General features: G+C 72.0%; 21 protein-coding genes. 11 read left to right on the top strand and 10 right to left on the bottom strand.

The features are described 5' to 3' along the window. The 6 genes from ACH4DZ_RS42810 to ACH4DZ_RS42785 form a co-directional block, all read left to right on the top strand. Window positions 1-2,941, top strand: a 2,941-nt coding sequence (locus tag ACH4DZ_RS42810) for a type I polyketide synthase (RefSeq protein ID WP_398294965.1), incomplete at its 5' end; no start/stop codon positions are given. Between the two features lie 22 nt (window positions 2,942-2,963). Beyond that, complete coding sequence (locus ACH4DZ_RS42805; RefSeq protein WP_398294963.1) at window positions 2,964-9,458, top strand: SDR family NAD(P)-dependent oxidoreductase; 6,495 nt, start codon at window positions 2,964-2,966, stop codon at window positions 9,456-9,458. Continuing rightward, window positions 9,455-11,482, top strand: a complete 2,028-nt coding sequence (locus ACH4DZ_RS42800) for an alpha-hydroxy-acid oxidizing protein (protein ID WP_398294961.1) — start codon at window positions 9,455-9,457, stop codon at window positions 11,480-11,482. The genes ACH4DZ_RS42805 and ACH4DZ_RS42800 overlap by 4 nt, the downstream gene beginning before the upstream one ends. Next, entirely contained in the window at window positions 11,479-12,255 is a 777-nt protein-coding gene (locus tag ACH4DZ_RS42795; protein WP_398294959.1) for a thioesterase II family protein, read from the top strand. The genes ACH4DZ_RS42800 and ACH4DZ_RS42795 overlap by 4 nt, the downstream gene beginning before the upstream one ends. Window positions 12,256-12,580: 325 nt before the next feature. Beyond that, entirely contained in the window at window positions 12,581-13,744 is a 1,164-nt protein-coding gene (locus ACH4DZ_RS42790) for a cytochrome P450 (protein WP_398294957.1), read from the top strand. Window positions 13,745-13,793: 49 nt separating this feature from the next. Next, window positions 13,794-14,648, top strand: a complete 855-nt coding sequence (locus ACH4DZ_RS42785) for a thioesterase II family protein (protein ID WP_398294955.1) — start codon at window positions 13,794-13,796, stop codon at window positions 14,646-14,648. A 63-nt stretch (window positions 14,649-14,711) separates the two neighbouring features. On the opposite strand, the gene ACH4DZ_RS42780 is transcribed toward ACH4DZ_RS42785, so the two are convergent. From ACH4DZ_RS42780 to ACH4DZ_RS42745, 8 genes are all read right to left on the bottom strand, one after another. After that, window positions 14,712-15,947 carry a cytochrome P450 gene (locus ACH4DZ_RS42780; protein WP_398294953.1) on the bottom strand — a complete coding sequence of 412 codons (1,236 nt, stop codon included), beginning with the start codon at window positions 15,945-15,947 and terminating at the stop codon, window positions 14,712-14,714. A gap of 34 nt (window positions 15,948-15,981) precedes the next feature. Further along, entirely contained in the window at window positions 15,982-18,519 is a 2,538-nt protein-coding gene (locus ACH4DZ_RS42775; protein WP_398294951.1) for an amino acid adenylation domain-containing protein, read from the bottom strand. Between the two features lie 109 nt (window positions 18,520-18,628). Then, window positions 18,629-19,819 (bottom strand): NAD(P)/FAD-dependent oxidoreductase, encoded by a 1,191-nt coding sequence (locus ACH4DZ_RS42770; RefSeq protein ID WP_398294949.1) that lies wholly within the window; start codon window positions 19,817-19,819, stop codon window positions 18,629-18,631. 103 nt (window positions 19,820-19,922) lie between these two features. Further along, window positions 19,923-21,119 carry a cytochrome P450 gene (locus ACH4DZ_RS42765; RefSeq protein ID WP_398294947.1) on the bottom strand — a complete coding sequence of 399 codons (1,197 nt, stop codon included), beginning with the start codon at window positions 21,117-21,119 and terminating at the stop codon, window positions 19,923-19,925. A 46-nt stretch (window positions 21,120-21,165) separates the two neighbouring features. Continuing rightward, window positions 21,166-22,401 (bottom strand): cytochrome P450, encoded by a 1,236-nt coding sequence (locus tag ACH4DZ_RS42760; protein WP_398294945.1) that lies wholly within the window; start codon window positions 22,399-22,401, stop codon window positions 21,166-21,168. 3 nt (window positions 22,402-22,404) lie between these two features. Next, entirely contained in the window at window positions 22,405-39,969 is a 17,565-nt protein-coding gene (locus tag ACH4DZ_RS42755; RefSeq protein ID WP_398294943.1) for an amino acid adenylation domain-containing protein, read from the bottom strand. Further along, window positions 39,969-46,544, bottom strand: coding sequence for an amino acid adenylation domain-containing protein (locus ACH4DZ_RS42750; RefSeq protein ID WP_398294941.1), 6,576 nt, complete (start codon window positions 46,542-46,544; stop codon window positions 39,969-39,971). Before ACH4DZ_RS42750 ends, ACH4DZ_RS42755 begins: the two co-directional genes overlap by 1 nt. Before the next feature lie 155 nt (window positions 46,545-46,699). Next, complete coding sequence (locus ACH4DZ_RS42745) at window positions 46,700-47,470, bottom strand: thioesterase II family protein (protein ID WP_398294939.1); 771 nt, start codon at window positions 47,468-47,470, stop codon at window positions 46,700-46,702. A 501-nt stretch (window positions 47,471-47,971) separates the two neighbouring features. Here ACH4DZ_RS42745 and ACH4DZ_RS42740 point away from each other — a divergent pair. From ACH4DZ_RS42740 to ACH4DZ_RS42725, 4 genes are all read left to right on the top strand, one after another. Further along, complete coding sequence (locus ACH4DZ_RS42740) at window positions 47,972-48,193, top strand: MbtH family protein (protein ID WP_398294937.1); 222 nt, start codon at window positions 47,972-47,974, stop codon at window positions 48,191-48,193. Between the two features lie 268 nt (window positions 48,194-48,461). Next, a complete protein-coding gene (locus ACH4DZ_RS42735) occupies window positions 48,462-49,694 on the top strand; it encodes an IS701 family transposase (protein ID WP_398294936.1) in 1,233 nt (410 codons plus the stop codon). Between the two features lie 494 nt (window positions 49,695-50,188). Then, window positions 50,189-51,016, top strand: coding sequence for a dimethylargininase (gene ddaH, locus ACH4DZ_RS42730; RefSeq protein ID WP_398294934.1), 828 nt, complete (start codon window positions 50,189-50,191; stop codon window positions 51,014-51,016). A gap of 1,320 nt (window positions 51,017-52,336) precedes the next feature. After that, a complete protein-coding gene (locus ACH4DZ_RS42725; protein WP_398294932.1) occupies window positions 52,337-53,224 on the top strand; it encodes a DUF4097 family beta strand repeat-containing protein in 888 nt (295 codons plus the stop codon). 127 nt (window positions 53,225-53,351) lie between these two features. Here the strand turns inward: ACH4DZ_RS42725 and ACH4DZ_RS42720 are convergent, their stop codons facing one another. Next, window positions 53,352-53,909 (bottom strand): LmbU family transcriptional regulator, encoded by a 558-nt coding sequence (locus tag ACH4DZ_RS42720; protein ID WP_398294930.1) that lies wholly within the window; start codon window positions 53,907-53,909, stop codon window positions 53,352-53,354. Between the two features lie 877 nt (window positions 53,910-54,786). Further along, window positions 54,787-55,431, bottom strand: coding sequence for an FMN-binding negative transcriptional regulator (locus tag ACH4DZ_RS42715; RefSeq protein ID WP_398294928.1), 645 nt, complete (start codon window positions 55,429-55,431; stop codon window positions 54,787-54,789). Between the two features lie 298 nt (window positions 55,432-55,729). On the opposite strand from ACH4DZ_RS42715, the gene ACH4DZ_RS42710 reads away from it, so the two are divergent. Beyond that, window positions 55,730-57,082 (top strand): lysine N(6)-hydroxylase/L-ornithine N(5)-oxygenase family protein, encoded by a 1,353-nt coding sequence (locus tag ACH4DZ_RS42710; protein WP_398294926.1) that lies wholly within the window; start codon window positions 55,730-55,732, stop codon window positions 57,080-57,082. Window positions 57,083-57,225: the final 143 nt, after the last annotated feature.

The raw sequence follows: 57,225 nt of genomic DNA, 5'->3' as shown, positions 1-57,225 counted from the left end.
CGACCCCGTCCTCACCCCCCTCACCCAACACACCACCACCCCCGACAACACACCCCCCACCGCCATCCCCCTCCTCCACCACAACCACCCCGAGAGCCGGACCCTGGCCACCGCACTCGCCACGGCCCACGTCCGCGGCGTCCACGTCGACTGGCGCGGCTTCTTCCCCGACGCCCGTACGGTGCCGCTGCCCACGTACCCCTACCAGCGCGAGCGCCACTGGCTGAGCGAACCGGCCGGCGCCGTCGCGGCGCGGACCGACCGCGGTCACCCGCTGCTCGACGACGGCATCGACCTGGCCGGGGGCGCGGGCACCCTGTTCACCGGGCGGGTCGACCCGCGCACCTCGCCGTGGCTCGCCGAGCATGTGATCGCCGGGTCCGCCCGGCTGCCCGGGGCGGCCGTCGCCGACCTCGCGCTGCACGCGGCCCTGCGCACCGGCGGCGGCCGGGTGGCCGAACTGACCCTGGAGCAGCCGCTGCCGCTCACCGAGGCCTGCGCGCTGCAGCTCATGGTCGGCCCACCGGCCGAGGACGGCGGGCGCGAACTCGCGCTGTACGCCCGGCCCGCGGACACGCCGGCCGCCGAGTGGACCCGGTACACCACCGGCGTACTGGCGTCCGGGGCCGACACCGCCGCGGAACCGGCCGGCCTGACCGCCTGGCCGCCCCCGGACGCCACCGCCGTCCCCCTCGACGGCCTCTACGACCGCCTCGCCGACCGCGGCTACGCCTACGGCCCCGCCTTCCAGGGGCTGACGGCGCTGTGGCGCCAGGACGCCGATCTGTACGCGGAGGTCGTGCCGCCCACCGACGGCGACGGCTTCGCGCTGCACCCGGCCGCCCTGGACGCGGCGCTGCACACCCTGCTCGGCGCCACCGGCGAGGAGGACCGACTGCTGGTGCCGTTCGTCTGGAGCGGGCTGACCCGGTACCGGCCGGCGGGCAGCGGTCCGCTGCGGGTGTGTCTGCGCCGCGGCGCGGGCGACACCTACGGGCTCCTCGTCGCCGATGCCGACGGCGTGCCCGTCCTCGCCGTGGACACGCTCGTCCTGCGCGAGCTGACCGGTGCGACGGTCACACCCTCCGACAGCGCCGCGCTGTTCGTCCTCGACTGGGCGGAGCGGGAACTCGACGCGCCTGTACCGGACGACCTGTGGGCCGTGATCGGCCCCGAAGCCGACGCGCTGCGCGAGCCCCTGCGCGCCGCCGGCGCCCGGGTCACCGGCCACAGCGGGCTGGACGACCTGCTGCGTTCGCTGGAGGACGGCGCACGGCCCCCCGCGCTCGTTGTCGCCCAGGTACCCGGCGCGATCGCGCCGCCCGGCGAATCCGGCAGCCCCCGGGGGACGGCCGAGTCCGACACCACCGCTCTGCACGCCGCTCTCGACCTGGTCCAACGCTGGCTCGCCGACGAACGGCTCGGCGCCTCCCGGCTGGCCCTGGTCACCCGCGAAGCAGTGCCCGCCGCCGACGGCGACCGGCCCGACCCGGCCCGCGCCGCGGTCTGGGGACTGATCCGGTCCGCGCAGTCCGAACACCCCGGACGGCTCGCCCTCGTCGACACCGACGGCCACCCGTCCTCCCATCGGGCCCTCGCCACGACCCTGGCCTCGGCCGAGGCGCAGTGCGCGCTGCGCCGGGGAAGGATCCGGGTGCCGCTGCTGCGGGCGCACAGCGGCCCGGCAGCGGCCCCCGGCCCGGACCGGGCCGGTGCCGCGCCCTTCGACGAGGACAGTCATGTCCTGATCACCGGCGGCCTGGGCACCCTGGGACGGCTGCTCGCCACGCATCTCGTGGAGCGCTACGGAGTACGGCGGTTGCTGCTCACCGGTCGGCGGGGTCCGGCCACGCCGGGCGCCGCGGAGTTCGTGTCCGGTCTCCGGGCCCGCGGAGCCTCGGTACGGGTGGCCGCCTGCGACGCGGCCGACCGCCCGGCACTGGCCGCCGTCCTGGCCGGCGTGCCCGACGACCGACCGCTGACCGGGGTGCTGCACGCTGCCGGCGTCCTCGAAGACACCGTCGTCGCGGGCCTCACACCCGGACATCTCGACCGGGTCCTGGCGCCGAAGGCGGCGGCGGCCCGCCACCTCCATGAACTGACGGGCAATCAGAACCTTCGTGCGTTCGTACTGTTCTCCTCCCTCGCGGGCATGCTCGGCACCGCCGGACAGGGCGCCTACGCGGCGGCGAACACCTACCTCGACGCCCTGGCACTGGAGCGGCACACCGCGGGGCTGCCCGCCGTGTCGCTGGCCTGGGGCCTGTGGGCGGGCGAGGGGGAGATGACCGGCGGGCTCGGGGAGACCGATCTGCTCCGGCTCGCACGGGCCGGTATCGGCACCGTCACCGCCGAGGAAGGGCTCGACCTGTTCGACGCCGCGGTCGCCGACGGCGCGCCGGTCCTGGCACCGGCCCGTTTCGACCTGCGTGCTCTCGACCCCGGCACGGCTCCGCCCGTGCTGCGGGCGCTCGCCCCGGCCGCCGCCACGCGCGCGCACCCCTCGCGGCAGGCCGCCGACCCGGCAGCCGAGCTGCGTGACCGGCTGTCCCAGGCACCCCCCTTGGAGCGGCGGCACATCATCCTCGAAGCCGTGCGCGCCGAGGTCGCCGGCGTCCTCGGACACGTCACCCAGGACCGGGTGCCGGCCGGCCGCCGCTTCCAGGACATGGGGTTCGACTCCCTGACCGCCCTCGAACTGCGCAACCGGCTCAGTTCGGTGACCGGCGTCAGGCTGCCCCCCACCCTCGTCTTCGACCACCCGAGCCCCGACGAGCTGGCGGACCGGCTGGTCACCGGCCTCTCCCCGGACATCGCCCCGCCGGACGGCCAAGCTCCCCCGGCCGGCGCGGACGGCGACGGCACGAGCGCCGTGGACTCGATGAGTACGGACGAACTGGTCCGCCTGGCCATGGGCGAGGCCCGCCCCGATCAGCTCTAGCAGTTAGTTACGGAGAGACACGATGACGGCTACATCCCACGAGCAAGTCGTCGACGCGCTGCGGGCCGCGTTGAAGGAGAACGAACGTCTGAGGACCGCCGCCCGTGACACCGGAGGTGCCCGCGGGCCCATCGCCATCGTCGGCATGGCCTGCCGGTACCCCGGGGGCGTCGACAGCCCGCAGGACCTGTGGCGGCTGGTCGCCGACGAGGTCGACGCCATCGGTTCCTTTCCCGACGACCGCGGCTGGGACCTGGCCGCCCTCTACGACCCGGACCCCGACTCCCCCGGCACCTCGTACGTCAAGGAGGGCGGGTTCCTCGGGGGCGCCGCACGGTTCGACGCCGAGTTCTTCGGCGTCTCGCCCCGCGAGGCCCATGCCATGGATCCGCAGCACCGGCTGCTGCTGGAGACCAGCTGGGAGGCCCTGGAGCACGGCGGTCTCGACCCGGCGTCCCTGCGCGGCAGCCGCACCGGGGTCTTCGTCGGAACGATGTACGGCGACTACGGCTCGCGTCTGACGCCCGCCCCCGCCGACTACGAGGGCTACCTCGGCCTCGGCAGCGCCGGCAGCCTCGCCTCGGGGCGCGTCGCCTACACGCTCGGCCTCCAGGGCCCGGCCATGACCGTGGACACCGCCTGCTCCTCCTCCCTGGTGGCGTTGCACCTCGCCTGCGCCGCGCTGCGCAGGGGCGAGTGCTCGCTGGCCCTGGCCGGCGGGGCGACCGTCATGGCCACGCCCATGCCGTTCGTGGAGTTCAGCCGGCAGCGCGGGCTGGCGGCCGACGGCCGCTGCAAGTCGTTCGCCGCGTCGGCGGACGGCACCGGCTGGTCGGAGGGTGCCGGCGTGCTGCTGCTGGAGCGGCTGGAGGACGCCCGCCGCCTGGGCCATCAGGTGCTCGCCGTCGTCCGCGGCACCGCCGTCAACCACAACAGCGAGAGCAACGGGCTGACCGCGCCCAGCCGCCGGGCCCAGGAACGCGTCATCGCCGACGCGCTGGCGGACGCCGGCGTGCCCGCCGGCGAGGTCGACGCCGTCGAGGCCCACGGCACCGGAACCTCCCTGGGCGACCCCATGGAGGCACAGGCCCTGGAGGCCGCCTACGGTGTCGGCCGTCCCGCGGACCGTCCGCTCCACCTGGGGTCGTTGAAGTCCAACATCGGTCACACACAGGCCGCCGCCGGTGTGGCCGGCATCATCAAGATGGTCTACGCGATGCGTCACGGTGTGCTGCCGCGGACCCTGCACGCGGACGAGCCCAACCCGCACGTCGACTGGGCCGACGGCACGCTGAACCTGTTGACCGAGGCCACGGCGTGGCCCGACCGCGGGCACGCCCGGCGGGCGGCGGTGTCCTCCTTCGGCATCAGCGGCACCAACGCGCACGTGATCCTGGAACAGGAGTCCGCGGCCGGGGCGGCGCCCTCCGGCACGGCGCACGCGGCGCCGCTGCCCGTCGTGCCCGTCGTCCTGTCCGCGAGCGGCGGGCCGGCACTGCGTGACCAGGCCGCCCGGCTCCTCGACCGGGTGACCGCCGAACCGTCCCGGCCGGTCGACCTCGGCCTCTCGCTGTCCACCACCCGCAGCCACCTCGGCCACCGTGCCGCCGTACTCGCGCAGGACGAGACCGAGCTGCGCGCCGGGCTGCGCGCGCTCGCCGACGGCGCCGGCCATTCCGCCGTCGTCCGGGGCACCGCGGCCGACGGCCGGACCGCGTTCCTCTTCGCCGGGCAGGGCGCCCAGCGACTCGGCATGGGCCGCGAGCTGTACGGGACGTTCCCCGAGTACGCGGCGGCCTTCGACGCCGTGTGCGCCGAGATCGACGCCCGGCTGGACCGTCCTCTGCGCGAGGTGCTGTACGCGGCCGAGGGCTCGCCCGAGGCCGAGCTGCTGGGCCGCACCGAGTACACCCAGCCCGCGCTGCTCGCCTGCGAGGTCGCTCTGTTCCGTCTGTTCGAGACGTGGGGCGTCCGGCCGGACGCGGTCCTCGGGCACTCCGTGGGCGCGCTCGCCGCCGTCCACGCCGCGGGTGTCCTCTCCCTGGCCGACGCCGCCGAACTGGCCGTGGCCCGCGGCCGGGTCATGCAGCGCCTGCCGGAGGGCGGCGCCATGGTGGCGCTGCGGGCGGACGAGAAACACGCGGCCGAACTCGTGGCCGGGCGCACCGACCGCATCTCCGTCGCCGCCGTCAACGGTCCGGCCGCCACCGTGCTCTCCGGAGACCACCGCGATCTGACGGACGTGGTGGCGAAGTTCGAGCGGTCCGGCGGCAAGGCCACCTGGCTGCCGGTCAGGCACGCCTTCCACTCGCCGCTGATGGAGCCTGCCCTGGACGACCTGCGGGCCGTCGTGGCGAAACTGACGTTCGAGGCGCCGCACCTCACCGTCGTCTCCGACCTGACCGGCAGGCCGACCCGGCCCGGTCAGCTCGCCGACCCCGAGTACTGGGTCCGCCACGCCCGCGAGACGGTCCGCTTCCAGGACGGCGTACACACCCTGGCGGAAATCGGCTGCACCCGGTTCCTCGACCTGGGGCCCGCCGGGGACCTCACGGCGACGACCGCCGACTGCCTCGCCGACACGGCCACGCACGAACTGGTCCCGGCCCAGCACCGCTCCCGGCCCGAGGCGACGACCGCGCTCACCGCGCTCGCCCGGCTGCACGTCTGCGGTACGCCGGTCGACTGGGAGGCGGTGTTCGCCGACCGAGGCGCCCGCCGCGTCCCGCTGCCGACGTATGCCTTCCAGCACCGCGCCTACTGGATCGACCGCGCCGACGCCCCCGGCGACCTGCGGTCGGCCGGTCTCGGGCACCTCGACCACCCCGTGCTGACCGCCGTCGCCGACGTGCCGGAACCGGGCGGGACCCTCTACTCCGGACGGCTGTCGGGCGCCACGCACACCTGGCTGGCGGACCATCGGGTCGCCGGACAGGTGCTGCTCCCCGGCACCGCCCTGCTCGACATGGTGGCGAGTGCCGCCCGCGCCGAGTACTACGACACGGTCGAGGACCTTGTCCTGGAGGCGCCCCTGCCCGTGCCCCGTGGCGCCGAGATCCAGCTGCGGGTGCTGATCGCCGCGCCCGGCGCCGACGGCGGGCGTACGGTCACCGTCCATGCCCGCCGGGCCGACGGCACCGAGCCGACGCCGTGGACGCGCCATGCCCAGGGCACACTCGCCCAGTCCCCGCCCGCCGGTGACGGCAACGACGCCGGCCGCTGGCCGCCCGAGGGCGCCGAGCCCGTCCCGGTGCCACCGGGCGACCTCTATGCGGACCTGGCCGCGCGCGGGCTGGAGTACGGGCCCGCCTTCCGCGGTGTGCGCGCGATGTGGAGGCGCGGCGAGGAGGTATTCGCCGAGGTGGCGCCCTCGGCGGAGCACGGGACGGGCGCTGGCTACACCCTGCACCCCGCCCTCCTCGACGCCTGCCTGCACCCCCTTGCGGCCGCCGGCGCGGCAGCGGACGGCCGGAGCCTCGTCCCGTACGCCTGGTCCGGTGTACGGATCCATCGCGCCGCGGCCGACCAGGTGCGGGTCAGGCTGGCCCCCACCGGCCCCGACGCGGTCACCGTCGAGGTGACCGACACCGACGGCAGGCCCGTCGCCACGATCGGCTCGCTCTCCCTGCGTCCGGTCCCGGCGGCCCCCGGCGCGGCCGACGACCTCCTCCTGCCGCGCTGGACGGCCCTGCCTTGCCTTCCCGCGGCGCCCGCGACCGACCGCTGGACGCGTGTCGGCCCCGGTGAGCCCTTCGCCGACGTGGCATCGCTGACCACCGCGATGGCAGCGGGGGCGCCCGTCCCCGAGGTCGTGCTGCTGAGCTGCGGCGAGGCCGACGACGACCCGGCGGCGATACGGGGGGTGCTGCACGAGGTACTGGTCGCGGCCCGGCTGCTGCTGGACGACCGACGGCTCACCGGCACCCGGCTGGTGGTCCGCACCCGCGAGGCCGTCGCCGTGTCCGGCGAACAGTCGCCCGCCCGGCTCGCCCACCGTGCGGTGTGGGGCCTGGTGCGGTCCGCCCAGATCGAGCACCCGGGGCGTTTCGTCCTCGTCGACGAGGACGGGTCCGCCGCCTCGGAGGCCGCCGTGCCGTGCGCCGTTGCCACCGCGGAGCCGCAGCTCGCGCTGCGCGACGGCACGGCCCACCGGCCCGTTCTCGCCCCGGCGCCCGGCCACGACGGACTGCGGCCGCCGGCCGGGGCGGGGAACTGGCGGCTGGACTACGTCGCCAAGCAGTCCTTCGCGAACCTGTCGCTGGAACCCTGGCCGGAGGCGGACCTGCCCCTGGCAGCCGGTCAGATCCGGGTGAGCATGCGGGCCGCGGGCCTCAATTTCCGCGACGTACTGCTCTCCCTCGGCGTCATACCGCCGTCCGTGGACCCCGACGCCGCCGACCGGGGCCAGGGCGGCGAGGGCGCCGGCGTGGTCCTGGAGGTCGGCGAGGATGTCACCGATCTGCGCGCGGGGGACCGGGTCCTCGGTCTGTTCTCCGGCATCGGGCCGACCTCCGTGACCGACCGGCGGCTGGTGTGCCCCGTCCCCGCCGGATGGACCTTCCAGCAGGCCGCCGCCGTCCCGGTGGCCTATCTGACCGCCTACTACGGGCTGGTGGACCTGGCCGGACTGCGCGCGGGCGAGTCGGTCCTGGTGCACGCGGGCACCGGCGGCGTCGGCACGGCCGCGCTGCAACTCGCCCGGCACCTGGGCGCCGTGCCCCACGCCACCGCCTCCCCCGGCAAGTGGGACACGCTGCGGGACGCCGGGCTGCCCGACGAGCGCATCGCCTCCTCACGCGACCTCGACTTCGAGCAGCGGTTCCTCGACACGACCGGCGGTGCGGGCGTCGACGTCGTCCTCAATTCCCTGGCCGGCCCCTACGTCGACGCGTCGCTGCGGCTGCTGCCGCGGGGCGGGCGCTTCCTGGAGATGGGCAAGACCGACCTGCGGGACCCGGCCGGGGTGGCGGACCGGCACCCCGGCGTCACCTACCGCGCGTACGACGTGCGCGAGCCGGGACCCGACCGGATCCAGGAGATGCTGCGCGCCCTGCTCGCCCTGTTCGAGTCCGGGGAGCTGCGGCCACCGCCGGTGACCTCCTGGCGGATCGAACGCGCGGCGGACGCGTTCCGTCAGCTGGCCGAGGCCCGGCACGTGGGCAAGGTGGTCCTGGAACTGCCCGGCCCCGTGTGGGACACCGAGCGGGCCGTGCTGATCACCGGCGGCCTGGGCTGGCTGGGCCGGCTGACCGCCCGTCACCTGGTCACCGGGCACGGGGTACGCCGGCTGGTCCTGATGGGGCGCGGGGCCCCGGGCGAGAACGCGGCCCGCGACCTCGACGAACTGCGCGGCCTGGGCGCCGAGGTGCGCACCCTGGCGTGCGACGCGGCGGACCGCGACGCGCTGGCCGCGGCGCTCGACGGGCTCGACCGCGCGGGAGTCCTGCTCGGCGGTGTCGTGCACGCCGCGGGCGTCGTCGACGACGGGCTGCTGTCCGCCCTCACGCCCGAACAGCTCGACCGGACGCTGCGGCCGAAGATCGACGCGGCGATCCATCTGCACGAGCTCACGGCCGGGCGCGACCTGTCCGCGTTCGTCGTCTACTCCTCGCTCGCCGGCACCCTCGGCGCCGCGGGACAGGCGGGCTACGCCGCGGGCAACGCGTTCCTGGACGGCCTGGCGGAGCGACGCCGTACGGCCGGCCTGCCCGGCGTGTCCGTCGTCTGGGGCCTGTGGGACGTGGCCGACGGCATGGGCAGCGCGCTGACCGACGCCGACCTCGCCCGGATGGCCCGGCTGGGGGTACGGCCGCTGCCCGCGGACCGGGGACTCGGGCTGCTGGACGCCGCGCTGGACGCCCGCTCGCCGGTCGCCGTGGCCGCCCACTGGGACCGGTTCCGGCTGGCCGAACAGCGCCGCGACGGCACCCTGCCGGCTCTGCTGACGGAGATGGCACCCGCCGCGGCGCCCCCGGCCACCGGCCCGACGGACCGCACGACGGACCGCGCGACCGGTGCGGGCGCCGCCGACCCGGCGCGGCACGGCATCGACGGCGACGGCGACGGCGACAGCCTCATGGACCTGGTCCTGCGCGAGGTGGCCACGGTTCTCGGCCACACCTCGGAGACGGTGCTCACCCCGGACAGCGTCTTCGACCGGATCGGCTTCGACTCGCTGACCGCCGTCGAACTGCGCAACCGCGTCACGACCGCCACCGGGATCCGGCTGCCGGCGACCTTCATCTTCGACTGGCCGACACCGCGCGATCTCGTCGGCCGCCTGCAGACCGAACTGGCCCCCCAGGCCTCGCCGTCCGCCGCCCCGCAGGACGACGCGAACGGCTCCCCGGCCGGCACGGACGGCACGGACTACGCACTCGGCGTGCTGGACGGCGTCGAGGCGGCCGTCGTCGGCCGCGTCCTGGACGACGCCGACCGCACCCGGCTGCGTGAGCGTCTGCACCATCTGCTGGACCAGCTGTCCACCACGACCGAGGACAGGACACCGAGGACATGACCCACCGCACCGCCGCGCCCGCGGCCCCCGACCATCCCGGTACCACCGCGCCCGCCCCACCACGGGACGGGGATTCCCGCTGGCTGCGGGCCTTCCCCGCGAGCGGGGAGCCGGCCGCCCGTCTGGTGTGCTTCCCGCACGCGGGCGGCACCGCCACCGCGTTCACCGCGCTGGCCGCCGCGCTGCCCGAGGACATCGGACTGCTCGCGGTGCAGTACCCCGGGCGGCAGGAGCGCCGCGCCGAGGCCTGCGCGGACGACATCGTGACGATCGCCCGGCGGACGGCGGCGGCCCTCGCGCCGTACACCGACCGCCCGCTGTTCCTCCTCGGGCACAGCATGGGCGCGCTGGCCGCGTTCGAGACGGCCCGGCTGCTGGAGGAACACGGCGGCGTGGCACGGCTGTTCGTCTCGGCCGCCCGGCCGCCCGCCCACGACTGGGAGGAACCCGACCTCGCCACCCTGCACGACGACGACCTGGTGGCCGGACTGCGGCGGCTCGGCGGAGTGCCGGACGTGCTGCTGGTGGACCCGGAGCTTCGCGCGGAGGTGCTGCGCCTGCTGCGCGCCGACCACCGGCTGCTCCAGCGCTACCGGTGCGCGCCGGACACCGTTCTCACCGTGCCGGTCACGGTGCTGCTCGCGGCCGACGACCCGAAGAACACCCTGGAGCAGGTCCGGGACTGGTCCCGGCACACCACCGCGGGACACACCGTGGAGGTCCACCCCGGCGGCCACTTCGCGCTGACCGAACACGCCGCCGACACCGCCGAACTGCTCGGGCACCAGCTGCACAAGGACCTGGCCGCCCGGACCACCGGGCCGGGCACCGCACCGGGAACCTCACCGGGCACCGAACTGGTAAGTGAGATCTACCTCGCCGGACCCGACGGCAGCACCACGCTCCTGTCCACCGATCTCACCACCCTCCAGGAGGCGGCCCGCGAGGTGCTGCCCCCGTCCGCGTACGGGTACGTCGCGGGCGACGCCGGGACGGGGGGCACGGCACGTGCCAACCGCGCGGCGTTCGACCGGTGGCGGATCCTGCCGCGCATGCTGCGCGGCGTCACCCGGCGCGATCTGTCGGTCCGTCTGTTCGGCCGTGACCTGACCGCTCCGGTGCTGCTGGCGCCGATCGCCGCGCAGACCGTCGTCCATCCGGAGGGCGAGCTGGCGGCCGTCCGCGGCGCCGCCGACGCGGGCGTGCCGTTCGTCCTGTCCTGCTTCGCCTCCCACTCCATGGAAGAGGTCGCGGCGGCGGCCGGTCCGCAGCCGCGGTGGTTCCAGCTGTACTGGCCGTCCGACCAGGAGATCGCCGCATCCCTGGTGCGCCGGGCCGAGGCGGGGGGATACTCCGCCCTGGTCCTTACCGTCGACAGCCCGGCCTTCGCCTACCGTCCGGTGGATCTCGACCACGGCTACCTGCCGTTCCTCCACGGCGCCGGGCTGGCCAACTTCACCACCGACCCCGTCTTCCGGTCGACACTGCCCCCGGGCGCCGACGACCGGACGGTGGCCGGACACTGGGCGGCCGTCTCCGCCAACCCGGCCCTGACCTGGGACCGCCTCCCCTGGCTGCGCGAGCTGACCGATCTGCCGATCCTGGTCAAGGGCCTGCTTCACCCGGAGGATGCCCGGCTGGCGCTCGCAGCCGGCGCCGACGGCGTGATCGTCTCGAATCACGGCGGGCGCCAGCTCGACGGCGCCGCCGCCGCGCTGGACTGTCTGCCGGCGGTACGTGCGGCCGTGGGTGACAGCGTGCCCGTGCTGCTGGACTCGGGTGTGCGCACCGGCAGCGACATGTTCAAGGCCCTGGCGCTCGGCGCGGACGCCGTGCTGCTGGGCCGGCCCTACCAGTACGGCCTTGCCCTGGGTGGACGCGGCGGCGTACGGCACGTCCTGCGCTGTCTGCTCGCGGAGTTCGACCTGGTCCTGGCGCAGAGCGGCTGCGGTAACGTCCGGGACATCACCAGGGACCTGCTCGTCCCCGCGGGTCCTCTCGGCCACGACGGAGCACTCATATGAACGAGACAAGGACGGGCCCCTGCGCGCCGGGGCGTGCCGCGGCCGACGGCGGCTGGCTCCGCCGCTTCCACGAGACCCCGGACACCGCGACCCGGCTGATCTGCCTGCCGCACGCCGGGGGTTCGGCCTCCTTCTTCTTTCCGCTCTCCGCCGGTCTGGCGCCGGACGTCGAGGTCCTGGCGGTCCAGTACCCGGGCCGTCAGGACCGGCGTCACGAGCCGTGCCTGGACAGCGTGTCGGCACTCGCCGACGCCCTGACCGATGAGCTGCGGGACTGGCTCGACCGCCCGTTCGCCCTCCTCGGGCACAGCATGGGCGCCTCCGTGGCCTTCGAGGTGGCCCGGCGGCTGGAGGCGGCGGGCAGCGGCCCGCAGGCGCTGTACGTCTCGGGCCGGCGTGCCCCGACGCTGCCGCACGACGAGGGTATCCACCTCGCCGACGACGCCACCCTGGTCGCGCACATCGGCGCGCTCAGCGGTACCGACGCACGTATTCTCGACGACCCGGAGGTGCTGGAACTGGTCCTGCCCGCGATCCGGGCGGACTACCGGGCCGCCGAAACCTACCGGTACGTCCCCGGTCCGCCGCTGGACTGCCCGCTGTTCGCCCTCACCGGGGACCAGGACTCACAGGTCACCCCGGCACAGGCGAGCGGCTGGGCCTCCCACACCGCGGGCGCGCACGAGTTGACGGTCCTCCCCGGCGGGCATTTCTACCTCAGTTCCCACTGGAGCCGGGTGACGGAACTGGTACGAGGGCGACTGATGCGGTAACGGGACGTCCTGGGGGCCTCGCCGATGTCCTGTCGGCGGGACGGCGGCGGGTTCCGCGCGCGGGCTGTCCGACGGTTCACCGGCCATCGACCGGTGGGTATGTTGGAGGCCGACGGGAGAACCGCCGGATCACCGGCGCCGGGCGAGTACGTGGCAACTCACCTACACCCGGAGCGAGTTCCCCTCATCGGCCGCCGCCCCGAAGTCGCCGCAACCGGCACGGCATTACCCACGCATCGCGTGCGAGGGGCGGGCCGAGCCGCGCGGCGGGGCCGGGCGCCCGATCCCGGACGGCTGACGCCGACAACCTAGAGGGGAGACCCGTATGAGGCAGCGCACGGCCGGCCAACTGGGGCCGCTTCCGGAGTTCCTGCAGGCCGGCAGTGATGACGTCGTACCCGTCGTCACGCCCGCCGGCGACAAGATGTGGCTGGTGCGCGACTACGCCCTGGGCCGCTCGGTACTGACGGACAAGAGGTTCAGCCGGGCGAGCGCCGTCCTGCCGGCGGCACCCAAGTTCAACGACGCCCAGCCGACGCCGAATTCGATGATGAGCATGGACGGCAGCCGGCACACCCAGCTGCGGCGCATCGTCAGCGGCGCCTTCTCCACCGGCCGGATCGCCGCGATGCGGCCCCTCGTGGAGGAGCTGGCCGACCGGCATCTCGACGCGATGGTCGCGCACGGTCCCGGCGCCGACTTCGTCGAGCACCTCGCCGCCCCGCTCCCGCTCGCCGTGCTGTGCACCCTGCTCGGCATCCCGGCCGAGGACGGCTCCCGCTTCCGCGGCTGGGTCGAGGTGCTGTTCGACATCTCCGCGAGCAGTCCCCGGGAGAAGGCCCGCCACCGCGTCGAACTCGCCGACTACATCACGGACTTGGTGAACCGCAAACGGCAGCGGCCCGAGGACGACCTGCTCACCACCCTGATCGGACTGCACGACCAGGGCGAACTCACGATGAGCGAACTGCTCACCCTCGGGCTCACGCTGCTGATGGCGGGCTACGAGACCACCGCGGGACAGCTCAGCCTCTCCCTGCTGTCGCTGCTCTCCGACCCGGACGCGCACCAGGAGCTCGTGGCGCGGCCCGAGCGGACGGCGGCCGTCGTCGAGGAGCTGCTGCGCATCAACCCCGCCACACCCCTCGCCTTTCCCCGGGTCGCGGTGCAGCCGGTGGAACTGGGCAGCGTCACCGTCCAGGCCGGTGAGGCCGTCCTGGTCGCGCTGGTGCACGGCAATCGCGACGGCAAGGTGTTCGCCGAACCGGAGTCCCTTGCCCTGACCGGCCAGGATGCCGTACATCTCACGTTCGGGCACGGTGTGCACCGGTGCCTGGGCGCACCGCTGGCCCGCCTCCAGGTCTGCCTGGTCCTCGAACGTCTGCTGCGCCGTTTCCCCGCGCTGCGGCTCGCCGCCGTCGACACCCCGGTGGTCTGGAAGGACGGCCTGGCGACCCGCGGGCTGTCCCGGCTCCACGTCGACTGGTGACCCCACCGCCCCCATCACCCCCTGCGAGTCCGAAGGACGGCGTACCGCGATGACCAGCACTCCGCGCAGGCCCACCCCGCCGAACATCCCGGGCGGGCCGGTCAGAAGCCGGCGGGACACCGGCCAGGACGGCTGGATACGTCAGTACCACCCGCCGCGCGGCGGTGGCCCGGTGCTGGTCTGCTGTCCGCACGCCGGCGGCTCCGCGGTGGCGTACCACTCGCTGTCGGCGGCGCTGTCCGCGACCACCGAGGTGCTGGTCGCGCAGTATCCGGGCCGGCAGGACCGGCTGATGGAGCCGCCGGTGGAGAACATCGCGGAGATGGCGGACGGTGTCGTGGCGGCCCTGGCCCCCTGGCGGCACCGGCCGATCGCGCTGTTCGGCCACAGCATGGGGTCGGTACTGGCCTATGAGATCGCGCTGCGGCTGGAGCGGCTGTGGCCCGGCAATCCGCCGATCGGCGTGATCGGATCGGGGCGTTCGGCGCCGTCCGTGCGCCATGACCGGGGGCTTCACCTGCTGGGCGACGAGGGCATCGTCGCGACCATGGTCGACCTGGCCGGCACGCCGCCGGCGCTGCTGGACGACAAGGATCTGCTGGCTGTCGTCATCCCGGCGATGCGCTCCGACTTCAAGGCCGCGGAGACCTACCAGGACACCGAGGGGACCCGGCTCAACTGCCCCATCAGCGCCTACTGCGGCGAGTCCGACGTCAATGTGCCGGCCGAGGGTGTCCTCGCCTGGGGCGAACACACGACGGCGGAGTTCACGTCCCGGTATTTCCCGGGCGGGCACTTCTACATCCAGTCCGGCGAGCGGGAGGTGGCCCGCGCCATCTCCCGCGACGTGGCGGCGTTCACCGCCACCCGGGCCGCCACTCGGGCCGCCGCCCGCAACCACTGAACCCCGCCCACCCGTGCTTCCTGGTGACGCACCGCGCGCCACCAGGAAACGGTCGGGAAGCGGTCAGGCGGCGGCCGGTTCGGGGGTGATGCGGACCCGCATGCCCGTATGGCCGTTGGCGAAGTTGGAGAACAGCCGCGCGGGGGTGCCGAGCACCTCGATCTCCGCGACCTGGGTACGCAGCGCCTCCAGCATGGCGTGCATGTGGACCCGCCCCAGATAGGCGCCGAGGCAGAAGTGTGGCCCGTGCCCGAAGCTGAGGTGCTTGTTGGGCGTACGCCCCAGGTCGAACGTGTACGGGGCGTCGAAGACGTCCTCGTCGAAGTTGGCCGAGCTGTTCCACAGGGTGATGATCTCGCCGGCCTTCACGGTGTGCTCACGAAGCGGCACATCGACCAGGGCGTGCCGGCCGAAGTGCATGGCCGGCGTGGTCCAGCGCACCACCTCCTCGGCCGAACTCTCCAGCGTCACCTCGCCGTTCTTCAGCCGCCGCCACTGGTCGGGGTGGTCGTGGAAGGCGCGCACGGCGCCGGCGGCCGTCGCCCGGCTGGACTCGTCGCCACCGAGGATCAGGCTGTAGGACTGGAGCACGATCTCGTCGTCGGACAGCGGCTTGCCGTCGACGGTGGCGGCGGCCAGCGTGGAGAGCACGTCCTCGCCCGGGTTGCGGCGTCGTTCGGCGACCAGGTCGGAGATGTAGAGCACCAGCTCGTTGCGGGCCATCACCGATTCCTGCTCGCTGTCCTGCGAGCTGTACCGGGACAACGTCTGCGCGTTCCAGTCCACCACCTGTTCCCGGTCCGCCGCCGGAATGCCCATCAGATCGCCGATGGTGTGGATGGGGATGCGGTCCGCGACCTCGGTGACGAAGTCCAGCTCGCCGCGCTCGACCGCGCGGGCGACCAGTGTGTCGGTGCGCTGCTGGACGTTGGCCACCACCGGTGCCAGGACGCGCGGCGAGAAGGACTTCATCATCAGGTTGCGGACCGCGCGGTGCCGCGGCCCGTCGGTGACGGCGAGCATCCTGCGGGCGGCGGAGTCCTCCCCCAGCCGCAGCGTGGCCAGCACGTTGCCCTGCTCGGAGGTGTAGCGCCTGTTGTCGCGGTAGGCGTCCAGGACGTCCTGGTACCGGGTCAGCACCCAGAAGCCGGGCAACTCGTCGCGGCCGGGATGCCAGAACACCGGATACTGATCGCGGTAGGGCTGCCACATCCGGTGCGGGTCGTTGTCCAGGAACGTCTGCGGGTCGGTCAGATCCAGGGTGTCCGGATCCGCCGCCGGCTGCGTCTGCGTGGTCATGCGGGGATGTCCTCCAAATCGCGGGCCGGTGCCATCAGTTGCCGTTGCTCACGGCCACGGAGGCGAGTTCGGCGATCGTCTGCCGCCGGAATACGTCCTTCGCGGAGATCGACAGTCCGGCCTTCTTGGCGCGGGCGACCACCCGGACGCCGAGGATCGAGTCGCCGCCCAGCTCGTAGAAGTTGTCGGTGATGCCGACGCTCGGGACGCCGAGCACCTCCGCCCAGATGACGGCGAGCACCCGCTCGGTGCCGTTGCGCGGAGCGGAGCCGTCGCCGCCGGTGGCCCGCTCGGGGGCGGGCAGGGCCGCGCGGTCGATCTTGCCGTTCGGCAGCAGCGGGAACTCGGCGAGCGCGACGAGCGCGGACGGCACCATGAACTCCGGGAGCCGGGCGGCGACGAACGCGCGCAGTTCGGCGTGTTCGGTCTGACGGCCCGCCGCCGGGCGTACGTAGCCGACGAGCCGCTTGTGCTCACCCTCCGCCTCGGCCCGGGCGATCACCAGGGCGGCCTCGATGTCCGGATGCTGCTGGAGCACCCGCTCGATCTCGCTCGGCTCGATCCGGTAGCCACGGATCTTCACCTGGTGGTCGGCCCGCCCGACATACTCCAGGGCGCCGGCGGCGGACCAGCGCACCAGGTCACCGGTGCGGTAGAGCCGCTCGTCGGGCGGCCCGGCGAACGGGTTGACCAGGAAGCGCTCGGCGGTCATCTCCGGACGGTCTATGTAGCCGCGGGCAACCCCGGGGCCTGCGATGAACAGTTCGCCGACCACGCCGACGGGCACCGGTTCCAGCAGCTCGTCCAGTACATAGACGGTGGTGTTGGCGACGGGCCTACCGATCGGGACGGCGGTGTGCTCGTCGGCCTCCCGCACCAGATGCCATGTCGCGAAGGTGGTGGTCTCGGAGGGGCCGTACAGATGCACCAGGCGGCCGGGCGGGCCGGCGGCCAGCACCTGGGCCACCCGGGCGGAGTTGACGGCCTCGCCGCCGAACAGGAGGTGCCGGAGGTTGCGGAAGGCGCCGGGGTCGGCGGCGACGACCTGGTTGAACAGCGCGGTGGTCAGGAACAGCGTGGTGAGCCGGTGCCGTTCGAGGGTGGCGGCCAGGGCGGCCGGGTCCAGCAGGGTGTCCTTGTCGATCACCACCAGCCGCGCCCCGGCGACCAGCGGCGCCCAGATCTCGAACGCCGCCGCGTCGAAGGTGACGTCGGCACCCTGGCCGGAGACGTCGTCCGGGTACAAGGTGAGGTAGTCGGCGTCCCGCAGCAGCCGGACGAACGCCCGGTGGGTGACCACGGTGCCCTTGGGCATGCCGGTGGAGCCCGAGGTGTAGATGACGTAGGCGCCCTCGGCCGAGGTGACCGGGACCCCCGGCGGGCCGGCCGGCAGCGCGGCGATGTCCTGCTCGCGTTCCTCCAGGCAGATCATGCGCGCTTCGGGTGCCGACAGTTTCGCGGTCAGCTCGCGCCGGGTGAGGCAGGCCGCCGCCCCGGTGTCGGTGAGCATGAAGCTCAGCCGGTCGGACGGGTAGTCGATGTCCAGCAGCAGATAGGCGCAGCCCGCCCGGAGCACCGCGAGCAGCGCGGCGAACAGCTCGGGACCGCGCGGCAGGCAGACACCGACGAAGGACCCGGGCCCCACCCCCTCGGCCAGGAGCAGCCGGGCCAGGCGGTTGGCCCGCTCGTCCAGTTCGCGGTACGTCATGGTCGTGGTGCCGTGCACGACGGCGACCGCGTCGGGACGGGCCAGGGCGTGCTCGCCGACCAGTTCGTGCATACAGCGGTCGGCGGGATACGGCCCGCGGTTGACGCCCCACTCGTGGAGCAGCGTGTCCAGCTCCTCCGGGTCCATCAACGGCAGTTCACCGACCGGCTGCCCGGGGTTGCCCGGCGCGGCGGTCAGCAGCACCAGCAGGTTCCGGGTCAGCCGCCGCGCGGTGGCCGCCTCGAAGAGCGCGCCGTCGTACACCAGGGCGGCGGTCAGCCCGCCGTCGTCGGCCGCGGTGAACTCGAAGCTCAGCTCGCACTCCGGCAGGGCGCCGCCGTCCGACGCGGCACCGAGGGCGTCACCGTCGGCGGCACCGGCCAGCAGTATCCGGGCCCGCACCAGCGGGTCCCGGCCGGCCTCGGCGCGGACTCCCAGCCCCTCAACGACCTGCCGGTAGGGCACGCCACGGTGGGCGAGGGCGTCCCGCACCACCCCGGCGTTGTCGGCCAGCAGTTGCCCGAACGGGGTCTGCGGCAGCACCGTGCCCCGCAGCACCAGAGGGTTGGCCCGGTCGTCGGCGGTGCCCAGGGCCAGGTCCTGCTGGCGGCTGTAGCGCGCCAGCAGGACCTGGAGGGCGGTGAACAGGCCGGTGAACAGGGTGCCGTCGTGCTTGCCGGCCAGGGCGGTCAGTCCGCTCACCACGGCGGCGGGGACCTGGAACGTCTCCCGCGCGGTGGCCGGGACGTGCCCGCCGAGTCGGGGCCGGTCGGCGGGCAGCCGCAGTTCCGGCAGATCGGCGAGGCGTTCCCGCCAGTGGTCCAGTTCGGCGGCCGACTGCGCGCCGGTGGTCACATCGCTCATGTCGTTCTCTCTCCTAGCGTGTGCCCGGCCCTGCCAGTGCTGTCAGTGCAGCCGGTGCAGTCAGTGCTGTCCTCGGTGGCCGCCGCACCGTGTCCCCGGCGCCCGCGGATCACTGCGCGTCCATGAGTTCGAGCAGTTCGAAGGTGACGAACTCGTCGATGGGACAGACCCCCGACATCGTCGAGAAGTACCGGTCGACGAGTTCGGGGCGGGTGGCGACCGCGCGCAGCAGTGCCAACTGATGCTCCGGCGGATCGAGCCGGGCCGTCTTCAGGGTGGCCTGGTAGTCGGTCATCAGAACCTCGGTGCGCTCGGCGGCGAAGCGTTCCAGCGCGGCGGCCAGCCGGTCGGGGTCCCGCAGGTCGTCACCGACGCAGTCGGCCAGCAACTGCACCTGGAAGAAGGCATCGGTGATGCCGCGCGCGGTGATGGAGTCCTTGTGATGGCCGGCGTCGCCGATCAGCGCCCAGCCGGGACCGGCCGCCTGCCGGAAGAAGTTCCGCTGGTCGCCGGTGCCGCGCAGCCGCTCCAGCTGTCTGCCCGCCGCCATCTGTTCGCGTACCTCGGGGGCCATCCGCTCCACCAGGGCCAGCAGCGAGTTCAGCGCGTCGCCGCGCACGTCGGCGAACCGGTGCTGCGGGAAGTAGCCGGCCACCAGGGTCGCGCCGTCGTTGGTCGGCACCGTGCCCATCCAGTGACCGGGGATCTCGTAGAGCCGGAACTGCGCCGGCAGGTCCGACCAGTAGGAGTAGTAGGCGCAGGTGAGTGTCGGGTCCTCGATCTCCGTCTTGGCGTCGACCTTGGCCGCCACCGTGGAGCGCATGCCGTCGGCGCCGACGACCAGCCGGGCGCGTTCCACGGTCTCCGCTCCCCCGCCGGTGCTGAGCCGGACGCCCGCCACCCGGTCCCCGTCGTACACGAGATCGCGCACGGTGCAGCCGTCCCGGAACTCCGCCCCGGCGTCCACCGCGGCCTGCGCCAGGATGGGGTCCAGGAGATGACGGCGGGCGGCGTAGGCGGCCGGCTGGCCCTCGGCCGGCCAGGAGGCGCCCTCCAGCCGCAGGCCGGCCACCGAGTAGCTGACCTTGTCGATGGCCGGGCAGCCGGTGCCCACCACCGCGGGCAGCACACCCCAGCGGTGCAGCAGGGCCACACCGGGCTGGTGGATGTAGAGGGTGGACAGGGTGTCCCGGGGGAACGTACTGCGTTCGACCAGCAGTACGCGGTACCCGGCGCGCGCGAACAGCATGGCGGCCGGCGCCCCGGCGCAGCGCGCGCCCACCACGATCACGTCGTACACGAGACGCTCCTTGTCTTGCGTTGTGTGGTGCCGCCCCGGGCCGGGTGAGCCGGCTCCGGCCCGCGGCGGCCGGAGCCGGGCAGGCGGGACTTCGCGGACACGGCTAGGACGTCGTCCGCAGCGGCAGGGTCCAGACGCCGGTGAAGTCCGGGGGCGTCAGGAAGGTCGGCCGGTCGGCCGGGTCGGTGCGCAGCCGGGGGAAGCGGTCCAGCAGGATGTTCAGCGCCACCCGCCCCTCCAGCCGGGCCAGCGGCGCGCCCAGGCAGAAGTGGATGCCGCGGCCGAAGCCCAGGTGCGGGTTGGGGTCGCGGGCCGGGTCGAAGACCTGCGGTGCGGCGAAGACCCGCTCGTCGCGGTTGGCCGCGGAGAACCACACCTCCAGCACCTGGCCCTCGGGGATCTTCTGCCCGGCTATCTCCACGTCCTTGGTGGTGATCCGGTAGCCGGCCGCCAGCGGGCTGAGATAGCGCAGCGACTCCTCGATCACGGTCGGCACCAGGTCCCGGTCCTTGCGTACCCGGGCGTCCGCCTCCGGGAAGGCGTCCAGGCACAGCACGGTGTTGCCGAGCAGCATGGTGGTGGTGATGTGCCCGGCGAAGATCAGCAGGTTGGTGAAGTTCACGATCTGCCGGTCGGTCAGCCGCTCGCCGTCGACCTCCGACTCGATGAGCTTGGTGAGCAGGTCCTCGCGCGGCTTGGCGCGGCGTTCGGCGACCTGTTCCAGGAAGTAGAAGCCCATCTCCATGGCGGACTCGGCCTGGTCCTCCAGGGACTGCTGCTGCGTGCTGTCCCCTTCGTGCGTGGTGAGCTGGGCGCGGGCCGCCAGCGACTCGTCCGCCCAGCCCTTGAGCAGGTCGCGGTCGCTGTTGGGGATGCCCAGCATGTCGCAGATGACGATCACCGGCAGCGGGTAGCCCAGCACGTCCGCCAGGTCGAAGGAGTCCCCGGTGACCTGGTCGAGCAGTTCATGGGTGAGCTCGGCGATCCGGGTCTCCAGGCCGGCCACCATTTTCAGGGTGAAGGTGCGGCTGACCAGCTTGCGGAGCTTCTTGTGGTCCGGCGGGTCGACCTGGGTCAGGTTGCCGTCGAAGGCGGCTTTCGCCTGTTCCGGCGGCACGAACCGGGTGGCGACCGCGGAGGAGTAGGTGCCGGGGTCGGCGAGGATCTCCAGCGACTCCGGGTGGCCGTAGACGTTCCACATCCCCACCTCCTCGTCGTACTCGATCGGTCGGGGGGGCTGCTTCCCGCGCAGCCAGAAGTGTTTCGGGTGGATGTCCCACTGGTCTACGGGACCTGTCATGGGGTGTTCCCTTTCGCGGACAGGGCGACGGGCGCGCGGCGACCGCTCATGAGGTGAGGAGCGGAAGTTCCGAGGCGCTGATGACGTGGGGCAGCGGGAGGAAGGTCGGCAGCCGGTCCGGGTCGGTGCGCAGCCGGGGGAAGCGGGCCAGGATGGCGTTCAGCGCGACCCGGCCCTCCATCCGGGCCAGCGGGGCTCCCGGGCAGAAGTGGATGCCGCGGCTGAAGCCGAGGTGCGGGTTGGGGTCCCGCGCCACGTCGAAGGCGTGCGGCCGGTCGAACTGTCGCTCGTCCCGGTTGGCCGCGCCGATCGAGACGGCGACCATCTGGCCGGGCACCACCGGCACCCCGCCGATCTCGGTCTTGGCCAGCACCGCCTTGTAGGCCACCGCGATCGGGGGCATGAGCCGCAGCGTCTCCTCGACCACCGCCGGCGTCAGCGCGGGGTCGGCGCGTACCCGCGCCGCGAGTTCCGGGTCGGTGTCCAGGTACAGCAGGGCGTTGCCGAGCAGCGCACTGGTGGTGGCGTGCCCGACGACCAGCAGTTCGTTGGCGAAGTTGACCACCGCGCCGTCGCTGAGGCGTTCTCCGTCCACCTCCGCCTCGACGAGTTTGGTGATCAGGTCCTCTCGCGGTCTGACGCGGCGCTCGGCGGTGTGCGCCCGCAGATAGTCGAACAGTTCGGGAACCACCCGCATCGCGGCCTGCGGGTCCGCGTCGCTGTCGGGGTTGCGTTCGCCCGAGGTCAGCTCGATCGCGCTGGAGGACATCCGCTCCACCCAGCGCTTGAAGAGGTGGCGGTCACTGGTCGGTACGCCCAGCAGTTCGGAGATGACCATGACCGGCATCGGATAGGCCAGGTCGTTCACCAGTTCCAGGGTGCCCTTGCCGTCGACCGCGTCGAGGAGTTCGTTGGTGATCGCCACGATGCGCGGCTCCAGCTCGGCCACCACCTTCGGGGTGAACGCCTTGCCGATGAGCTTGCGCAGCTTGGTGTGTTCGGGCGGGTCGGTCATGGTCAGCGCGCCCTCGCTGAACGACTCGTCGATCTCGGTGGCGGCCAGCAGGCTGGCGATGTTGTTCGAGAACGACCGCGGGTCGCGCAGGACTTCGAGTATCTCCCGGTAGCCGTACACGTTGCAGACACCGAAGCCGTCGACTTCGACGGGCCGCTCGGGGCTGCGTCCGCGCATCCAGAAGAAGGCGGGGTTGAGTCCCAGGCGGTCGGCGAACGCGGCGGCCTTCGCGCCGTCCGCCTGATGGGTGGCCGATGCTGTGGTCATGGGTCAGTTCTCCGCAAGGTGGCGAGTGAGGATGCGGCAGATCTCGGCCGCGGGTCCTGGCTTGGCCAGGTCCATGTGCGTGGCTGCGATGTCGTACTGGTGCACGGTGCCGCCGATCAGCGGTTCCCAGTCGGCCGCGTAGGAGTCGTCCGGGTTGAGCGTCGCGTAGAAGAACAGCGCGTCGCCGTCGAACTCGGGTGAGTCGAACTCCGGCAGCTTCTCGGAATGGGCCTTGAATACGGCGCTGGCGTTGGTCACCAGTTCCTTCCGGCTGCTGTCCTCCCCCACCGAGGCGAGGAAGAACTCGTCGAAGAACGCCCGCACCTCGGCGATGTTCACCGGCTCGGTGACGCGCCGGAACCAGCTGCTGGGCGGGCTGTCCAGCAGTGCGAGCAACGGCACCTCGTGCTTCAGTGCCCGCAGCCGGGCGGCGATCGCCTGGGCGTAGGTACCGCCCGAGGAGTGCCCGACGAGATGGAAGGGTCCTTCCGGCTGCACCGCGAGGATCTGTTCCAGATAGTCGTCGATGACGGCCTCGGTGGACTCGACCTGGAGCGATCCGTCGAATCCGCGTGACTGGATCCCGTAGACCGGACGGTCGCCGAGCCGGTCCGCGAAGCCCAGGTAGGACCAGCACAGTCCCACCCCGGGGTGGATGAACCACACCGGCGACTCGCTGCCGCCCGCGTGCATCGGCAGCACCACCGCGAAGGGATCGGTGAAGGCGGGTGCCTCTGTGCCGGTCTGCTCCTCGATGTACTCGGCCAGCTGCAGCACGGTCGAGGAGCCGAACATCACCCGGATCGGGACCTTGATGTCGAGCAGCGCGTGGATGCGGCTGAGCAGCCGGGTGAGCCGCAGTGAGTGTCCGCCCAGATCGAAGAAGTTGTCGTCGATGCCCACCCGGTCCAGCTCCAGCACCTCGGCGAAGAGTTCCGCCAGGGTCCTCTCCAGCGAGGTCCGGGGTGCGCGGTAGGCGACGCTGTTGAAGTCCGGGTCGGGCAGCGCGTCCCGGTCCAGCTTGCCGTTGGGGGTCAGCGGCAACTGTTCCAGGGTGACGAAGGCCGCCGGGACCATGTACTCGGGCATGCGCTCCGAGACCTGCCGGCGCAGTTCCTCCACGGCCACCGCCCCGCCCGCCGGGACGATGTACCCGATCAGCTGCTTGTCCCCCTCCTCGTTCTCCCGGGCCACCACCACCGCCTGGTCCACCCCGCCGTGCGCGGTCAGCGCGGCCTCGATCTCGCCGAGTTCGATCCGGAAGCCGCGGATCTTCACCTGGTTGTCGGTGCGGCCGTAGAAGTCCAGTTCGCCGTCCGCGGTCCAGGCGACCAGGTCTCCGGTGCGGTACATCCGCTCACCCGGCTCACCGAACGGGCAGGCCACGAAGCGGCTCGCGGTCAGCCCCGTCCGGTGCTGGTAGCCGCGGGTCAGCCCGGCACCGGCGATGTACAGCTCGCCGGGCACGCCCGGGAGCACCGGCCGCAGCGCGGAATCCAGCACATAGATGCGGGTGTTCGGGATGGGCCGGCCGATCGGTACCCGGCCGTCCCCGGTCAGCTCGCTCACGGTCACACCCACGGTGGCTTCCGTCGGCCCGTAACCGTTGAACATCCGCCGCCCGGCCGACCAGGTTGCCGCCAGTTCCGGCGAGGTCGCCTCACCGGCCACCATCAGGGACTCCACGGAGGGCAGTGAGTCCGCAGGCAGCGCCGCCAGGACGGCCGGCGGCAGGATCGCGTGGGTCACCCGGTACTCGCCGACGGTCTCCACCAGCGGGTCGCCGGCGGTCAGCCTGTCCTTGCCGGCCATCACCAGGGTGGCCCCGGCGAGCAGCGACATGCACATCTCGCCCACCGAGACGTCGAAGCTCGGGGAGGCGAACTGGAGCACGCGGCTGCCGGAGGAGACCTTCATCCGGTCGACGATCACCGCCACCACGTTGGCGAAGCCGGTGTGGGTGACCGCCACCCCCTTGGGGCGTCCGGTGGAGCCCGAGGTGTAGATGACGTACGCCGCGTTGGCCACCGACAGCGGGCACGAACGGTCCGCGTCGGTCAGCGGGTCGGGGCTCGCCCCGGCCAGCTCCGCGACGAACTCCGGTTCGTTCAGGCGCAGTCGGGTGGCGGACAGCTCCGGGAGCCGGCCGTCGGTCTCCTCGTCCACCAGGATCAGGTCCGTCGCGGAGTCCTGGACCATGAAGGTGAGCCGCTCGGCCGGGTACGCCGGGTCGAGCGGCAGATAGGCGCCGCCCGCCTTCATCACCGCGAGCACCGCCACACACCAGTCGGGCGAGCGGCGCAGCGCCACGCCGACGACCGTCTCGGGTCCGACGCCGCGCCCGGCCAGCACCCGGGCCAGCCGGTTGGCGCGGGCGTCCAGTTCCCGGTAGCTCAGCGACTCGTTCTCGAACAGCACAGCGGCCACGTCCGGCGCGGCGGACACCTGCCGCTCGAACAGCTCCGGGACGGTCCGCGCGGGGCCGGCCGCCGCGGTGTCGTTGAACCGGTCGAGCAGTTGATGCCGCTCGGCCGGGGCGAGCACGTCCGCCGCGCCGACCGGCACGTCCGGATCGGCCACCAGCTGCCGAAGCAGCCGCAGCAGCCGGGTGGCGATCAGCTGCACCGTCTCCTCGCGGATGCCGTTCCGCTGGTACTGGAGGATCATCCGCAGGTCGGGTTCGGCGTCCGCCGCCAGACCGACCAGGTACGGGGCGCCGGTGGCCGGACGCATACCGGTGATGGACAGCCCGGCCGCCGCGTCGGCCTCGCCCATGCCGTCCCGGTCCACCGGGAAGGACTGGAAGAGCACGATGGTGTTGAACAGGTTCGTCAGCCCGGTCTCCCGCTGGATGCGGTACAGCCCGTAGTGGTGGTGGTCCAGCAGCGCCGTCTGCCGGTCCTGGAGGCCACGCAGCACCTCCGTGAACGTGTGGTGCTGCGCGTACTCCACACGGATGGGCAGGGAGTTGACGAACAGGCCGACCATGGAGTCGATGCCGGGCACCTCCGGCGGCCGGCCGGAGACGGTGGTACCGAGCAGCACGTCCTGCCGTCCGGTCAGCTGCCCGATCATCAGCGCCCAGATGCCCTGCACCAGCGTGCTCATGGACACCCCGAGCTCGGCGGCGCGCCGCTTCAGCGCTCGGGCCGCCTCCAGCGGCAGCGGGACGTCGACCGTCCCGGCCCGCTGGTCCTCGCTGGTGCCGCCCTCGAAGTCGGGTGTCAGCAGCGTGGGTTCGGTCACGCCGTCCAGTTCCTTCGCCCAGGCCCTGGCGTCCGCCTCGACGTCCCGCCGGGCGAGCCAGCGCAGGAAGTCCTTGTACTCGGGCGCCTTGGGCAGCAGTGTGCCGTCGCCCTCGGCCGCGTACAGCTGGAGCAGGTCGCGCACCAGCATCGGGAACGACCAGCCGTCGAACAGCACATGGTGGACGGTCAGCACCAGCTCGGACCTGACCGGGCTCAGCCGGACCAGGGTGACGCGCAGCATGGGCGGTTTCTGCGGGTCGAAGTGCACATGGTGGTCCTCGGCGAGCAGCCGCTCGTACGCCTCTTCGCGTTCCCGTTCGTCGAGGCCGCTGAGGTCGACCTCCCGCCAGGGCACCTCGGCCTCGTCGACCACCAGCTGCACCAGGTCGCCCTGGACATCGGTGATGAACGCGACGCGCAGGTTGGCGTGCCGCTCCAGCAGAGCCTGTGCCGCGGCCCGCATGCGGGCCGCGTCGATCCGGCCCTGGGCGTGGAAGGAGACCTGCACCAGATGCGGGTCGAACGCGCCTTCCTCCAGCCGCATCGATTCGAAGAGCACACCGAACTGGAGCGGGGCCAGCGGCCATGCGTCGGTCAGACCGGGGTACTGCCGTTCCCAGCGCTCGATCTCGCTCTGGGCCACGGACAGCAGCGGCAGATCGGAGGGGGTGAGCCCGCCGGCACCGGGGCTGGCGACGTGCCGGGTCAGCCCCTCCAGGGCGTCGCGCCACAGGTCCGCCAGTTCCTGGGCGTCGGCCCGGGACAGCAGTCCGGTGGGGAAGGCGACCCGGGCGCTCAGCCGCGGACCCCGCTCCGTGTCGGTGACGTAGGCGCTGATGTCCAGTGTCGCCATCGCCGGCATGTTCGCGTCGAGGTTCGCGGTCAGCCCGAGAGCGTCGGCAGCCGGTGTCCAGCCCAGGCCGCGCAGTTGCTCGGGCATGTCGTCGACCGAGACCCGGCCCAGGTAGTTGAACGAGATCTGCGGCGTCGGCTGCCAGTCCAGCTCGGCCGCGGTCGCCGGGTTGAGATGGCGCAGGAGACCGAAGCCGATGCCCTTGTCGGGGACGGCCAGCAGTTGCTCCTTGACGTTCTTGATCACCCGGCCGGCGGCCGGTCCGCCGGTCAGGGCGTCGTCGAGGTCGACCCCCGCCGTGTCCACCCTGACGGGGAACATGCTGGTGAACCAGCCCACGGTGCGCGACAGATCGGCGCCGGGCACGACCTGTTCCTCGCGGCCGTGTCCTTCGAGGCGGATCAGCGCCGAGGTCTCCTCGATGCCCCGGGCGGCGCGCCACTTGGCGGTGGCGATGGCCAGCGCGGACAGCAGTCCGTCGTTGACTCCGCCGTGGAACGCCGTGGGCACGGTGGTCAGCAGCGACTCGGTCAGCCGCTCCGGCAGCTCCACCGAGACGGACTCCACGGTGGACATCAGGTCCACGGCCGGGTTCAGCGCGCGTGAGCCGAGCAGCGGGTCGGGGCCCTCGACCGTGTCGAGCCAGTGCTGCAGTTCGGCGAGGCGGTCCTCCTCGTACGCCTCGTCCTGCATGGCGTGTGCCCAGCGGCGCACCGAGGTGCCGACCTCGGGCAGGCTGGGGGTCCTGCCCTCACGGACCTGCTCCCAGGCAGCGGCGAAGTCCGGCACCAGGATGCGCCAGGACACGCCGTCGACCACGAAGTGGTGGAGGACCACCAGCAGCCGGCCGGGAACGCCGGCCTGCTCGGGGGCGAACCACACGAACTGCGCCATCACTCCGCCGACCGGGTCCAACCGGCCGGTGGCTGCGTCGAGTTCGGCCTTGGCCGTCCGCAGCCAGTCCTCGTCCCAGGTGCCGTCGCAGGCCACGGTGCGGACCAGGTTCGCGACGTCGACAGTGGCGGCGGGGGCCACCACCAGGGCGCAGTCGCCCTCCGGGTCCAGCCGGGAGCGCAGTACGTCGTGGCGGTCCAGGACCGCGCCGAGGGTGGCCAGCAGCCCGTCCTCGTCGATACCGGCCGGCAGTTCCAGGGCCACCGACATGGCGAACCGGTTGTAGCCGCCGCCGAGTTCGAGCAGGTAGCGGCCTATCGGAGGCAGGGGCAGCTCGCCGACGCCGCCGCCGGCCAGTTCCGTGAGCACCGGGCCTGCGGCGAGTTCGCTGCCTGCCGCCTCGGCCAGTTCGGCGACGGTCCGCAGTTCGAAGATCTGCCGCGCGTTGACCTCGACGCCCTGTGCGCGGGCCCGGGAGACGATCTGGATGGAGCGGATGCTGTCGCCGCCGATGGCGAAGAAGTCGTCGTCGACGCCGACCCGGTCCACGCCGAGCACCTCGGCGTAGACGGCGGCCAGGACGTGCTCGGCCGCGGTACGGGGCGCGCGGTACGACTCGCCCCCGAAGTCGGGCTCGGGCAGCGCGGCGCGGTCCAGTTTGCCGTTGGGGGCGAGCGGCAGCCGGTCCAGCATGACGAAGACGGCCGGGACCATGAACTCCGGCAGCCGGCCGGACACGAACCGGCGCAGCTCGCGATCGGAGACACCGGCGGTCATCGGGGCCGCGAACACGCCCTGCTCGTCCACCGTGCCGCCGGAGTCGGTACTCACCGGGACGACGTAGCCGACCAGCTGCCCGCTGCCGCTCCGGTCGTGGCCGGGGTGGCTGATCACGACCGCCTGGGCGACGCCGGGATGGCTGGTGAGGGCGGCTTCGATCTCGCCGGGTTCGATACGCAGACCACGGATCTTGACCTGGGCGTCACCACGCCCGACGTACTCCAACTGCCCCTCGGACGTCCAGCGGGCCAGATCCCCCGTCCGGTACATCCGCGACCCGCCCGGACCGTACGGGTCGGCCACGAAACGATCCGCGGTCAGCCCCGCCCGCCCGTGATACCCACGCGCGATGTTCCCCGCGACATACAACTCACCCACCACACCCACCGGCACCGGCCCCAGACCGGAGCCGAGGACATAGGCGCGCATGTTGCCCAGCGGCGCCCCGATCGGCGCGCTCCCGCCACCCGCCCACGCCTCACCGGCGGGGACCGGGAACACCGTCGCGTAGAAACTCTCCGTCTGCCCGTAGGCGTTGACGACCCGGACACCGGGGATGGCCTCGCGGACCCGGGTCACCAGACCGGCCGGAAGCGCCTCACCCGCGAAGACCACGGTGTCGGCGCTGATCTTCCCTCCCACCTGGTCCAGGAGTTCGGAAAAGACGGACGGCACGGTGGACACGACCCCGCCCTGCCAGCCGCCGCGCTCGGCGATCACCAGCACGTCCCGGGCGATCTCGACGGTGCCGCCCGCGGCGAGGGTCGTGAAGACCTCGAACACGGACACGTCGAAGTTGACCGAGGTCGCGGCCAGCATCCGGGTGTGCGCGCCGATGTCCATCGCGGCGGCCAGGCGCAGCACGCCGTTGACCACACCGCCGTGGGTGACCGCGACGCCCTTCGGGGTGCCCGTCGAACCCGACGTGTACATCACGTACGCCACGTCGTCCGGCCGCAGGACGACCTGGACCGGCTCCCGCGGCTCACCCTGCTCGGTGAGGTCCAGGTCGTCGAGATGGACGCGGGAAATGTCACCGTCGGGCAGGACGTGCTCGGTGTCCCGGTCCGTCAACAACAGCACCGGGGCCGCGTCACCGACGATGAAGTCCAGCCGCGCGCTCGGATACCGCGGATCGATCGGCACGTACGCGCCACCCGCCTTCAGCACCCCCAGCAGCGCGACCGGCAGCAACTCCGTACGCGGCAGCGCGACACCCACCACCGCACCCGGACCCACCCCACGCCCGACCAGCACCTCGGCCAGTCGGTCGGACCGCGCGTCCAGGTCGAGGTAGCTCAGCGACTCCTCGCCGAAGACCACCGCCACCGCGTGCGGCGTCAGGGCCGCCTGCCGTTCCACCAGGCCGGGCACGGTCACCGCGGGAGTGGGCTGCGCGGTGTCGTTGAGGCCGTACAGCACCAGCTCCCGCTCGGCCGGCTCCAGCAGTTCCGCGAGGTCCACCGGCCGCGACGGCTCGACCACCAGTTCGCGGACCAGGCGCAGATAGCGGTCCACGACCGCCTGGGCGGTGTCGTGGTCGAAGAGGTCGGAGGCGTACTCCAGGAGACCCACCACGCCCCGGCCCGGGAGGTCGGCCATGTTGAAGAACAGATCGAACTTCGCGGTCTCGGTGCGGACCCGCTCGAACTCCACCCGCAGACCCGGCAGGGCGAAGTCCCTCCGCGCGAAGTTCTGCCAGGCGAACATCACCTGGAACAACGGCGAGTACGCCGTCGACCGCTCCGGGTTCAGCACCTCCACCAGGCGCTCGAACGGCACATCCTGGTTGTCGTACGCCGCCAGGGACTTGCCCCGTACCTGCGCCAGCACGTCCGTGAACGACGGATTGCCCGACAGGTCGGCCCGCAGCACCCAGGTGTTGACGAAGAACCCGACCAGATCGGCCAGCGCCTCGTCGGTCCGGTTCGCGATCGGTGAACCGATCGTCACGTCGTCCCCACCGCCGAGCGCGTGGAGCAGCACCGCCAGCGCCGACTCCAGCACCATCGACGCCGTCGCACCACGCTCCCGCGCCAGTACCTCCACCGCCGCGGTCGTCTCCGCGTCCAGCGCGAACTCCACCGCCGCGCCCCGGTGCGACGCCACCGGCGGCCGGGGCCGGTCCGACGGCAACCGCAACGGCTGCGGTACGTCGGCCAGTTCCTCACGCCAGTAGGCGACCTGGCCGGCCAGCACGCTGTCGGGGTCGGACTCCTCCCCCAGCAGTTCGGTCTGCCACAGGGTGTAGTCCACGTACTGCACCGGCAGTTCCGGCCACTCGGGGGCGGCGCCCTCCTTGCGCGCGGCGTAGGCGGTGGTCAGGTCCCGCGCGAGCGGGGCCATGGACGAGCCGTCGCTCGCGATGTGGTGGATCAGCAGCATCAGGACGTGTTCCTGGGCGCCGAGCCGCAGCAGGGTCGCCCGCAGCGGAATCTCGGTGGCGAGGTCGAACAGATGGCCCGCGGCCTCGGCCATGGCGTCGTCGAGACCACCGGGGGCCACCTCCACGACGGGGACCGTCAGGGGTGCTCGGGGCACCGGGAGGACCCGCTGGGACGGAATGCCCTGGTCGTCGACGGTGATGAGGGTCCGCAGGCTCTCGTGCCGTGCGACCACGTCACGCACAGCCAGCTCCAGCGCGGCCGGGTCCAGTTCACCGGAAAGCCGCAGCGGGAACGGCGCGTTGTAGGTCGCCGAGGGGCCCTCGAAGCGGTCGATGAACCACAGCCGCCGCTGCGCGTAGGACAGCGGGACGGTCTCCCCGCGGTGCTCGACGCGCCGCAGGGGCGGCCGTACCGGTGCGCCGGCCGACAGATGCGCGGTCAGTTCCACGACCGTGGGCGACTCGAAGACCACCCGGATGGGCAGTTCGGCGCCGAGCGCGGTGCGGATGCGGCTGACCAGGCGGGTGGCGAGCAGCGAGTGGCCGCCCAGCGCGAAGAAGTCGTCGTCGATGCCCACCCGGTCCAGGCCCAGCACCTCGGCGAACAGCCCGCACAGCAGCTCTTCCTGCGGGGTGCGCGGCGCCCGGCCGCCGGCGGCGTTGGTGTAGTCGGGCGCGGGCAGGGCCCGCCGGTCCAGCTTGCCGTTGACGGTCAGTGGCACCTCGGCGATGGCGATCACCGTCGAGGGCACCAGGTGGTCCGGCAGCCGGTCCTTGAGGTAGCCGCGCAGCGAGGTGACCAGGGTGCCGATCCGGCCGGCTGCGGCCGGATCGTTGGCCAGCGTCCGGTCGGTGCGGCCGGACGGCGCGAAGCCACCGGTGGTCACCCGGTCGGCGACGGGACCGCCGGGGAGGAGCACCGCGTCGAAGCACTCCGGGGCGTCCGCCGACCACGTCACCAGCGCGCCCCAGCCGTGCTCCGCGGCCCAGTCGCACAACTCCTGCGGATCCAGCGCGGGGCCGCCGCCGGCGGCGGGTTCGGGGATCAGCGAGACCGCCGCGGCGGCCTCGACCTCGGCGGCCAGCCGGGCGTTGGGGATACGGGTGACGCGCACCGGGCCGTCGCCGAGGGTGCGGCACACGTGTTCCAGACCGGTCAGGTCGTCCACCGGCCGGCCCCACCGCACGACGGGGGCGTCGCCCAGCCGCACCGCGTCGGCGGGCGCCTTGTGCAGTACGACCTCGTACCGGTGCCGGGTCAGTTCGTTGTGGAACCGGCCGGGCTTGAGGCGGATGTCGACGCCCGCGCCCTGCCGCTCGCCCCAGCGGGCGAACCACTCGGGGTCGAGGACGAGTTCCTTCTCCATCAGCATGGCGCGGGCGACCGCGGCGCGGGTCACCGACGCGGCGGCCTCCGGGTGGTGGGCGCGCTGCACGCCGGTCCGGAACAGCCGCAGCGAGCCGGCGTTGCGCACGTCACCGACGAGGATCCGGCCGCCGGGTGCCAGCAGTTCCAGTGCCCGCGTCAGCACCTGGTCCAGGTAGTCGGCGTCGGGGAAGTACTGCACCACCGAGTTGAGCACCACGATGTCGAAGTGCTCGCGCGGCAGGCCCGACATGTCGTCGGCGTGCCGGTGCCGCAGGTGCACCCGGTCGGCGAAACCGGCCTGGGCGACCTGCTCGCCGAGCCGCTCGATGACCGCCGACGACATGTCGGTTCCCCAGAACTCCTCGGTGCGGTCCAGGAGCTGGGACATCAGGAGGCCGGTGCCGACGCCGAGCTCCAGCACCCGGCGCGGGGACCAGCGGGTGATCTGCTCCACCGCCGCGTCCCGCCACAGCGCCATCTCGTGCAGCGCGATCGGCTGCCCGGAGTAGCTGGAGTTCCAGCCGGAGAAGTCCTCACCCCAACGCGCGTCGGAGACGGCGTACATGTCGTCGTAGATCTGTTCCCACTCGTCGACCTGCTCCTCGGCACCTGCCGTGTCGGAGCCGTCCGCGGCGGGCACCACATAGCCCACCAGGCGCCGGTCGCCCGTTCGGTCCTCGTCCCAGGTGACCACGGACTGGGCCACGCCGGGATGGGACATCAGGGCGGCCTCGACCTCCCCGGGCTCGATACGGAAGCCGCGGATCTTCATCTGGGTGTCGCCGCGGCCACGGAAGGCCAGGGTGTCGTCCTCGGTCCAGGCGACGATGTCGCCGGTGCGGTACATCCGTGTCCCGGGCTCGCCGAACGGGCAGGCCACGAAGCGGTCCGAGGTCTGCGCGGCACGGTTCACGTAGCCGCGGGCCAGGCCGGCGCCCGCGATGTACAGCTCGCCGGGCACGCCGGGCAGTGCCGGGCGCAGTGCGGCGTCCAGCACGTAGACCCGCATGTTGTCCATCGGCCGGCCGATCGGCACCGTCTCGCCGACGTCCTCGGCGGTCGGCATCGGGTGGCAGGTGGCGAACGTGGTGGTCTCGGTGGGTCCGTAGCCGTCCACGATGGTGACGCCGGGGCAGGCCCGCAGCACGCGCCGCGCCGCGGCCGGGGAGACGACGTCACCGCCGGTCCAGATCTCGTGCACACCGGCGAAGCACTCCGGGTCCTCGTCGGAGATCGACTTGAACAGACCGGCGGTCAGCCACAGCGCGGTGACCTGGTGCCGGACCAGCAGGGCGCCCAGCTCGGCCGGGCTGAGCCGGCCGGGCGGGGACACGACGACCCTGCCACCGCCCAGCAGCGGGGCCCACAGCTCGTACGTCGCGGCGTCGAAGGACTGTGGCGAGTGCAGCAGCACCCCCTCGTGGGCGGCGCCACGGTAGCGGCGGTCCAGGGCCAGGCCGGCCACGGCCCGGTGGGTGACCGCGACGCCCTTGGGGACGCCGGTGGAGCCGGAGGTGTACATCACGTAGGCGAGCCGGTCACCGGACCCCGGCCCGGCCGGCAGGTCGGAGTCGGCCTGCGCGCGGTCCACCGCCTCCCGTGTCGCGGGATCGTCGAGGACCAGCTGCGGGCAGTCGCCCGCCGGCAGCTTCGCTGCGGTCTCCCCGTCCGTCAGGAGGACCGTGGGCCGGGCGTCGGCGAGCATGAACTCGATGCGCCCGGACGGGTAGTCGGGGTCGATCGGAAGATAGGCCCCGCCGGCCTTGAGAACGGCCAGCAGGGCGACGATCAGCTCCGTGGAACGCGGCAGGGCCAGCCCGACGACCGACTCGGACCGCACCCCGCGGTCGGCCAGCACCCGCGCCAGCCGGCCGGCCCGGGAGTCCAGCTCGCGGTAGGTCAGTTCCTCGTCGCCGAAGACCACCGCCGTCGCGTCGGGCGTGGCGGCGGCCTGTTCGGCGAACAGTTCGTGCACGGTCCGCTCGGGGACCGGCGCACCGGTGTCGTTGAGGCCGTGCAGAAGCCGGTCCCGTTCGGCCGGCTCCAGGATGCTCAGTGCGCCGAGGGAGGTGTCGGGGTCGGTCACCAGCTGCCGCAGGACACCGGCGAACCGGGCGGCGATGCCTTCGGCCCGCGCGCGGTCGAACAGGTGGTGCTGGTACTGGAGACCGACCCGCAGGTGCGGTTCGGCGAAGGCCATCACGACCAGCGGGTAGTGCGCGCCGCTGAGCGGGCTGATGCCGGTCACCTCGATGCCGGCCGCGCGGTTGGCCTCCGTCAGACCCACGCTGTCGATCGGGTAGGACTCGAAGCCGACCAGGGTGTCGAACAGCACGTTCAGCCCGGTGGCCTTGTGGATCTCCAGCAACCCGTGGTGGTGATGGTCCAGCAGCGCGCTCTGCCGCTCCTGGAGGTCGGCGAGCATGCCGCGCAGGGTGCCGGCGGGGGCGCAGCGCACCCGCACGGGCAGGGTGTTGATGAACAGGCCGACCATCGAGTCCACGCCCGGCACGGCCGGCGGGCGGCCGGACACGGTGGCGCCGAAGACGACCTCCTCACGGCCGGTCAGCCCGGCGAGCAGGATGGCCCAGGTCCCCTGCACCAGCGTGTTCAGCGTCAGCCCCAGCTCGGCGGCGCGGCGCGACAGTTCACGGGCGGCGTCAGCGGTGAGCGGCACGTCGACCTGTCCGATGCCGGCCGGGTCGGCCCCGGACAGCGCGTCGGGGGCGAGCAGGGTGGGCTCCTCCACGCCTGACAGCTCGGCGGACCAGGCGCGGGCCGCCGCCGCACGGTCCTGTCCGTTCAGCCATTCCAGGAATTCGCGGAAGCCGTGCGCCCGGGGCAGTGCGGAGGCGTCGCCGCCGGATGCGTACAGCCGCAGCAGGTCCTTCATCAGCAGCGGCACCGACCAGCCGTCGAACAGGACGTGGTGCGCGGTGAAGACGAGTTCCCAGCGTTCCCGGGCGGTCTTCAGCAGGCTCATCCGCACCAGCGGCGCGGTGGCGAGGTCGAAGTGGTCGTTGTGGTCGTCGGCCAGGTACTGCTTGAGGGTCTCCTCACGCGTGTCCTCGCCGAGGGTGGTCAGGTCGGCCTCGTGCCAGGGCAGTTCGACCCGTTCCGGCACCAGCTGCACCCGGTCCCCGGCGGCGTCCTGGACGAACGCGGCCCGCAGGTTCGGGTAGCGGTCCAGCAGCGCCTGCCCGGCCGCCCGCATCCGGTCCGCGTCCACGTCACCGGAGAGGTGGAACACCAGCTGCATCTGGTAGGCGTCGAAGGTCGAGCCCGCGAGCTGCGCGTGGAACAGCAGCCCGGACTGCATGGTGGTCAGCGGCCACACGTCGGCCAGGTCCGGGAGGCGCCGCTCCCAGGTCTCCAGTTCGCCCTGGGTCACGGGCACCAGCGGCACGTCGGAGGGGGTGAGCCCGCCGGCGCCGGGGGCGGCGGCGTGTCGGGCGAGGGCTTCCAGTGCCTCGCACCACAGGTCGGCCAGCTCGCGCACGTCGTCCTCGTCGAGGATGCCCGAGGCGAAGCCGAGACGGGCGGCGAGCCGCGGCCCCTGCGGGGTGTCGGTCACCAGCGCGTTGACGTCGAGGACGGACAGCGCGGGCATGGCGGGGTCGGGTTCCGCGACCAGTTCCGCGGTGCCCTCGGCCTGTGTCCAGCCGAGGCCGCGCAAATTCTCCGGCATGTCCGAAGCCGCGTACCGGCCCAGGTAGTTGAAGCCGATCTGGCCGGTCGGGTAGCGGCGCAGGACGTCGGCGGTCTCGGGGTTGAGGTAGCGGAGCAGGCCGTAGCCGACGCCCCTGTCGGGGACGGCGAGGAGCTGTTCCTTGACGGCCTTGACGGCGGCTCCCGCGGCGGCGCCGCCGGCGAAGGCCTCGTCCAGGTCCGCCCCGGCGATGTCCAGGCGGACGGGGAACATGCTGGTGAACCAGCCCACGGTGCGGGAAAGATCGGCGCCGGGGGCGACCGTCTCCTCGCGGCCGTGTCCTTCGAGGCGGATCAGCGCCGAGGACTCCTCGGTGCCCCGGGCGCGCCGCCAGCGCGCCACCGCGAGGGCGAGGGCGGTGAGCAGCCCGTCGTTGACGCCGGTGCGGAACGTCGCGGGCACGGTGGTCAGCATCGCCTCCGTCACGGCTGCGGGCAGCCGGACCCAGACATGCCTCACGGTGGAGACGACGTCGGCCACCGGGTCGAGCCGCCGATCGCCGAGCAGCGGATCGGGGCCGTCCACGGTCGCGCGCCATGCGTCCAGCTCGGCGACCCGCTGCGGGTCGGCCGCCTCGTCGGTGAGGGCGTGGGCCCAGCGGCGTGCGGAGGTGGCGACCGGAGCCAGTACGGGCGTGGCGCCCTGTTCGACCTGCTTCCAGGCGTCGGCGAGGTCCGGGAGCAGGATGCGCCAGGACACGCCGTCCACCACGAAGTGGTGCAGCACGATCACGAGCCGGCCCGGGATGCCCGCCTGCTCGGGGTCGAACCAGATGAACTGCGCCATCACACCCGCGGCCGGGTCCAGGCGGGCGGTGGCGGCGTCCAGCTCGTCCTGGGCGGACCGCTGCCAGTCCTCTCCCCAGGTGCCGTCGCAGGCGACCTGGTGGATGAGGCCCGAAGCGTCGACAGTGCCGGCCGGGGTCACCTCCAGGGCGCCGCCGTTGCGGCGGTCGAGGCGGGAGCGCAACAGGTCGTGGCGGTCCAGGAGCGCGGTCAGTGTCGCGCACAGCGCCTGGCGGTCGATGCCGTCCGGCAGGTCGACCGTCATCGACATGGCGAACCGGTCGATGCCGCCGCCCAGTTCGAGCAGGTACTTGCCGACCGGCAGCAGGGGCATGCGGCCCACGCCGCCGCCGTCGAGCTCCGCGAGGACGGACTCGGCGCCCTGCCCGTCGCCGGAGCCCGCCGTGTGCGCCAGCTCGGCGACAGTACGGCACTCGAATATCTGGCGGGGGGTGACCTCGATGCCCTGGGCGCGGGCCCGGGAGACGACCTGGATGGAGCGGATGCTGTCGCCGCCGATGGCGAAGAAGTCGTCGTCGACGCCGACCCGGTCGGCGCCGAGCACCTCGGCGTAGACGGCGGCCAGGATCTCTTCCGCGGCCGTGCGCGGGGCCCGGTAGGCCTGGCCGGTGAACTCGGGTGCGGGCAGGGCGCCGCGGTCGAGCTTGCCGTTGGGGGCAAGCGGCAGCCGGTCCAGTACGACGAAGGCGGCCGGGACCATGAACTCCGGCAGCCGGCCCGCGACGAAGCGGCGGAGCTCGCGGACGGACAGTCCGGTGGTCAGGTCCACGTCCAGCTCGCTCAGGCTCTCCACGGTGCCGAAGCCGCTGGCGTCCGCGTCCACCGGGACGACGTAGCCGACCAGTTGCCTGCTGCCGTCGGGACCGTCGTGGATGGTGACGGCGGCGTGGGTGATGCCGGGATGGCTGGTGAGGGCGGCTTCGATCTCGCCGGGTTCGATACGCAGGCCACGGATCTTGACCTGGGCGTCACCACGCCCGACGTACTCCAACTGCCCCTCGGACGTCCAGCGGGCCAGATCCCCCGTCCGGTACATCCGCGACCCGCCCGGACCGTACGGGTCGGCCACGAAACGGTCCGCGGTCAGCCCCGCCCGCCCGTGATAGCCACGCGCGATGTTCCCCGCGACATACAACTCACCCACCACACCCACCGGCACCGGCCCCAGACCGGAGCCGAGGACATAGGCGCGCATGTTGCCCAGCGGCGCCCCGATCGGCGCACCGGCGGCACCGGCCCACTCCTGGTCGGAGGGGATCGGGAAGGTGGTGGCGTAGAAGCTCTCGGTCTGCCCGTAGGCGTTGACGACGCGGACGCCGGGGATGGCCTCGCGGACCCGGGTCACCAGACCTGCGGGCAGCGCCTCACCGGCGAAGACGACGGTGTCGGCGGTGATCTTCCCCGCCACCTGGTCGAGGAGTTCGGAGAACACGGACGGGACGGTGGAGATGACCCCGCCCTGCCAGTCCCCGCGCTCGGCGATCACCAGCACATCGCGGGCGATCTCGACGGTGCCGCCCGCGGCGAGGGTGGTGAAGACCTCGAACACGGACACGTCGAAGTTGACCGAGGTCGCGGCCAGCATCCGGGTGTGCGCGCCGATGTCCATGGTGGTGGCCAGGCGCAGCACGCCGTTGACCACACCGCCGTGGGTGACCGCGACGCCCTTCGGGGTGCCCGTCGAACCCGACGTGTACATCACATACGCCACGTCGTCCGGGTGCAGGGTGACCTGGACCGGCTCACGCGGCTCGGTGAGGTCGAGGTCGTCGAGGTGGAGCCGGGGGATGTCACCGGCGGGCAGGACGTGTTCGGTGTCCCTGTCGGTCAGCAGTAGCACCGGAGCGGCATCGCCGACGATGAAGTCCAGCCGCTGACTGGGATACCGCGGATCGATCGGCAGATAGGCGCCGCCGGCCTTGAGGACGGCCAGCAGCGCGACCGGCAGCATCGCGGTGCGCGGCAGTGCGAGACCGACGAGCGCGCCCGGACGCACCCCCTGCCCCGCCAGTACCGACGCGAGTACGTCGGACCGCTCCCCCAGCTCCCGGTACGTCAGCGTCGTCCCGCCGCACTCCACCGCGACCGCGTCCGGAGACGCCTCGACCCGGCGCGCCACCAACTCCGGTACGGACACGCGCGGTGTCGGCTCGTCGGTGTCGTTGAAGCGGCGCAGCACCAGTTCCCGCTGCGCGTCGTCCAGGGCCTGGACAGCGGCCACCGGGGCGGCGGGGTCCTCGACCAGCGCGCGGATCACCCGCACATACCCGTCCGCGATCCGCTGCGCGGTCGCCGCGTCGAACAGATCGGTCGCGTACTCCAGGTAGCACAGCAGACCCGGCTTCGCCGGATCCGAGAAGTAGTTGAACTCCAGGTCGAACTTCGCCGTCGGCGTCGAAAGCACCTCGAACCGCGCCGCCAGCCCCGGCATGTCCACATCGATCCAGGCATCGTTCTCCCAGGTGAACATCACCTGGAACAACGGGTGGTACGCCGTCGACCGCTCCGGGTTCAGCATCTCCACCAGACGCTCGAACGGCGCGTCCTGGTTGTCGTACGCCGCCAGCGCCTTCTCCTGCACGCGCCCCAGAACGTCCACGAACGACGGTCGCCCCGACAGATCCGCGCGCAGCACCCACGTGTTGACGAAGAACCCCACCAGGTCGACCAGTTCATCGTCCGTACGCCCGGCGATGGTCGACCCGATCGGTATGTCCTCGCCCGCCCCGAACTGCTGCAACGCCACCGCCAACGCGGCCTGCATCACCATCGGGACCGTCACGTCCCGGTCGCGCGCCAACGACTCCACGCGCCCCAGCAGACCCCCGTCCACCGCGAACTCCACCATGCTGCCCCGATGCGACGCCACCGGCGGCCGCGGCCGGTCCGACGGCAGCCGCACCGGCTGCGGGACACCGGCCAACTCGTCGCGCCAGTGGGCCACCTGACCCGACAGCACGCTCTCCGGGTCGGACTCGTCCCCCAGCACCTCGCGCTGCCACATCGTGTAGTCCACGTACTGCACGGGGAGATCGGTCCATCCCGGAGCCGCACCCCGCACGCGCGCCGAGTACGCCACACCCAGGTCGCGTGCCAGCGGCCCCATCGACTCGCCGTCAGCAGCTATGTGGTGAACCAGCAGCAGCAGTACGTGCTCGTCCGCGCCCACTCGCAACAGCCGCGCACGCACCGGGATCTCCGCCGAGAGATCGAAGAGATGCGATGCGGCGATCTCCGCAAGAGTGTCGTCGAGCGCGTCCGGGGCGACCTCGGTCACCGGCAGGTCGACCGTCGCCCCGGCGACCGGCACGACCTGCTGGAAGGCCACGCCCTGGGAGTCCTCGACGATCAGGGTGCGCAGGCTCTCGTGCCGCGTCACCACGTCACGTACGGCCGTTTCGAGTGCCACCACGTCGAGCGCACCGGAGAGCCGCAGGGCGAACGGCACGTTGTAGGTCGCCGAGGGACCCTCGAAGCGGTCGATGAACCAAAGACGACGCTGCGCGAAGGACAACGGGATCATTACTGTCCACTCCTGTTCATCTTGCGCAGACGGGGCCGGCTCGACCTCGTCGCGTTCTTTACGGTGCGCGACAGTTCGGCGATGGTGCGGAACTGGAAGATGTCTCTGATCGGCACGTTCACGCCGAGTGTTTTCCTGATGCGGCTGGTGAGTCGTGTGGCGGTGATCGAGTTGCCGCCGAGTTCGAAGAAGTCGTCGCCGATGCCGACCCGCTCCAGCTCCAGGACCTCTGCCATCAGGGAGCAGAGCGCCTCTTCCTCCGGTGTCCTGGGGGGCCGGTACTCACGGCCGCCGGATTCCGGGGCGGGCAGCGCCGCCCGGTCCAGGCGGCCGTCGGGTCTGCGCGGCACGCGGTCCAGCTCCACCAGGGCGGCGGGCACAAGAGGGTGCGGCAGCCGTCCGGCGAGCAGGCCGGCGAGTTCGTCGGTGCTCACGGCCTCGTCCGGCGCGCCTACGTCTTCGGGCACCACGTAGGCCACCAGCTGCGGGGTTCCGTGGGCGCGCCGGTCCTCGCCGGACACCACCACCGCCTCCGCCACGCCGGGCTGTGCCGCCAACAGGTCCTGGATCGCGCCCGGTGCGACGCGTACGCCGTGGACCGTGGCCTGGGAGTCGTCCCGGCCGAGGTGTTCGAGCCGCCCGTCGGCGTTCCGCCGGGCCAGATCGCCGGTGCGGTACATCCGGGAGCCGGGGGGACCGTAGGGGTCGGCGACGAACCGTTCAGCGGTCGGACCGGTCCGGCTCCGGTAGCCGCGCGCCACCGTGGGACCGGCGACGTACACCTCCCCGGCCGCGCCCGGCGGTACCGGGGTGAGTCCCGAGCTCAGCACGTAGAGGCGGGCGCGGGCCAGCGGTGTGCCGAAGGCGGCGGCCGACCGGCCGGGCCAGGTGTCCTCGCCGGATGCGGCGTGGGCGGCGACGTAGCCGGTCTCGCTCAGGCCGTACGCGCTGACCAGCCGGGCGCCGGGGACCGTCTCACGGACGCGCTGCGCCAGTGCGGCCGTCGGCGCTTCACCGGTGAACACCACCGTGTCGACGGCGATGTCGCCGGTCGTGCGGTCCAGCAGCGCGGCGAACGCCGAGGGGACGGTGCTGATGATGTCGCCGCTCCAGCCCTTCTCCTCGCTCGGCGTGCCGGGGGCCGCGGCGAGTTCGACGGTGCCGCCGGCGCACAGCATCGCGAAGACCTCGAACACGGTGGCCTCGAAGGCGGCGGGGGCGCCGGCCAGCAGGCGGGCCCCGGCCGGGGCGTCGAGGCGCGCGGCCAGTCCGGCCACCCCGGCGCCGAGGTTGCCGTGGGTGAGCTCCACACCACGGGTGTCGCCGGGATGTCCGGAGGTGACTGTCACCAACGCCAGGTGGTCCGGGTGCAGCGGCGCGACGCGGTCCGCGTCGCCCGGGTCGGCCGGGTCGCCCTCGTCGTCGTCCGGTCCGACGGGGGTGATCTCGTCGAGGCCCAGGTGCGGCGGCCCGGCGCCGGGCGGGACGTCTTCGGAGGCGGTCGCGGTCGCGGTGAGGAGCAGGTCCGGGGCGGCGTCGGCGACGAGGTGGCGCCGGTACTCCCCCGGGTCGTCCGGGTTCACCGCGAGGTAGCCGCCGCCGGCCTTCAGCACGGCCAGCAGCGCGGTCACCATGGCGGCCGAGCGGGGCAGGGCCGCCGCCACCACGGTGTCCGGTCCGATGCCGCGCCCGATCAGCGTGCGCGCCAGCCGGTTCGCCCGGGAGTTCAGCTCGCGGTAGGTCAGGGACTCCTCGCCGGACACCACGGCCGTGGTGTCCGGCGTGGCAGCGGCGCGGCGCTCGAAGAGCGTGACGACGTTCCCGGCCCCGGTGTCCTGGGCGGCCCCGTCGGCGGCGGTCGGCTCGCCGAGCAGTTGCCCGCGTTCGGCGGACGTCAGTACGTCGACGGTGCCCACCTTGCGCTCGGGGTCGGCGACGAGCTGGCTCAGGATCCGTCCGTAGCGGCCGGCGATCGTGGTCGCCGCCGCCCGGTCGAGTGCCTGCTGCTGGTACTGCACGGTCAGCCGCAGCCGGTCGGAGTCCAGGAAGACGAGCACCGTCACCGGGTAGTGGCTCGCGGTGAAGGAGCGGATGCCGGTGATCGATATCCCGGCCGCCCTGTTGGCCTCGACGATTCCGGCACGGTCCATCGGAAACGACTCGAAGCCGATGATGGTGTCGAACAGCCGGTCGAGGCCGACGGCCTGGTGGATGTCACTGAGTCCGTAGTGATGGTGGTCGAGCAGAGCGGCCTGCCGGTCCTGGAGGCCGGTCAGCAGCTCGGCGAAGGTGCTGGCGGGAGCGCACCTCACCCGTACCGGGACGGTGTTGAGGAAGGTGCCGACGACCGAGTCGACGCCCGGCACCGCGGGCGGCCGACCGGCGACGGTGGAGGCGAACAGCACGTCCTGGCGGCCGGTGAGCCGGCCGAGCAGGAGGCCCCAGGCCGCCTGCACCGCGGTGTTGAGGGTGACACCCAGTTCGGCGGCCCGGCGCACCAGGCTCCGGGCGTCGTCCGCCGAGAGCGGTACGTCGACCTTGCCGGTGCCGGCGCCCGCGGCTGCCTCCGCGCCCGGGACCAGCAGGGTGGGCTCGTCGATCCCTGCCAGTTCGGCGGTCCACACCCGGGCCGACTCCGCCGGGTCCCGCTGGGCGCGCCAGGCCAGGAAGTCCCGGTAACTGCGCGCCGGCGGCAGCACCGAGGGGTCGCCGTCGGAGCCGTACAGCCGAAGCAGGTCCTGTACCAGCAGGGGCACCGACCAGCCGTCGAACAGCACATGGTGGGCGGTCAGGACGAGTTCGGCCCGCTCGGTGCCGGTGCTGACCAAGGTCATCCGCAGCAGCGGCGGGGCGGCGGGATCGAAGTGGGCCCTGAGGTCGTCCGCCAGCACCCGTTCGAAGGCTTCGGTGCGCGCGTCCTCGTCCAGCCGCGTCAGGTCGACGGTCTCCCACGGCAGTTCGACACTCTCCAGGACCAGCTGCACGAGGTCACCGCCGGCGTCCGTCCGGTAGGCGGTGCGCAGGCTCGGATGACGGCTCAGCAGCGTCTGTCCGGCCGCCCGCAGCCGGTCGGCGTCGACCCGCCCGGACAGATGCAGCGCGTACTGGACCTGGTAGGCGTCGAACTCGGAGTCGTTGAGCATGGAATGGAACAGCAGCCCCGCCTGGAGGGGTGTCAGCGGCCAGGCGTCGGTCAGCCCCGGGTACTGCTGACGCCAGGCGTCGAGGTCGCTCTGCCGGGCGCGGACCAACGGCACGTCCGAGGGGGTCAGGCCCCCGGCGCCGGGGGTGGCGATGTGACGGGCGAGGCCCTTGAGCGCGGCGCACCACAGCTGTGCCAGCTCCGCCACCTCGGCCGGGTCGAGCACGCCCTCCGGGGCGGTGAACCGGGCGGCCAGCCGGGGCCCTTCGGGGGTGTCGGTGACCGTGGCGTTGATGTCGAGCTCGGCGGGCGCGGGCATCCGCGGGTCCTGGGCGGCATCGAGGTCGGCGAGTTCGGCCACGTCGGTGACCTGGGTGAAGCCGAGCCCGCGGAACTCCTCTGGCATGTCGGCGGCGGAGAAGCGGCCCAGATAGTTGAAGCCGATCTGGCCGACGGGGTGGGCGCGCAGGGCTTCGGCGGTGTCCGGGTTGAGGAAGCGCAGCAGACCGTAGCCGATGCCCTTGTCGGGGACGGCCCGGACCTGCTCCTTGACTCTCTTGATGACGGTCCCGGCGGCCGGTCCGCCGGCGAAGGCGTCGGCCAGGTCCACGCCCGCCAGGTCCAGACGTACCGGGAAGACGCTGGTGAACCAGCCCACGGTGCGGGTCAGATCGGCGCCGGGCGCGACGCCCTCCTCGCGGCCGTGGCCCTCCATCCGGATCAGCGCGGACGGTTCGTCGATGCCGCGGCCCAGGCGCCAGCGGGCGAGTGCCAGGGCGAGTGCGGCGAGCAGGCCGTCGTTGACCCCGCCGTGGTAGGCGGCCGGCACCGCGCTGAGCAGTGCCTCGGTGACCGGCACGGGCAGCTCGACGCGGGTCTCCCGGACGGTGGAGATCACATCGACGGCGGGATCGAGACGCCGGGTGCCGAGCACCGGGTCGGGACCGGCGACGATCGACTGCCAGAGTTCCAGCTCCGCCGTGCGGTGCGGCCGGGCGGCCTCCTCCGCCAGGGCGTGCGTCCAGCGCCTGACCGAGGTCGCGACCGGTCGCAGTTCCGGGGTGGCGCCGTCGCGGACGGCCTGCCAGGCCGCGGCGAGGTCGGGCATCAGGATCCGCCAGGACACACCGTCGACCACCAGGTGGTGCAGCACGACGAGCAGTCGGCCCGGTCCCTGCGCGGCGTCGAACCAGACGAACTGCGCGACCGTACCGGCGGCGGGGGCCAGCCGTTCCGCGGCGGCGTCCAGTTCGCCGAGGAGCGTTTCGCGCCAGGGTTCCTGCTCCCACCGCCCGTCACAGGCCACCCTGCGGAGCAGCCCGTCCGGGTCGACCGTACCGGGCGGGGCCACCAGCAGGCCGGTGCCGCCGGTCCCGGTACCGCCGCTCTCCTCGCCCGGCCGCGGTGCCAGGCGGCAGCGCAGCAGGTCGTGGCGGTCCAGTACGGCGCCGAGGGTGGCAGTCAGCCGGGACCGGTCCATGCCGGCCGGGAGTTCCAAGACCATGGCCTGCAGGAACCGGTCGAACCCGGGCCCCCAGTCGCGGATCCAGCTCGCCACCGGCAGCAGCGGCATCCAGCCGGTGCCGTCACCGTCCGGCTCGGCGGGCACCGGGCCGGCGTCGGACGGCCCGCGTGCCTCGGAGATCTCGGCCAGCGCTGCGGCGGTGCGGTACTCGAAGACGTCCCGCGTGCCGACGTCCACACCCTGGGCGCGGCCCCGGGAGACCACCTGGATCGACTGGATGCTGTCGCCGCCCAGCGCGAAGAAGTCGTCGTCGACACCGACCCGCTCCACACCGAGGACCTCGGCGAACAGGCCGGCGAGGATCTGCTCCCGCGCCGTGCTCGGCGCGCGATATACGCCGCCCTTGAACTCCGGGGCCGGCAACGCGGCCTTGTCCAGCTTGCCGTTGGGGTTGAGCGGCAGCGCGTCGAGCACCACGAAGGCCGCCGGAACCATGACGTCCGGCAGTCGTTGCGCGACGAAACCGCGCAGCTCACCGGCGGTGAAGCCGGAGTCGAACGAGACGGCGCCGTACGCGGTGCCGCCGGTCGCCGCGTGTTCGCCGGAGCGGGCCGGGACCACATAGCCCACCAGCTGCCTGGTGCCGGCCGTCCGCCCGTCGACGCTGATCACCGCGGCCTGGGCGACGCCGGGATGGGCGGCCAGGACCGCCTCGACCTCGCGCGGTTCGACGCGGATGCCGCGGATCTTCACCTGGCTGTCGGCGCGGCCGTGGAACACCAGGTCGCCGCCCGAAGTGCGCTCCACCAGGTCGCCGGTGCGGTACATCCGCTCGCCGGCCCCGCCGAACGGGCAGGCCACGAAGCGCACGGCGGACAGGTCCGGCCGGCCGAGATAGCCGCGGGCCAACGAGGCGCCCGACACGTACAGTTCGCCGACCACACCGGTGTCGACGGGCCGCAGGTCGTCGTCCAGCACATGGACGCGGCTGCCGGTGACGGACCCGCCGATCGACGGCATCGTGCCGTCACCGGGCAGTGGCTCGCTCATGGTGGCGCAGACGGTCGTCTCGGTCGGGCCGTAGGCGTTGATCATGCGACGGCCCGGTGCCCAGGTCTCGGCGAGTTCCGGCGAAGTGGCGTCGCCGGCGACGATCAGGGTCCGTACGGTGCGCAGCGAGCCGGCGGGGAGTGCGGCGAGCACCGGCGGGGGCAGGGTCACGTGCGTGACACGGTGGCGTTCGATCGTGTCGGCCACCGGGCTGCCCGGGGCCAGTTCCTCGCTGTCCGCGACCACCAGGGTGGCACCGGACAGCAGGCCCATGCACATCTCCCAGACCGAGGCGTCGAAGCTCGGCGAGGCGAACTGGAGCACCCGGCTGCCGGCGGTCGCCTTCAACCGGTCCTGGTGCACCGCGAGCAGGCTCGCCAGCCCGTTGTGGGTGACCACCACACCCTTGGGGCGTCCGGTGGAGCCGGAGGTGTAGATGACGTACGCGGCACGGGCCGCCCCGGGCAGGGCCGGCGCGGTGGCGTCGGCCGGCGGGTGCGTCTCGTCGATCAGGTCGGCGACGCGGAGCACGGGGGCGGGCAGTTCCGGCAGCCGTTCGGCGGTGTCCGCGTCGACGAGGATCAGACCGGCCCCGGAGTCCTCGACCATGAACGTCAGCCGCTCGGCGGGGTGCGCCAGGTCCAGCGGCAGATAGGCGCCGCCCGCCTTGAGCACCGCCAGGACCGTCACCCACAGCTCGGGGGACCGCCGCAGCGACACGCCCACCACCGCCTCCGGGCCCACGCCCCGGGCGGTCAGTGCCCGGGCCAGCCGGCCCGACCGCTCGTCCAGCTCGCGGTACGTCAGCGACTGTTCACCGGACACCAGGGCGGGCGCGTCCGGCGCCGCCGCGACGCAGCGCCCGAACAGTTCGGGAATCGTCGCGACCGGTACCACCGGGCTCCGGGGGTTACCCACTTGCCCACCCTTCTCAACAGAGCACAAAGCGACCATCCCCCAGGGGTCCTGACGTCGGACGTAATGTCGTCCGGACCGTTCACGGTCCGTTTTTCCGGCACACCGGATGCCGGTCTTTTCTTCCTGTGCACATCAGAACTTGAATTCGCGGGTGATTACGCCACGCCTCGGCCATGCCCGGCAATCAGCTCACCGCTGATGAATTTCACGAGTTCGGCATTCGCGCCGCCGTCGCCGTCGAACAGATAGAAGTGGCCGCCGGGATAGATCCGCTGCTCGAACTTCCCGGTCGTCTGATCCTGCCATTGTCCGAGCGTTTCCAGCGGTGCCCGCTCGTCCGATTCCCCGGCCAGCACCGTGAGCGGGCAGTCGAGCCGGGTGCCGGGTGCGGTCCTGTGCCGTTCCCAGAGCCGGAAGTCCGCCATCACCGGCGGCAGCAGGACCTCCAGGGCGTCCTCGTCCTCGACGACCTCTTCGTCGAATCCGCCCAGGCTCAGCACCTTCGAGCGGAATTCCCCGTCCGACAGCTCGTGCAGTTTCGGCCGGCCCAGAGCCGCCGCCGGTGAGGACTCCCCGGACAGAAACAGATGGGCCGGTCCCGGCTCACCCTTGGCACGCAGCGACCGTGCCACCTCGTGGGCCAGCAGGGCGCCGCAGGAGTGCCCGAAGAAGGAGAACGGGCGGTCCAGTAGGGGTCGCAGGGCGAGCGTCACCTCGCGGACCAAGGTATCCACATCGACCGCCGGGTCCTCCAGCAAACGGTTCTGCCGGCCCGGCAACTGTACGGCGGTCACCTCGATCTCGTCGGGAAACTCCCTCGCCCAGCCGGCGAACGCGCCGGCGCCGCCACCCGCGTACGGAAAGCAGATCAGTCGATGGCGGCAGTCGGGCCGCCGCGCACGCCAGAGAAAAGCGCTCTCGGCCACCAGGCCGGAACTCTCTTTCTGCGGACGGGTGCGTTCGTGTGCAGTCATGACGCCTCTACTCTCCCCTCCGGGGAAATGTTCAATGAGTCAGGAATTTCACGACAACCTTGCATCACTCCACACCGGAGCTCGAATGCCGCTCGTCGTTCGCTGCTGATCGTAGGAGCACCGATGCGGCACGACAAGGGAAAACAGAAGCGCCGACGAGCACCTCAAGGAACCAATGACATGTCCCGTCGCCGGGACACCGCAAATATGGTAGGAGTTCCTTCACCAGGTCTTCCCGGACGTATAGAAGGGCTGCAGCACAACGGCACCGCTTGTTCTCCGGAATGAAGATGCATCATGGGAGAACAACTTCTACGGGCACTTGTCCGGACGCTTTCGGCCGGCCGGTCGACGCCCGGTTCACTGTCCTGTCCGACGGGACACCGATCGGCTCGAAGCCGTGGGTGACCCCGTGGGGAAGCACATCACAACTGGCTTGAATCGGAGGCGACCGTGAGCAGCAACCCGTTCGACGACGCAGACGGCAGGTTCTACGTCCTGGTGAATGAGGAGGAACAGCACTCCCTGTGGCCGTCCTTCGTCGAGGTACCCGCCGGCTGGCGGATCGTCTTCGGAGAGGCGGGGCACCAGGAGTGCCTCGACTTCGTGGAGGCCAACTGGACGGATCTGCGGCCCAAGAGCCTGCGTGAGGCGATGGCCGCGGACAGCGTCTGACCCCTCCCCCTCAGACCGCCGTGTCCCCCGCGCGGCGAGAAGGCGGGCCGCCTCGCGCCTCCCGCGCGGCGGCCCGCCTTCTGTTGTCCGGGCGCGGTCGAGAAGGCGGCTCCCCGAACACGCGGAGTACACGGCACACGCAAGGAGCCATGTTGCGCCACGCTAGGCACCACTTTCAGCCACAGGGGTAACTTGGTGGCGCCACAAGCGCAGCCAACCTAGACTCAGCGATCGCAACGCACAGTAACCTCGGGGGAGTTATTGCGCCATGAGCACGCGCCAAACCCGATCTTCGGACACCGTATTCAGCGAGTCGACCAGGGAGTTGGAGACATCCCTCACCTGTTTCACTGAGACGATCTTCAGCAGTCTCAGACGCGCCGATCAACGCCGGTGGGCGCACACCTACGTCGAGGCACTGCTCGCCACGCCCGGCAAGAAGTCCGTCCGCCGCCTGGCCCAGACCGTCTCCACCTCCGCCACGGCCATCCAATCGCTGCGGCAACTGGTCAGCCTCAGCCCATGGGACTGGGATCCGGTGCTGAGCGCGCTCACACACTGGGCCCTTCGGTACGACCCCGACCCCGTCTGTGCGATCGGCCGGGCGGTCCTCCCCAAACGCGGCGAGAACTCGGTCGGGGTGCACCGCTACTTCGATCCCCCCTCGGGACGCACCCTCAACGGACAGCTGGGTCTGGGGGCGCTCATGTGCTTCGGTGCCGTGCAGGTTCCCGTCGACTGGCGCTTGCACCTGCCGGCCCCGTGGGCCGAGGACGAACAGCTGCGCCGACGCACACGCATCCCGGACAGCGTTCCGTACCGCCCCATATGGATGCAGGCGCTCCATCTGGTCGACACACTCGGCGCCCGCACGGTCGGCATGTCGCACACAGTCGTCGCCGACCTGAGCAGCGTCCCCGACACACCCTTGCTCATCCATGAACTCGGGCGCCGGGGCCGCGACTTCGTCATGGCGGTGCCGCAGAACCTGACGGTCCTCCCGGCCGGCGAACCTGAACCGACCACCACCGCCCGGCTGGTCGCCAAGGCGGGACCCGCGCTCGGCTCGCCCGAAGGGGTCGTCGTCACCGCACCCGACGGGAGCAGACGCAGCACCCGGATGCACACGGCTCTCGTCCACCTCGCCGGACCCCAGCGAGGGCAGGTCGGACCCCCGTACCGACTCTTCGCCGAGGTGCCTTCGGGCACCCGTCCGCGCCAGATGTGGGTCACGAATCTCACCCACCACCCGCTTGACAACGTTGCTTCGCTGGCCGACCTGGCCGCGGGAACCGCGTCCTCGATCGAGTATCTGGAACGGGACTTCGGCCTGCTCGACTTCGAGGGCCGTTCCCTTCCCGGCTGGTACCACCACATGGTCCTGACCTCGGCGGCGTGCGTATACGAACGCCTCACCCACCTCGTCCCGTCCGGAGGACGTCAGCGAGGACATCAGCAGGGCATCGGCCCTGAGACGGAGGACAGCCGAGAGCACCTCTGAGGAAGCCGTTCCGGTCCTGTCGGCACACATCGGATTTCCGAATGTGGAATTCCCCCCTTCGCCGGAAGGTATTCCGCAACAGGGCTGTCGGCCCAGATGTTCGGTCTGTGCGCGCCTCGCCGGCACGGAATTCACTGCCGGGCATCGTGGTGCCGAATGAGCGCTGGCAGCGCCGAGCGTGCGCCCGATGCTTTCTTCGGACCGCAATGCCGCGAACCCCACGGCGCATTGGCTGTTCCGGCTATCGTTTTCCGGTGCACCGAGGGAGAGTGGTCGGGCCGGGAGATCTCCGGTGCGCCGATCCCATTCCCGTCGGCCGACGTCCCGCCGACAGGACATGACTCCCGTTCCGGCGTTTCCGCTCACCGGTGTCAAATTCCGCCCGTCGGCGGCGATTCCCGTGGCGCGCGACCCGCGCTTCATGTCCCCGGTGTTGCGTCTCCGTTCCAGACACGATCTGGCGAACCAAAGGGGTAAACGTGTCAGAAAGTTCCATGGAAACACGCCGGTCAGGCGACCGGCAGGCGTCGCCCAGGCGCTATCTCATGTGCCGCCCGACCTACTTCGGCGTCACGTACTCCATCAACCCGTGGATGGAACCGGACAAACCCAGCTCGGCCGATGTGGCCCTCGACCAGTGGAAGCACCTGCACGACACGTTCGCGGCCCTCGGTCACGACGTGCAGGTGATCGAGCCCGTGGCCGACCTGCCGGACATGGTCTTCGCCGCGAACGGCGCCACCGTCGTGGACGGCAAGGTCCTGGTCGCCCGGTTCCGGCACCAGCAGCGGGCCGACGAGTCCGCCGCGTACCTGGACTGGTTCCGCGAACGCGGCTGGCCCGAGGTGAAGATGGCGCAGTACGTCAACGAGGGCGAGGGCGACTTCCTCTTCGCCGGCGACGTGATCCTCGCCGGCACCGGCTTCCGCAGCGACACCCGGTCGCACGGCGAGGCGCAGGAGTTCTTCGGCCGTCCCGTGGTGTCCCTCATGCTGGTCGACCCGCGCTTCTACCACCTGGACACGGCCCTGTCGGTCCTCAGCGACGGACACGTCATGTACTACCCGGGGGCGTTTTCCACGGCCAGCCAGCAGGTCCTCGCCGAGCGCTTCCCGGACGCGATCCGCGCCGAGGTGGCGGACGCCGAGGTCTTCGGCCTCAACGCCGTGTCGGACGGGCGGAATGTCATGCTCCCCCGGCGGGCCACCGGGCTCGCCGCGCGCCTGCGCGAGCAGGGGTACGAGCCGATCGCGACGGAGCTCGGCGAACTGCTCAAGGCGGGTGGCAGTGTGAAGTGCTGCATGCTCGAACTACGCGGCTGACGCGGCGCGTTCCCCTCCCCCTCCTGTCACCGGCGCGGGACGGCCGGACGCCCGGGACGTGACCCGGACCGGGCGTGACCCGGACCGGTCGTGGGCCGGCTCGGGCGTGAGCTGATTTCCGGTTCAGCGTTCCCGGGTCCGGGTGACGGCCGTCCTCACGCGCCGGTGACAGCTCAAGCAGCCCTCACCGGGCTGCTCTCGGCACTGCGCCCTCCCTCGCTCGGGCGTTGTCGCCTGCCGTCGGATCACAAGGGTGCCGGTGGGTCGGCGGGCCGTCGCGGTGGGCGGTCTCCACGCCCGGGCGTCCACCGAGCCACCGAGCCACCGAGCCACCGGCCGGACGGTTCGCCGCCGGCGCTCCCCCGGGGCAGCGCCGGCGGCAGCGGCAGCCACACCGACCGACCGGCCACGGCGGTGCCATGGCTCGCCGGCACAGCGCCCGCGGCCGGGCCGGCCCACCCAGGCTCCGCGGCAGTGCGGAGCGCCCGCTGACGGCGCACGGTCACCCCCGCAACCCAGTAGACGAACTCACGACGCGGCCCCGCCTCCGGCGCCGCGATCAGTCGTCTCCGGGCCCTGAACACCTTCTGCGGCGCTCCGCCGGCGGGTCCCGCCCGCCGCCTCGCTGTCCGCGGGCATTCGGATCACGCCACCGAGACCCGCGTCGCCTGCCACATGGCCGAGAGCGGGGCGTTGCGCAACGCACGACACCGCAGACGTCAGGGAGGCCGCCCCGGACACCAGGATCGACATGGCGCCAAATTGGCGCACTCCGCCCCTCGGAACGGCGCACCCACCACTCGGCCCGCACGCACGCACGAGCCGAATACCCCGGAGTAACCACGGAAACGGAGGTGGACGCCACCACTAACACTCACCCAGAGTGTCCGAATATCCACTCCTCGTGAAATAGCGAGTTCGCTACGCTGACGCCACAAGGCGTCACAGCCAGCCGTACGGCACGGCCCCACTCCACGCGCCCGGCGACGAGACGCAGGACAGGGATTTGCACGGCATCACGCAATCCGGAGCGGCGCGCCGGTTGGTAGCCGAATGCCGGATGTGGTGAGGTTCCGCAAAGTTCCGTTGCACGATCGGACGGGGCGCTCCCGGTGCACCGGTGAAGCCGACGTGCTGCGGCCCCCTGGCGGTCGCAGCACGGTCCGAGATTTGGGGGACGGTTCCTGTTCACGGCCAGCCATCCGCTTGCCCCCGGGCCGTCCTGGGGGATCCTTCAGCGGCCTATGACCGCACAGCGCCGAAGAGGCCCCCGTCCTCGTCCGGCCACGACCGCCGCCGAGCTCCCGGAGGAGCCACGTCATGCTGACATTCGACACCCCCGGGCCGATCCAGGTGGTTCTTGAGCTGGCGTTCGGCCAGGCCAAGATCCTCGCGACCGACCGGAGGAACACCACGGTCGGCATGCGCCCCCGAGACCCAGGCGACCCGGTCGACGTCCGTACGGCGGAGCATGCCCGCGTCGACTACACGGGCGGCAGGTTGCTCGTGAGCGTGCCGGAACCGGGCTGTGCCACCGGCGTGGTGGGAGCGGTGACCCTCGTGATCGAACTGCCCACCGGGTCGAACATCCACGGCGACGCGGTCGCCACGGATTTCCGGTGCAAAGGAACCGTGGGCAGGTGTCGCTTCACGACCGGACTCGGACACATCCGGCTCGACCGCACGGGACCCGTTCGCCTGAACGCCGCCTTCGGCGAGATCAGGGTGGACCACGTGAGCGGGGACGCCGAGGCAACAGCGAACAGCGGCGAAGTGCGCATCGACCGGATCGACGGCAGTGCGACCATCCGGACGACCGGCGAAGGCGACATCGACGTCGGCGATGTCGCCGGAATCGTCCGCGCCCGCACGGACGCGGGCTGCATACGCATCGGCTCCGCACACGCCGGCGTCGAAGCACTGACGGCCCAGGGGGACATCTCGCTGGAGGAGGTCGTGCGGGGGTCTGTCTCCGCCGACACCACGTCGGGGCAGATCGACATCGGCATCGCCGACGGAACGACGGCTCAACTGGATCTGGACTGCGGATCCGGCAAGGTGTACAAGTCCCTTGCACTGCTGGAGAGTCGGCCCTCGTTGGAGGAGCACGTGCACGTGAGCGCCCGCAGCATCACCGGCGACATCGTGGTGTGCCGTTCGCCCGCGAGCCCGGACGGCCCGCCTGACGGAATGAGACTCCACTCCTAGGGTGGAGTCCCGGCGTGAAGTCCCTTGCACCAGGGGAACATGAGCCGGCCGCCTCGGAGGCTAGGGCCGTCCTCACGACGCACGGCGGAGACAGTCCCGTAGACCGCCTCCGCCGTGATCGGTCCGGTCAGTCCGTGAGCGCGGTCCGTGCGGCGACGTCCTTCAGCACACGCTCGGCAGCGTCATCCAGAGTGGACAGCACCCATTGGTCCAGGTCACTACCGAGTTGCGCGGCGGCCCTGTGCCACCACTGCAGCCGACTGTCCGGTACCGCCAGGCGCCGGGTCGCGCCGGTCTCCTCCTTGCGAAGTGAGTCGCCCTCACGCTCGGCGCGGATCGCGTTCCGGAGTTGCTTGGTGGTCCACTTCATCCGCTCCGCCCTGTCGAGCCACAGGTCCTGCTCGTCGACGGGCATGGACGCCAGCTCCGCGTGGTGCTGGAAACTGAGAGCGGCGCGGCGCCGGTGGAACTCGAAGCGTCGGGACACCCAGGCGTAGTTCCGCAGGGTCTGGTATTGCAGACCCGCGGCGCGTATTCCGCGCTGGTAGCGGTCGGCGTAGTGGTCCTTGCCGTATGCCAGCCAGTCACCGAGCCACCACGAGGACGAGTTGAGAATTCCGGAGAGCTGACAACCAGCGCGTTCCCAGTCGTCGAAGGTGAGTCCCGCCGGTATCTGGAGTCCCACCCCCGTCGTGAGCACCTGGGTGCGGTGTACCTCGTGGCTGCCGGCTCTTCGTTGTCGCAGTCCTCCTTCAGAGACCTTGCCGAACAGGACGACCTTTTGACTTTCAAGCTCTTCGGGCCGATTTTTCACCGTACCTCCATAAATGGCTCCCGTAAGCAGGGAATTCGACGGCCACATCGGCAACCGCGGAAACCATTCAGCCCGAAAAGCTTTCCGGATAAACTAATCCGACTCACCCCCGTTCACCCGGCCATGGTTTCTGGCCGATAAAGACCCCGTATCGCCAGGGTGACGCAGTTACGGCGTGCACCCTCTTGGCTCTTCCGAGTAGATCCCCGACCCCGTGACCGGTTCAAGGACCCTGGCGCCATCGAACACTACTTTGCAGAGTCCTGAAAAAATGCAGTCCACTCTATGGAGCCGCACTTTTGGCCCGAAATCGGTCTTTTCCTATTCGAAGGCCCCCTCGGAAAGTGCGTATCCGTCACGCCTTCGCCCGCCACCGCCCCGATCCTTGAGGGCGCCTCGCCCGACCGCTCACCGGTGGACCGGCACGAGTCGAACACCCCACCGTCGAGGACCGCGTGCGGAGATGCCGTTCACCTACGGCTGCCCCGGCGATCGCCTGTGTCCCGTCGACGGGACAGCCTTCAGCGTCCGAGGGCGCCGGCAGCCGTCCTCGGACGGGGCACGGGGCCACGGATCAGTTGGGCGTCGGCTTCGGGAACGCGGGACACGGGTGCCGGTCACCCGGCAACGGCGTGATCGCGGACCCCCGGCGGGTCTCGGCGATCCGGCCGCGCTCAAGGAGAACAGCGGGCGGACCCGGGCGGTGGCTGTCGGCGTCCGGGCCCCGGGCGCCGAAGCGCCCACCGCGTCACGGCAGCCGGCTCATCATCCCGGCGGTCTCGCGCTTGTAGGTACAGGCGCTCTGCCCGAACGACTCCTGTACACGCTCGCGCACCTCTGCCGGTTGCTCCTGGCTCAATTTGAACATGCCCTCCGCCCCGGTCACCGTGAACCTGAAGGCCCCCACGCCGGGCACGATCTTGCGGAAGTAGTCGAGCGACTCGGTCATGTCCCATCCGGTGCCGAACGCCCCCTCGAAGGCGCGCACGGTGGACTGCACCACGTCCAGCGTCTCCTCGACCGAGTCGATCTTCTCCACCCTGCCCCGGACATGCACCGTGGTGAAGTTCCAGGTCGGGGCTGCCGGGGTCACCTCGTACACCGTGGGCGACACATAGGAGTGCGGGCCGGTGAACGTCAGCAGCAGGACGCTGCCCGTCTCCAGGGCCGCCCAGTGCGGATTGCCCCGGTTCATATGGCCGAGCAGCGTGGCCCCCGGCAGCTCTCCGGACCAGTCGCCTGACGTCTCGGGGTCGAAGATGACCGGCAGATGCGTGGCGAACGGACCGTCCTCGGGGCTGCCATTGACCACCGCGAGCGCCAATGGATTACCACGGATCAGGTCCACCATCCACGAACTGTCCGGTTCGCGATAAAAGCTGGGAACGAACATCCGGATTCACCCTTTCGGAAATTAACTCAGAGCACGGGCATGGTTCAGGACGTGACTGATCGCATTACTCGGACAGATAAGCATGAGCCGCGCCACGCGAAGATTTCGAAAAATCCGCACCGACCGTACCGCCGTCCCGTCAACAGGACAACAATTTCAGGTATCGGGCATCCGGAGAATCTCAAGAACAGTCTGCATGTGTTCTTCGAGTTGCCTTTGGCGCAGTTTCTGGAGCACACTGCTGAATCGTCTCTCGGGCTACCGGCCCAGTTTCCCAGACGCAGCGGGAGAGTCTTCTATGGGCACAGCGGGTAGGCGCAATCAAGAGATCTACGACCTGGTCGGCATCGGGTTCGGCCCGTCCAACCTGTCGCTCGCGATCGCCTTGGATGAGCACGGGGCGAGCGCTCAGCAGCCTCCGGTCAAGTCCCATTTCTTCGAGCAGCAGCCCACGTTCGGCTGGCACCGGAACATGCTGCTGCCGTCCACGACCATGCAGATCTCATTCCTCAAGGACCTGGCGACCTTCAGAAATCCGATGTCCCGGTTCAGCTTCATCTCGTTTCTGCACGCCTCGAACCGTCTGGTGCAGTTCGTGAACAATCAGGACTTCTTCCCGACCCGGCACGAATTCCACCAGTACCTGGAGTGGGCTGCCGCCGGCGTCGGCGACCAGGTCACCTACGGCACCGAGGTCACCTCGATCCGGCCCTGCACGAAGGCAGGGGACCCGGCACCCGACCTCCTGGAGGTCGAGGTGCGCGGGAGTGACGGCACCACCAGCGTGGTCACCACACACAACGTCGCCATCTCGACGGGTCTGGTACCGCGGCTGCCGGAGGGCACCGCGACCGACGAACGAGTCTGGCACAGCTCGGAGTTCCTGGGCAGGTTCGGCGCTCACGCCCCGGACGACCTCAAGAACGTGGCGGTGGTCGGCGCCGGCCAGAGCGCGGCCGAGATCACCCGGTTCCTCCACGACTCGCTGCCGCACGCCCAGATCTCCGCGGTCATCCCGTCCTACGGCTACTCGATCGCCGACGACACCCCCTTCGCCAACCAGGTGTTCGACCCCGACGCCGTCGACGACTACTACTTCGGGACCGAGAGGGCACGGGACGCGTTCTGGCGCTATCACCGCAACACCAACTACTCGGTGGTCGACGGCGATGTCATCCGAGCCCTGTACCAGCGTTCGTACGACGAACAGATACGCGGCAGCCGGCGGCTGCACTTCCGCAACCTCACCCGGGTCGCCGAGGTCAATCGCACCGGGAGCGGGACCCGCGTGATGCTGCGCTCGTTGCTCGACGACCGGACGGAGGAACTGGCCGTCGACGCGCTGGTGTTCGCCACCGGCTACGACGGCCTGGACCCGGCCCGCCTCCTCGGCGACTTCGACGAGCACTTCCAGCGCGACGCGGCGGGCAGACACCGGGTGGAGCGCGACTACCGCCTCGTCACCGCTTCGGACCTGTCCTGCGGCGTCTATCTCCAGGGCGGCACCGAGCACAGCCACGGCCTGACGTCGTCCCTGCTGTCGAACATGGCGGTACGAAGCGGCGAGATCGCCGATTCGATCGTGCTGCGGCGCACCGAGCGAGAGCTGGACCGCGCCTCCCCCGTGGAGGAGGCGTCCTCGGCCGCCTGAGGCGGCACACCGTGGGGTGGGGGGGGGGGGGGGGGGGGCCCCCCCCCCCCCCCCCCCCCCCCCCCCGGGCGCGCGGGGGGGCGGGCGGGGGGGGGCGCGGGCCCCCCCCCACCCCCCGCCCCCGCGCGCCGCGCCCCCCCCCC

The sequence above is a fragment of the Streptomyces sp. NPDC017991 genome, from assembly GCF_044328075.1.
Taxonomy (GTDB): Bacteria; Actinomycetota; Actinomycetes; order Streptomycetales; family Streptomycetaceae; genus Streptomyces.
The sequence above is the reverse complement of the archived record's forward strand: the minus strand, read 5'-3'. Positions and strand labels throughout refer to the sequence as shown.

Coding starts and splice junctions, on each gene's coding strand:
- ACH4DZ_RS42710 (WP_398294926.1), top strand. CDS start 55,730: ATGGGCACAGCGGGTAGGCGCAATCAAGAGATCTACGACCTGGTCGGC.
- ACH4DZ_RS42715 (WP_398294928.1), bottom strand. CDS start 55,431: ATGTTCGTTCCCAGCTTTTATCGCGAACCGGACAGTTCGTGGATGGTG.
- ACH4DZ_RS42765 (WP_398294947.1), bottom strand. CDS start 21,119: ATGACAGGTCCCGTAGACCAGTGGGACATCCACCCGAAACACTTCTGG.
- ACH4DZ_RS42725 (WP_398294932.1), top strand. CDS start 52,337: ATGCTGACATTCGACACCCCCGGGCCGATCCAGGTGGTTCTTGAGCTG.
- ACH4DZ_RS42760 (WP_398294945.1), bottom strand. CDS start 22,401: ATGACCACAGCATCGGCCACCCATCAGGCGGACGGCGCGAAGGCCGCC.
- ACH4DZ_RS42755 (WP_398294943.1), bottom strand. CDS start 39,969: ATGATCCCGTTGTCCTTCGCGCAGCGTCGTCTTTGGTTCATCGACCGC.
- ACH4DZ_RS42790 (WP_398294957.1), top strand. CDS start 12,581: ATGAGGCAGCGCACGGCCGGCCAACTGGGGCCGCTTCCGGAGTTCCTG.
- ACH4DZ_RS42805 (WP_398294963.1), top strand. CDS start 2,964: ATGACGGCTACATCCCACGAGCAAGTCGTCGACGCGCTGCGGGCCGCG.
- ddaH (WP_398294934.1), top strand. CDS start 50,189: ATGGAAACACGCCGGTCAGGCGACCGGCAGGCGTCGCCCAGGCGCTAT.
- ACH4DZ_RS42785 (WP_398294955.1), top strand. CDS start 13,794: ATGACCAGCACTCCGCGCAGGCCCACCCCGCCGAACATCCCGGGCGGG.
- ACH4DZ_RS42780 (WP_398294953.1), bottom strand. CDS start 15,947: ATGACCACGCAGACGCAGCCGGCGGCGGATCCGGACACCCTGGATCTG.
- ACH4DZ_RS42775 (WP_398294951.1), bottom strand. CDS start 18,519: ATGAGCGATGTGACCACCGGCGCGCAGTCGGCCGCCGAACTGGACCAC.
- ACH4DZ_RS42735 (WP_398294936.1), top strand. CDS start 48,462: ATGAGCACGCGCCAAACCCGATCTTCGGACACCGTATTCAGCGAGTCG.
- ACH4DZ_RS42795 (WP_398294959.1), top strand. CDS start 11,479: ATGAACGAGACAAGGACGGGCCCCTGCGCGCCGGGGCGTGCCGCGGCC.
- ACH4DZ_RS42800 (WP_398294961.1), top strand. CDS start 9,455: ATGACCCACCGCACCGCCGCGCCCGCGGCCCCCGACCATCCCGGTACC.